The organism is Subtercola boreus, assembly GCF_003399625.1.
Lineage (GTDB): Bacteria > Actinomycetota > Actinomycetes > Actinomycetales > Microbacteriaceae > Subtercola > Subtercola boreus_C.
The window spans coordinates 115118-171570 of sequence record NZ_NBXA01000014.1 but is presented as its reverse complement, the minus strand read 5'-3'; the positions used below and the strand labels follow the sequence as shown (position 1 = coordinate 171570).

Sequence of the window (56453 nt, the reverse complement as noted above, 5' to 3'; positions counted from 1 at the left end):
TTCGTCGCGGTCGGGCGCGATCGAGGAGATGACCGGGATGCGGCCGGCAGCGAGCTGATCGAGCACCGTTTCAGGATTGACACCGACCACGTCGCCCACCAGCCCGAGGTCGACCTGCTCGCCATCGACCTCGATGGTGCGGCGTTGCCCCTCGAACAGCCCGGCGTCTTCACCCGACATGGCCGAGGCGAGCGGCCCGTGCTCATTGATGTGGCTCACGATGTCACGGCTGATCTGGCCGGTGAGCACCATGCGCACCACATCCATGGCCTCGGGACTGGTGACCCGGTAGCCGCCCCGGAACTCGCTCTCGATGCCGAGTCGGTCGAGCATCCGGGAGATCTGCGGCCCTCCACCGTGCACGACGACGGGGCGGATGCCGGCGAAGCGCAGATAGACGATGTCTTCGGCGAAGGTGCGCTGCAGCTCGGGATCGACCATGGCGTTGCCGCCGAACTTGATCACCATGATCTGGTCGCGGAACGACTTCAGCCACGGCAGGGATTCGATGAGGGTCGCAGCCTTCACGGCGGCGAGGTCGTGGTCTTCGGCCAGGGTCATGTCTGCCATCAGCTGGCGTACGCGCTGTTCTCGTGCACGTAGTCGTGGGTGAGGTCGTTGGTGAAGATCGATGCGGTCTGATCTCCCACGTGCAGATCGATCAGCACGCTGACGGCCCGCGGGGACAGGTCGATGAGGTCGCGATCCTCGAACGGCTCGCCCGCCCTGCAGATCTTGACGCCGTTGATGGTCACATCGATGTTGTACGGGTCGAACTCCGCGTCGGTCGTGCCGACGGCGGCGAGCACACGGCCCCAGTTCGGGTCGTTGCCGAAGATCGCCGCCTTGAAGAGGTTGCTTCGGGAGACGGCGCGCGACACCGTGACCGCCTCGTCTTCGGTGGCCGCGTTCGTGGTGGTGATCGTGATGTCGTGGCTCGCGCCCTCGGCGTCTCCCTGAAGCAGGAGGGCGAGGTCGTGGCAGACGGCGGTCAGACCCGCAGTGAAGGCGGCCAGGTCTGGCACGGTTCCGGATGCTCCACTCGCCAGCAGCGTCACGGTGTCGTTCGTCGACATGCAGCCGTCGGAGTCGACCCTGTCGAACGTCACCCGCGTGGCCGCACGGAGAGCGCTGTCGAGCGACCCGGCAGGCAGGTCGGCATCTGTGGTGATGACGACGAGCATGGTGGCAAGGCCCGGTGCGAGCATTCCCGCACCCTTCGCCATCGCTCCGATCGAGTAGCCGGGGCCGTTGAACACGGCCTCCTTCGACCGGGTGTCGGTGGTCATGATGGCGAGGGCCGCATCGGTTCCGCCCGTGGGCGAGAGCTCTCGGGTGACGACAGGCACTCCCCCGACCACACGGTCCCGGAAGACCTGGTCGCCGGTACCGATGAGCCCGGTCGAACACACGATGACGTCACCAGCAGACACGCCGAGCGACTCGGCGACAGCCTCGGCGGTGGCGTGCGTCGTCTGGAAGCCGAATGCGCCCGTGTAGCAGTTCGCCCCGCCGGAGTTCAGGATGACCGCAGCCACGCGCCCGTCTTCGATGACCTTCTCGCTCCAGAGCACCGGGTTCGCCTTGCAGCGGTTCGAGGTGAAGACGGCGGCGGCGGCAGTGCTCGGGCCCCGGTTCACCACCAGCGCGAGGTCGAGGCCCCCAGAGGACTTCAGGCCCCGGGCGATTCCGGCCGCCTCGAATCCGGCGGGTGCGGTGACGCTCACGGAGCGAGCCCGTCGATCGGCAGGCCGAGCGTCTCGGGCAGGCCGAGGGCGATGTTCGCGGACTGGATGGCGGCACCCGCCGTGCCTTTCACCAGGTTGTCGATCGCTGTGACGGTGACCACCCGGTCGGCTGCCTCGTCGACCGCCACCCCGATGAGGGCGGTGTTCGCCCCGACCACGTCGGAGAGGGAGGGGAACTGGCCCTCGGGCAGCACATGCACGAACGGCTCGTCGGCATACGCAGTGACCCAGGCCGACCGCACGTCGTGCGCGCTGATGCCCGCAGCGAGCCTCGCGGTCGACGTGGCGAGGATACCCCGCGCGCTCGGGATGAGCACGGGAGTGAACGACACACTCACCCGCGTTCCCGCGGAGAGACTGAGGTTCTGCACGATCTCCGGGTTGTGCCGGTGGGCTCCTGCGATGCCGTAGGCACTCGCTGATCCGAGCACCTCACTCGCCAGGAGGTTCGTGCGAAGACTCTTGCCGGCGCCCGAGGGGCCGACGGCCAGCACTGCGACGAGGTCGACGGGCTGGATGACTCCGGCGCGGAGGCCCGGCGCCAGAGCCAGGCTGATCGCGGTGACGTTGCAGCCGGGCACGGCAATGCGTGTCACGCCGGCCAGCTTGGATCGCTGCTGCTGGTGGTCGGCGATGAGGAGCTCGGGCAGGCCGTACGGCCAGGCACCGAAGAACTCGCCGCCGTAGAACTTCGCCCAGTCGGCCTCGTCGGTCAGCCGGTGGTCTGCGCCGCAGTCGACCACAAGGGTGTTCTCATCGAGCGTCTCGGTGAGGGCACCGGATTTGCCGTGCGGGAGGGCGAGGAACACGATGTCGTGCCCGGCCAGAGCCTCGGTGGTGGTGGGGCTGAGCACCAGGCCGGCGTAGGAACGCAGGTGCGGATGCACAGCGAGAAGCGGCTGACCGGCGTTGCTGTTGGCCGTAACCGTGCGCACCTCGAACTCCGGGTGACCCGCCAGCAGGCGCAACAATTCGCCACCTGCGTACCCGCTTGCTCCTGCTACCGCCACCGAAAAAGACATAGGTCAAATGTAGTCCTTGCTCAGAAGTCGCCCTGACGCCCGCGGCCCTTCTGTGGAGAAGCTACCGGATCCGCGCCCTGTGGAGAACAGGAAAGAAGGGCGCGGATCCGTCGATCACTCGCGGACGGTCGCCCCGAAACGCCGGGATGCCTCTGCAGCACCCGCGATCCGCGCCTCGCTCGCTTCGGCAGCGGTCAGTGTGCGGTCGTTCGCCCGGAAGCGCAGCGCAAAGGTGAGCGACTTCGAACCACCGTCGATCCCGCTGCCGCGGTAGTCGTCGACCAGGTGGATGCCCTCGAGCAGTTCCCCGGCCCCCGACACCACAGCGTCGAGAACGTCCCCCGCAGCCACGGACTCGGCGACGACCAGCGAAACGTCCTGCGTCGCGGCCGGGTAACCGGCGAGCGGAGACGCCTGAACGCTCCGCGCCGCGAGTTCCATCAGAGCCGACAGGTCGAGTTCCGCCACCCCGACCACTCGCGGCAGGTCGAGTTCGGCGGCGAGCGCGGGCAGCAGCTCACCGACGTACCCGACGCTCACCACATCGGCACCCGCGCCGACCGGAACCACGATCTCCGCGGTGCGCCCCGGGTGAAGCGCCGTGTGCGATCCCTGGCGAACAGTCACCGGCACATCGAGCGCCGACGCGAGCAGCTTCACTGTGTCGAGCACGTCGGCCACGCCGAACGGAACCGCAGGTTGCCCGGGCTGCTTCTCGACCGCATTGCCGAGAACGAGCAGCCCCACATGCCACGGCTGCGGCGGAATACTCGCGTTCAGGTCATCCAGAACCGGAGCAGCTGGCAGGGATGCACCCTGCGGCACCTCGACCACGCCGTATTCTGCACCCGCCACCGGCAGGAAGACGGCGCCGATCTCGTAGACCGAGAGGTCGGTGAGGCCGCGCGAGAGATTGCGCCGGGCGATGTCGATGAGCCCGGGCAGCAGTGTCGTGCGGAGCAGCGGCGCCTCTGCATCGAGCGGATTCGCGAGCTTCATCGCCGGTGCGACCGTGTCGTCAGCCGACCCGAACGTGCGGTTCGAGACCGACGAGATGAACGGGTATGCGAGCACCTCGGTCGATCCGCTGGCGGCGAGCGTCTCGGCCGCGAGCCGACGCAGCTGCTGCTCGCGGGTGAGCCCCCGGCCGGGTGGGGCTGTCGGGATCACGGACGGGATCCGCGAATACCCCACGATGCGCGCGACCTCTTCGGCCAGCGTCGACTTGTGGGTGAGGTCGGGGCGCCACGACGGCGGCGACACGAGCAGACCGTCGTGCGCGTATTCGAGAGTGGCACCGATCTCGATCAGCGACGAGGTGATCTCGTCATCGGTGTACTCCACTCCGACGAGACCCGAGATGTAGCGGTCGGGCAGGAAGATCGGTGCGAGCTGGTCGTGCGCGTGGTACCCGGATCCGGTGCCGTCCGCTCGCGCACCGCCGAGCTCCTCGAGCAGCTGCACGGCCCGCGTGGCCGCGGCGACGGCGACTTCGGGGTCGACGCCGCGCTCGAAACGCTTCGACGCCTCGCTCGGCAGTTTGTGACGCCGGGCCGTTCGCGCCACGGTCACCGGGTCGAAGTTCGCAGCCTCGATCAGCACGTCGGATGTCGCGTCGGAGATCTCGGTCGAGAAACCGCCCATCACGCCCGCGAGTCCGATCGCCCCGGTGTCGTCGGCGATCACCAGGTCTTCGGGGTCGAGCGTGCGCACCTGCCCGTCGAGGGTCTTGAGCGTCTCGCCGGGGGCGGCCCGGCGGACGACGATGCCGCCACGGACCAGATCGAGATCGTAACCGTGCAGAGGCTGGCCGAGCTCGAGCATCACATAGTTCGTGATGTCGACGACGAGGGAGATCGAGCGGATGCCCGCGAGCTTCAGTCGCGCGATCATCCACGCCGGGGTCGGAGCGGTCTGGTCGACGCCGCGAACCACCCGCGTCACGAACACCGTCGCGCCGACGCGGCCGCGGATCGGTGCGTCATCGGAAACGGTGACCGCGATACCCTCGGCCGGCTCGCCCGCGGGTCGCACCGAGGCCGGGTCACGGAACGTCGCGCCCGTGGCGTGGGCGTACTCCCGGGCGATACCGCGGATCGAAAAGGCGTAGCCGCGATCCGGAGTCACGTTCACCTCGACCGCCGCGTCGGTGAGACCGAGCAGTTCGAGCGCGTCGGTGCCGACCGCAGGGTCGAGGCCCAGGCTGCTGAGACGGAGGATACCGTCGTGCTCCTCGCCGAGCCCGAGCTCACGGGTCGACGCGATCATGCCGTCGGACACGTGACCATAGGTCTTGCGGGCGGCGATCGCGAAGTCGCCGGGCAGCACGGCGCCGGGCAGGGTGACGACGACCTTGTCGCCGGCGAAGAAGTTGCCGGCGCCGCAGACGATGCCCCGGACATCCGCTCCGCCATCGGCAGCGGCCTCGCCGGGCGCTGCGACGCGCACGGAGCACCAACGGATCGTCTTGCCGTTCGACTGGGGTTCCTCGGTGAAGTCGAGCACCTCACCGACGACCACAGGGCCATTGATGTCGAACTGGTGCGAGCCCTCCTCTTCGAGGCCGACGCTCACCAGGGCGGCGTGCACCTCCTCGATCGTGGTGCCCGCAGGCAGGTCGACGTACTCGGCAAGCCAACTCAGGGGAATACGCATGACTAGACCACCATTCCGAACTGTTGGCTGAAACGGACGTCGCCCTCGACCATGTCGCGCATGTCGTTGAGGTTGTTGCGGAACTGGAGGGTGCGCTCGATCCCGATTCCGAAGGCGAAGCCGGAATGGACGTCGGGGTCGATGCCGGCGGAGAGCAGCACGTTCGGGTTGACCATGCCGCAACCACCCCACTCCACCCAGCGCGCGCCGCCCTTGGCGTTCGGCTGCCAGACGTCCATCTCGGCGCTCGGCTCGGTGAACGGGAAGTAGTTGGGGCGCAGGCGGATCTTCGCATCGTCGCCGAACATCTTGCGCGCGAAGAACTCGAGCGTGCCGCGGAGGTGAGCCATGGTGAGACCCTTGTCGACGGCGATGCCCTCGACCTGGCTGAAGACGGGCGTGTGCGTCGCGTCGAGTTCGTCGGTGCGGTAGGTACGACCGGGCGCAATCACGTAGACGGGCAGCTCACGGCTCAGCAGCGAGCGGATCTGCACGGGCGACGTGTGCGTGCGAAGCAGCAGGTGCGAAGACACCGGGTCCACGAAGAACGTGTCCTGCATGGCGCGGGCCGGATGATCGGGGTCGAAGTTCAGCGCGTCGAAGTTGAACCACTCGTTCTCGAGTTCGGGGCCCTCTGCGATCTCCCAGCCCATTCCCACGAAGATGTCGCCGATCTTCTCCTGCAGGAGGGAGAGCGGATGGCGCGCACCGAGGCGCTTCTTCACGGGTAGAGCGGTGACGTCGAGCGCTTCGTCAGCGAGTTGCGCCGCATTCTCGAGCGCGACGACATCGGCCTCTTTCGCGGCCAGCGCCTGGTTGACCCGCGCGCGGGCCTGGCCGACGAGCTTGCCGGCGGACGCCTTCTGGTCGTTGGGCAGGCTGCGGAGCTGCCCATTCAGGCGTGCCAGCGGAGACGCCTCCCCCGCATGCGCGGAGCGCGCCGCCTTGAACGATGAGGTGTCGCTGACCGCCGCGACGGCTGCGAGCGCAGCCTCGACGGCCGCGGCCACGGACTCTTCGGAGAGGACAGGGATTTCGGGATCAGACACGGGACACAAGTTTAGCTAGGTCGCCGCACTCATCGATTCGTCGGCGACGACTTTGCTGACCGTGAATCCGCGCCGCTTCGCCAGCTGCCGCGCGATGGTCGAGATAGTGAGGTTGATCGCCAGGTACATGGCGAGCATGACCAGGAAGATCGAGAAGAAGTACTGCTGGCGCCCGACGAATTCGGCGAGCAGTTCTCCCTCACGGATGAGCGCCACCTGGCCGACGATGTACCCGAGGGCCGTGTCTTTCAGCAGAACCACGATCTGCGCCACGATGATCGGCAGCATGTTGCGGAAGGCCTGCGGGAACTCGATCTGCAGGCGGGCCTGCAACGGGCGGAGCCCGATGGCGAGCCCGGCCTCGCGCTGGCCCTTCGGCAGAGCGACCACGCCCGAACGCAGGGCCTCACCGATGATCGCGCCGTTGTAGACCGCGAGCGCACTGACCACAGCCCAGAACGCACTGACTCCCGGGAAGGCGAGCAGGATGAACAACATCATCAACAGCACGGGCATACCGCGGAAGAACTCGAGCCCGATCGTCGTCGGAATGCGGATGACGCGGTGCGACGACATCCGGAGCAGGGCGAAGACCATACCGAGCAGCAGGGCGAGTACGGTCGCGACGAGCGCCGACTGCAGCACGACGACCAGCCCGTGGAGCAGCACCGCCCAGACCAATGGGTCGTTGAAGATGTCCCAGCGGGTGGGATCCCACATGCCCTTCTGCCAGAGCGTCAGGCCGGTGTATGCCAGCAGCGCGAGCACGACGATTCCGGTGATCCACGAGATCACCCGTGCCCGCACCTTCGCCTTCGGGCCGGGCACGTCATACAGCACACTGGTCATCGCCTGATCACCACCCGTCGCTCGAGGAAGTCGGCCAGCTGGCCGAGGGGAATCGTGATGAGGAGGTAGAAGGCAGCGACGCCGACGAGCACCAGGATGACCTGGTCGCCGTTCTCGTTCACGAGCCTTCGGCCGGAGTTGAAGAGTTCGAAGATGAAGAAGCCGCCCGCGATCGAGGTGTTCTTCGTCAGCGCGATCATCACGTTGATGATCGGCGGAATGACGCTCCGGATGGCCTGCGGCAGCACCACGAGGGTGACCGTCTGGCCGAACGTCATACCGATGCTCCGGGCGGCCTCGGCCTGGCCGACCGGCACACCGTTGATGCCCGAGCGGATCGCCTCGGCGAAGAACGGAGCGGTGTAGAGGGTCAGGGCGAGCACGGCCGAGAACATGAACGGCAGGATGACACCGAGGATCGGCAGCACCACGAAGCAGAAGATGAAGACGAGAACCAGGGGCGTGTTGCGGAGGATCTCGGTGTAGACGGTTGCGGTGGCCCGGAGGCTCCCGATCGGCGAGATGCGCATGGCGGCGATCACGGCGCCGAGCGGCAACGCGAGGACTATCGTGAGCAGTAGCAGCGCGAGGGTCTGCAGGAAAGCCTCGAGGTACAGCGGCAGATTGTCGAAGATGACCACGGGGCCTCCCTTCAGGGTTCGCGGGGAGGAATCAGTACTGGTCGATAGTCGGCGGTGTCGGCACGGGGATCACGGTGCCGGCCGTCTGCTCGAAGAGTCGTGCCCAGGTGCCGTCGTCGTACGCGGCCTGCAGGGTCTCGTTCACGAAGGTGCGCATGGCGGTGTCGTCCTTGGTGAGGCCGATGCCGTAGGGCTCCTGGGTGAAGGTGTCACCGACCAACTTGAAGACGCCCGGGTTCTGGTCGACGAAGCCCGACAGGATGACGTTGTCGGTGGTCATCGCAACGACCTGACCGTTCTTCAGCGGGTCGAGGCACTTGCTGTAGACGTCGGTCGGCTGGAGCACCGCACCATACTTCTCGACGATGTTCGACGCCGGCGTCGAACCCTCGACCGAACAGACCGCCTTGCCGGCCAGGTCTTCGGGCTTGGTGATCTCGGTGTTGCCCTCCAGCACGAGGATGCTCTGGCCTGCCACGAAGTAGGGGCCCGCGAAGTCGACGACCTGCTTGCGCTTGTCGTTGATCGTGTAGGTGGCGATGACGGCGTCGACCTGGCCGCTCTGCAGGAAGGGCTCACGGTTCGCTGAGACCGTCTCTGTCCATTCGATCTTGTCGAACGGGATGCCGAGCTTCGAGGCGACCAGCGAGCCGATCGCGGCGTCGAAGCCGACCGGCTTGCCGTCGAGGCCGCGCAGGCCGAACAGTGGCTGGTCGAACTTCGTGCCGATCTTCATAGTGCCGGCCTCGGCCAGCTTCGCCATGGTCGTGCCCGCCTCGAAAGTCGGGCTCTCGGCGACTGCGAGGTCGTAGGGGCCTGCACCGGCGGCCGAGGTGGAGGTGCTGCCACCGCTGGTCGCGCTGCCGGGAGCGCCGCAGGCGGTCAGGGCGACGGCGACGGCGGCTGCGGCCGTACCGATCAGGATCTTTCGGAGCTTCATGTGTCTTCTTCCTCTAGGGGTGGTCAGTGGGTCAGGATCTTGGAGAGGAAATCTTTGGCACGTTCGCTCTTCGGGTGGTCGAAGAACTCGGCCGGCGTGGTGTCTTCGACGATGCGGCCGTCTGCCATGAAGACCACACGATCGGCGGCCCGGCGGGCGAAGCCCATCTCGTGCGTCACGACGATCATCGTCATGCCCTCTTTGGCGAGGCCGACCATCACGTCGAGCACCTCGTTGATCATCTCGGGGTCAAGCGCCGAGGTGGGCTCATCGAACAGCATGACGCTCGGCTGCATCGCGAGGGCGCGGGCGATGGCCACGCGCTGCTGCTGGCCGCCCGAGAGCTGGGCCGGCATCTTCTTCGCCTGGTTCGCGACGCCCACGCGTTCGAGCAGTTCCATGGCCCGGCCATCCGCCTCGGCCTTCGATTTCTTCGACACTGCGATGGGGCCGAGCGTCACGTTCTGCAGGATCGTCTTGTGGGCGAAGAGGTTGAAGGACTGGAAGACCATGCCGACATTCGCCCGCAGCTTCGCCAGGGCAGCGCCCTCGCTCGGCAGCGGCTGCCCGTCGATCGAGATGGTGCCGTCGTCGATCGTCTCGAGCCTGTTGATCGCGCGGCACAGTGTCGATTTACCCGATCCACTCGGCCCGATCACCACGACGACCTCGCCTTTGGCGATCGTCAGGTTGATGTCGTTCAGAACGTGCAGGTCGCCATAGTGCTTGTTGACGTGGTCGAGAACGACGAGGGGTGTTCCGGGTGCGTCCATGGCCCCCAGACAACCACACCCGTCCGGGGGGTCACGAATCGTGGGATCAAAAGTTACCCACCCGTAACATGGGAAACGGCTGAAGCAGAATACACATCTGCCTGAGAATTGACACAGACAACGGGCATCCGGAAGTCTTCAAGCCCTCTGACTGTCAACTGTGCTGGGCGAAGGCGCTCTCGTAGAGGCAGACGGATGCTGCGGTGGCGAGGTTCATCGACTCGGCCCGGCCATAGATCGGCACCGAGACGGCGCGATCCGCGAGCTTAAGGTCGTCATCCGTGAGTCCGCGCGCCTCGTTGCCGAACAGCCAGGCCGTCGGGGCTTTCAGCAGGCCGGAGGACCGCACCTCGAGCAGGTCGTCCCCCTTGATGTCTGCAGCGAGGATCTGAAGGCCCGCCTCGACAGCTCGCGCCTTCACGTCGGCGAGAGTCGCCTCGACCGCAACCGGGAGGTGGAAGAGGGATCCGGTCGTCGATCGGACGACCTTGGGGTTGTAGAGATCGACAGAGCGGCCGGTGAGGATCACGGCGTCGGCCCCTGCGGCGTCTGCGGCGCGGATGATCGTGCCGGCGTTGCCCGGGTCACGCACCTCTTCGAGGATGGCGATCAACCGGGGCCCGGCGGCGAAGATGTCCTTCACGGCCGTGGGGAACTGGTGACAGACCGCGATGAACCCCTGCGGTGTCACCGTGTCGCTCATGACTTCGAGCACCTGTTCGGAGACGAACTCGACGTCGACACCGGCATCGACAGCCGTCTGGGCGATGTCGGTGTACCGTTCGAGGGCCGTGGGGGTCGCGTAGAGCTCCACGACGAGTTGCGGGCTGAAGAGGAGCGCTTCGGAAACCGCCTGCGGCCCCTCCAAGAGGAAGAGCCCGGTCTCAGACCGGGCTCCCTTCTTGGCAAGTTTGGCGACGGCCCGAACACGCGGCGAACGCGGGTTATCAAGCATGTGCCAAGTCAAGCAGATTTATGCAGTTGTGCTACGCAGCGTCGACCTTCGGAGCAGACGTGTCGGCCGGCAGGGCCGCCTTCGCGCTCTCGACGAGGGCGGCGAACGTGGCCGGCTCGGTGACAGCGAGGTCGGCGAGGATACGACGGTCGACCTCGATACCGGCCAGGTTCAGACCCTGGATGAGGCGGTTGTAGGTGAGGCCGTTCAGGCGTGCAGCGGCGTTGATGCGCTGGATCCAGAGGCGACGGAAGTCACCCTTGCGGGCGCGGCGGTCGCGGTACGAGTAGACGAGGGAGTGGGTGACCTGCTCCTTGGCCTTGCGGTAGAGGCGCGACCGCTGGCCGCGGTAGCCCTCTGCGCGCTCCAGAATTACGCGACGCTTCTTGTGGGCGTTTACCGCCCTCTTTACTCTTGCCATCTTCTTCTAATCCTTTTTCGTCGTCGTGATTTAGAGGCCGAGGAGCTTCTTGATGACCTTGGCGTCCTGCGGGGCAAGAACCTGGTCGGTGTTCAGGCGGCGCTTGCGCTGGCCCGACTTCACTTCCAGGTTGTGGCGCATTCCGGCCTGCTGCTTCATGACCTTGCCGCTTCCGGTGATCTTGAAACGCTTCTTGGCCCCGGAATGGGTCTTCATCTTCGGCATGGTTGTCTCCTCGTGGGTTTTCGGTAGTTATTCGGCTGCGGCAGGCGTTGCTGCGGCGGGCGCAGCTTCGGCAGGTGCCTCGCGCGGCGGTTTTGCTGCAGCGCGTTGAGCGTTGGCCTCGGCTTTGGCCTCTGACTTGTTCTTCAGGGGACCGATCACCATGACCATGTTGCGACCGTCGATGGTCGGGCTCGATTCGACTGAACCGAACTCCGAGACATCTTCGGCAAATCTCTGGAGGAGCCGCACGCCCTGGTCGGGGCGGGACTGCTCACGGCCACGGAACAGGATCATCGCTTTCACCTTGTCACCGGCCTTGAGGAAGCCCTCTGCGCGCTTCCGCTTCGTCTCGTAGTCGTGCACATCGATCTTCAGACGGAAACGGACCTCTTTGAGGATCGTGTTCGCCTGGTTGCGCCGGGCCTCTTTCGCCTTCTGCGCAGCTTCGTACTTGAACTTCCCGTAGTCCATGATCTTGGCGACGGGTGGCTTGGAATTGGGGGCCACCTCGACCAGGTCAAGGTCTGCCTCTTGCGCGAGTCTGAGGGCCACGTCGATACTGACGACGCCAACCTGCTCACCGGCCGGACCCACGAGGCGAACCTCGGGTACTCGTATACGGTCGTTTGTACGGGGATCGCTGATGCGTTGCTCCTTCGATTCTGCGTGGGTGTCGACCGAGCCACCAGCATGAGCCGGGGGGCACGCGAAACTGGACTGCACCACGCAAAACAGGAAATATACCTGTCACAAACGCACCGCACCCTGTCTACCCGCATCGTTCTCACGACGCCGGCGGAGTGCAATCAACCCGATAACCTGTTAAGCGGTCATGCGGGTGGGAGATTCTCCACTTTCGATCTGCCACCTACTGGTGCCAGAGCCGCCCAGAAGTCTAGCAGAGACTCGGCCACAATCAAAGAACGGATACCCATGAGCGACGAAGCGCGCGACATCGCCGACGTACAGGCCGTGGAAGTCATCACGACCACCGCAGTGCACCTGATGAGTGCTGCGGCTGTGAAGGTCGGCCTCGCTGACGACCCCGACACCCAGCTCGACCTCGACGAGGCCCGCAAGCTGATCATCGCCCTCGCCGGGCTTGTCACGGCCGGCGCGCCGGAGATCGGCGACATGCACGCCCGTTCCCTGCGAGACGGTCTGCGCTCGCTGCAGCTGGCGTTCCGCGAGGCGTCGACGTTCCCCGACCCCATCGGTCAAGGCCCTGGCGAGAAGCTGACCGGGCCCGTTAACTAGGGAGCATGACCCCGGGCACCGACAGCACCACTGACCGCGTGCGCTGGATCTTCGCCGGCCAACTCGGCTCGCTCTTCGACGACGGCGGGCGGATGCTCCTCATCGAGGCACGCTCGGTCTTCGGGCGCCGCCCGATGCACAGGGCGAAGGCGCACCTCCTCCTCTCGGGCATCCGGCATCGTGCCGCGGAGCTCGGCGACCGTGTGGAGTTCCACCAGGTGGAGCACTACGGCGACGTGGTGAGCGGGCGCGACGACCTCGAGGTGATCGATCCGACATCGTACAGTGCGCGCCGGTACGTCAGACGGGTCGGTGCGCACATCCTGCCCAGCCGCGGATTCGTCACGAGCGAGACCGAATTCGCTCTGTGGGCTGGCAGCCGGGGCGGCAGACGACTGCTGCTCGAGGACTTCTACCGTTCGGTGCGGCAGCGCACGGGCATCCTGATGGAGGGCGAGACGCCCGCCGGCGGCCAGTGGAACTACGACGCCTCGAACCGGGAGCGGCCGCCCAAGGGTGCAGTGACGCTCGGTCTGCCCGATCCGTGGTGGCCGGAGGAGGACGAGATCGACGCGGGTGTGCGCGAAGACCTCGACCGGTGGCAGTCGGCCGGTCTGGTGCGTCTTGTCGGAATGGATGCTCCCCGGCGCTTCGCCGTGACCGAACGTGAGGCGAACCTCGCGCTCGACAGCTTCATCGAGACCCGCCTGAACGACTTCGGACCCTTCGAGGATGCCACCCTCACCGGCGACTGGACGATGGCGCACTCCCTGCTGAGCACGCCGCTCAACCTCGGGCTGCTCGATCCGCTCGCCGTCGTCACCCGGGTGGCCGCCGAATACCAGGAGGGTCGTGCACCCCTGGCCTCGGTCGAAGGATTCGTCCGGCAGGTGATGGGCTGGCGCGACTATGTGTGGCACCTCTACTGGCATCTCGGTGAGGACTACCGCACCTCCCACAACGCGCTCGCTGCCCACGAGCCGCTCCCCCGCGAGTTCACCGAGCTCGACGCCGATGCGATCACGGCGAACTGCCTGCACCACAGCATCGCCGGCGTGAAGCAGAACGGCTGGGCGCACCACATCCAGCGGCTGATGGTGATCGGCAACTGGGCGCTCCAGCGCGGCTACGACCCCGTCGCGCTCAACGACTGGTTCACGGACATGTTCGTCGACGGCACCCCCTGGGTGATGCCGGCCAATGTGATCGGCATGTCCCAGCACGCCGACGGGGGCATCGTCGCCACGAAGCCGTATTCGTCGGGCGGGGCCTACATCAACTCGATGACCGACTACTGCGGCGGTTGCCGGTACAACCCGCGGGTGCGGTTGGGTCCGGATGCGTGTCCGTTCACTGCCGGGTACTGGGCGTTCCTCGACCGCACCGAGCCGGTGCTGGCGCCGAACTTCCGCATGAAGCAGCCGCTCGCGCGGCTCCGGCGGCTGGCGGACCGCGCCGCGGTGGTTGCGCAGGAGCGGGAGCGCGAGGGGCTGTAGGGGGGCAGCGGTGCCTGCGCAGCCTCCGGCTCGGCTTGCAGCCTGCGGCTTGACTTGTGGCCTGCGGCTTGGCTTGCGGCCTGCGGCTCAGGAACCCTGTAGCAGCTTCAGCGACAGCGAATCGACCGCTTCTGCAATGACCTCGTTGTTCGTCCAGTTCTGCTGGAGGGCCGCGAGAAGCGCGGCGAGCCGGTCCCGGTCAAGGCCCGGCACGAGGGTGAGCTCGACGATCACCTCCGTGCCGACGAGCCGCGCCCCCGGGTCTCCCGCTGAGAGTCGGAGGCTCTGGATGTCGCGCTCCCCCTCCGCCGAGTGAGCGAACGCCTCGGCGACACGGGTGTCTCCGAGGGGAGAGACCCACGGTGTCGCCTGGGCGATCGCCCAGACAGCCGGGCGGCGGAGCACGAACTCGGTCGGCGAGGTCGGATCGAGGACGATCAGGTCGGTGCCCTCGCCCGCGGCGGCCAGGGCGACCCGGCGCGCGGCCGTCGGGATGGGGCGCGCCTTCGGATTCCAGCGGGCCATCGCCTCGGTCGAGGTGAAGGCGGGCTGCACGGTGCGACCGTCGGGTGCCTTCACCGTGACGATCGAGAGCTCCTGGGTCTTGTCGACGGTGCGTCCGTGCTCGTCGACGCCTGTTTCGCCTGCGTGCGCCAGGAGCGGAACGAGGAGCCGGGCATCCCGCACAGCCTCGACCACGGCGGCCTGGGCCGACAGGAGATCGGAGCCCGCCTCGGCGGTGGGGAGCGCCGCCAGAGCATGAAACCGGTTCACGGCTGCCACGAGGAGCTCCGGCGCGGCTCCGGCATCGCCGGCAAACGTGGTGGGATGCGAGGCGAAGGTTCGGCCGGCCCAGGGCTGTCCGGCCGAGTCGGCGGGGGTCAGGGCATCCGTCACTCCGAGGCGACCGCCAGCGCCTCGACCAGGGTGAAGGCGCCGGCGTAGAGTGCGCGCCCGACGATCGCACCTTCGAGGCCGCTGGGCACCAACGCGCGCAGTTCCCGTAGGTCGTCGAGGCTCGAGATGCCGCCCGAGGCCACGACCGGCTTGTCCGTGCGCTCCATCACCTGGCGGAGGAGCTCGACGTTCGGGCCCTTCAGGGTGCCGTCCTTCGTGACGTCGGTCACGACGTAACGTGCACAGCCCGCGTCTTCGAGCCGCGCCAGGACCTCCCAGAGGTCTCCGCCGTCTTCGGTCCAGCCGCGGGCCGCGAGCGTCGTGCCCCGAACATCCAGACCCACGGCGATCGCATCACCGTAGCGGGCGATGGCCTTCGCCGCCCAGTCGGGATTCTCGAGAGCGGCCGTGCCGAGGTTGATGCGCGTGGCACCGCTGGCGAGGGCGTTTTCGAGTGAGGCGTCGTCGCGGATGCCGCCAGAGAGCTCGATCTTGATGTTCTGGGCCTCGGCGATCACCCGTCGGATGACGTCGACGTTGCTGCCGCGCCCGAAAGCGGCATCGAGGTCGACGAGATGGATCCACTCGGCGCCCTGCGCCACCCAGTCCGCTGCAGCGTCGGCTGGGTCGCCGTGGTTCGTCTCTGTGCCGGCTTGCCCCTGGGTGAGGCGAACGGCCTGACCGTTGGAGATATCGACCGCGGGAAGCAGTTCGAGCGCGGGGGCAACGGTGTCGGTCATGGCTTTCCTTCGGTGCGGTGTGGATCGAGTCAGGAGTTTCAGTCGGATCGAGACCCGCTGAGCAACGGGAACTCCCGACTCGATCGGGCGAGTGGGAGGTGGGTCGGGGAGGGCGGGTGGGTCGGGGTGGCCGGGCGGGGAGGGCTAGAGGGTGGCCAGCCAGTTCTCGAGGAGGTGCATCCCCGCGTCCCCGGATTTCTCGGGGTGGAACTGGGTGGCGGAGAGCGGGCCGTTCTCGACGGCCGCGATGAACTCACCGCCGTGGTCGGCCCAGGTCACAGAGGCGGCGGGCAGGGGCGGTTGCACCTCGAGCTCCCACTGCTGGGCCGCATTGGAGTGCACGAAGTAGAAGCGCTCATCGGCGATGCCCGCGAAAAGGCGCGACGACTCCGGTGCACGAACGGTGTTCCAGCCCATGTGCGGCAGAACATCCGCCTTCAGTTCGGCAACCGTTCCGGGCCACTCGCCGAGGCCCTCCCTGTCGATGCCGCGCTCGATACCGCGGGCGAAGAGCACCTGCATGCCGACGCAGACACCCATCACCGGACGCCCCCCGGCAAGGCGCCTGTCGATGAGGTCGCCTCCCCGCACCGATTCCAGAGCCGCAATCACGGCACTGAACGCACCCACTCCGGGCACGAACAGCCCGTCGGCGTCGGCCGCGCGCCTGCGGTCACCCGTCAGCTCGACGGATGCCCCCACCTTCTCGAGCGCTTTGACGGCCGAGTGAACGTTGCCGCTGCCGTAGTCGAACACGACCACGCTCTTCTGTGTCACAGTGCGCCCTTGGTCGACGGGATGCCCGAGACCGACGGGTCGAGCTGCTTCGCGAAACGGAACGCCCGGGCGAACGCCTTGAATTCGGCCTCGGCGATGTGGTGGGGGTCGCGGCCCCCGAGCACAGTGATGTGCACGGTCAGGCCGGCGTGGAAGGTGATCGCCTCGAAGACGTGACGCACCATCGACCCCGTGAAGTGGCCGCCGATGAGGTGGAACTCGAAGCCCGCCGGCTCGCCCGAGTGCACGAGAAAGGGTCGGCCCGAGATGTCGACGACGGCCTGCACGAGGGCCTCGTCGAGCGGAACGAGGGCGTCGCCGAAACGCGAGATGCCACTCTTGTCGCCGAGGGCCTGGCGAATGGCCTGGCCGAGCACGATCCCGATGTCTTCGACGGTGTGGTGCACATCGATGTCGGTGTCGCCCGTCGCCTTGACGGTGAGATCGGTGAGCGAATGCTTGGCGAAGGCCGTCAGCATGTGGTTGTAGAACGGCACGCTGGTGTCGATGTTCGACACACCCGTTCCGTCGAGGTTCAGCGAGAGCTCGATGCTCGATTCGCTGGTCTCGCGGGTGAGGTGGGCGGTGCGCGGTTCGGTCGACATGGCAAAAAGTCTACCGGGGGGTGATCTCGTCCATCGCCTCGAGGAACGCGGTCGTCTCCGACTCTGTGCCGGCGCTCACGCGCAGGTGGTTCGGGAGCCCCAAGTCCCGGATGATGATCTCGCGCTCGAGGAGCTGCTCGAACATCCGGTGCGGGTCGGGAACTCCACCGAAGAGGATGAAGTTCGAGGTGCTCGCGGAGGGGCTGTAGCCGAGTTCGGCCAGGCGCCTGGCCATGCGATCACGCTGGGACTTGATGTCGTCGACCATCGCGAGCATCTGCGGCGCATGGGCCAGAGCCGCGGATGCAGCGGCCTGGGTGAGTGCGGAGAGGTGGTACGGCAGCCGAACCAGACGCAGTGCATCGCTGATGGCGGGATCTGCGGCGAGGTACCCGAGCCGCGCACCCGCGAAGGCGAAGGCCTTGCTCATGGTGCGGGAGACGATGAGGCGCGGTCGACCGTCGAGCAGCGAGAGGGCCGTGGGCTCGCCGGAGGGGCCGAACTCGGCGTAGGCCTCGTCGACGACGACGATCTTGTCGGTGGCGTCGTAGGCAGCGGCGATCGTCTCGAGGGAGAGAGGTGTGCCCGTGGGGTTGTTCGGCGCGCAGAAGAAGACCAGATCGGGATTGGTGCGCTCGACCCAGTCGACAGCGGTCTGCGGCGAGATCTCGAAGTTCTCGTCGCGGACGCCGGCGATCCACTCCGTGCCGGTGCCCGCCGCGATGATCGGGTGCATCGAATAGGTGGGCGGGAAGCCGAGAACGGAGCGCCCGGGACCGCCGAAGGCCTGCAGGATCTGCTGGAGGATCTCGTTCGAGCCGTTTGCGGCCCAGATGTTGTCGCGGGCGAGTTCGGCGAACGGCAAACCGGCCGTCGCCGACTCCTCGACAAGTGTGGCGTTCAGGTAGGCCGCCAGGCTGTCGCGGAGCTTCAGGAACTCACGGTCGGGGTACCGGTTGACCGTCCGCAGTTCGAGGGCGACTGCCTCGATGATGGAGCGAGCCACGTCTTCCGGGATGGGGTGCGTGTTCTCGTTGACGTTCAGGGCCACCCTGACCTTGAGCTCGGGTGCCCCGTAGGGCGTCAGCCCCCGGAGATCGTCACGGATGGGCAGATCGGCTAGAGAACTCACCCGGCCGAGTTTACCGGCAGCACGCTCGGCAGCGGGTCAGTGCGCATGAGGCGGGTCAGTGCGCATGAGGCGGGTCAGTGCTCGTACTTGAGGGGGACCGCCAGGCGCTGGCCCGGCTGGACCTCGGAGTTCGGGAGCTGGTTCAGGCTCACCAGATCGGCGATGACGTCGCGGGTGTCGGCCGACGAGTCGAGCTGGGACGCAACCGTCCAGAGGCTTTGGCCGGACTGCACGGTGACATAGCTGAACTCGACGGGTGCCTGCTGGGCCGTCGCGATGGCCGAACCCCCGCCGAGGACGGCGAAGGCAGCCAGAGCCGCGACGAGGGGTAGCGCAGCGACCGTCGACAGCACAATGCGCCCGCGCCGAGTGAGCCTGAGGCGCAGCCGGGGAGCGGGAGTGCTGTGCAGCTGTAGTGCAGTCATGATGATCTCCTGGATCTTCTGCCTGGGAAGGCATTCATACTGGTGCAGGATTCGTATGCGACACTCGGCCGGGAGTGCCGCATACGAAGCTGTGTTCCGAATATATCTTCGAACGTTCGAACAATCAAGCAATATCTGGTATCGAATACCGCGACACACTCGAACAGGTGTTTGGAATGCGGGCGGTGTTCGATACAGTTTCGATTGTCTGGTCGGTGCACGACCAGCACTGTGAACTCAACCACCACCCACTGACACTGGGTCTCCGACAGGAATGAGAACCCGATGGCGAGCGAACGCCTCCCCGCCGAACGCGGCGGTACCCGTCGGCGCAAGTCGCTGAGCGACAAGCAGCTGGCCATCCTCGAAGTGATCTCCGAAGCCGTCAGCACGCAGGGTTACCCGCCGAGCATGCGGGAGATCGGCGATGCCGTGGGTCTCGCCTCACTGTCGAGCGTCACCCACCAGCTGAACCAGCTCGAACTGAGCGGATACCTCCGCCGCGACCCGAACCGCCCCCGCGCCCTCGAGGTTCTGATCGACATCCCGAAGAGCGACAGCGTCAACTCGGACTCCCCGACACCACACGGCGACGTCGCCCTGGTGCCGCTCGTCGGCCGCATCGCCGCCGGCATCCCGATCACGGCTGAGCAGCAGGTGGAGGAGATCTTCCCCCTCCCTCGCCAGCTGGTCGGCAAGGGGGAGCTCTTCATGCTCAAGGTCGTCGGTGAGTCCATGATCGACGCCGCGATCTGCGACGGTGACTGGGTGGTCGTCAGAACGCAGGCCACCGCCGAGAACGGCGACATCGTCGCGGCGATGCTCGACGAGGAGGCCACAGTGAAGGTCTTCCGCCAGCGCGACGGCCACACGTGGCTGCTCCCCCGCAACACGAACTTCGAACCGATCCTCGGCGACTACGCCACCGTGCTCGGCAAGGTCGTGGCCGTTCTCCGCTCGGTGTGAGTGCAGGCAGGTGATCTGCCCGCCGTGCCGCACCCCGAGACCACAGGTGCGACCGCTCCAGCACCGATGAAAGGCGCCGACCCGAGAGGGTCCGGCGCCTTTCGTCTGCTCGGGGACGGGGTGGCCCCGGCTAGCGCGTGCTGTACTCCAGCAGCTGCGACTCGATCTCCGGGGTGACGAGTGCGCGCACGTGCGTTCCACCCTCTTCGTAGTCGGTGCTCAGAACCGTGCTGTGCTCGTGCAGCTGTGAGACGAGGTCGCCGCGGTCGTAGGGCACCAGAACGTCGACCTCGATAGTCGGTGTGGGGAGCATCCCGTCGAGCATCCGGAGCAGCTCGTCGATGCCCTCACCCGTGCGGGCCGAGACGAAGATCGAGTGCGGCTCGAGCCCGCGCAGCACTATGCGATCGCTCTCGGAGACCAGGTCGCTCTTGTTGAAGACCACCAGCTCCGGGATGTCGCGTGCTCCGGCCTCACCGATCACGTCGCGAACCGTGGCGAGCTGGCTCGCGGGGTCGGGGTGCGACCCGTCGACGACGTGCACGATGACATCCGCGTCGGCGACCTCCTCGAGGGTGGACCGGAACGCCTCCACGAGCTGGGTGGGCAGACTCCGCACGAAACCGACCGTGTCGACGAAGGTGAACTCACGGCCATCCGTCGTCTGCGTGCGACGCACCGTCGCATCGAGCGTTGCGAACAGCGCGTTCTCGACCAGCAGGCCCGCACCCGTGATGCGGTTGAGCAGCGAAGACTTGCCGGCGTTGGTGTAGCCCGCAATCGCAACAGACGGCACCGTGTTGCGCTTACGGTTGGCACGTTTTGCCTCGCGCGCGGGCTTCATCGCAGCGATCTGCTTGCGGAGCCGTGCCATGCGGGTATGGATGCGACGACGATCGAGCTCGATCTTCGTCTCACCGGGGCCGCGGGAGCCCATGCCTGCACCTGCACCACCGACCTGCCCACCGGCCTGGCGGGACATCGAGTCGCCCCAGCCGCGAAGCCGGGGCAGCAGGTACTCGAGCTGGGCGAGTTCGACCTGCGCCTTGCCCTCCCTGCTCTTGGCGTGCTGGCTGAAGATGTCGAGGATCACGGCGGTGCGGTCGATGACCTTCACCTTGACGATGTCTTCGAGCGCACGGCGCTGGCTGGGCGCGAGCTCACTGTCGGCGATCACCGTGTCGGCACCGAGCGCCTTCACCACGCCGGCGAGCTCTTCAGCCTTGCCCTTGCCGAAGTACGTGCTGGGATCGGGGTTCGGCCGTCGCTGCAGGAGCCCGTCGAGTACCGCGGCGCCCGCGGTCTCGGCGAGAGCGGCGAGTTCGTGCAGCGAGTTCTCCGCGTCGGTCAGAGTGCCCTGCGTGTAGACGCCGATGAGCACGACGTTCTCGAGCCGCAGCTGACGGTACTCGACCTCGGTGACGTCTTCGAGTTCGGTCGAGAGCCCGGCGACGCGGCGGAGCGCCTGACGGTCGGCGAGGTCGGCCTGGTCCCCGTCGTGGTTCTGGCCGGCCAGACGCTCCTGCGGGCGCTGAAGGGCCTGGGCGCTGCCGGGTGAGAACAGGGCGTACCCGGATGACCGGGCCTCCGCCCGCGCCAGAACGCGGCCCACGGCATCCTGCGCCTGGGTCGTGCCGGTCTCTGCGGTGCCGGTCGAATCGGCACCGATGCTGGCGTCGGTGCCGGCGCCTGTGCCGGCGTCTGTGCTGGCGTCTTCGGTGAAAGATGAATCGTGTTCAGTCATTGGCTTCAAGGATAGACCTCTCGTTTGCTACATTCCCTGTATGGCTATGGACAACGGGCACTACTTCTCTGCACGTCCATCCACGGAACTCCGATTGAAGGAGATTCCGGTGAGCCTGGCCGGCCATGACTTCGTCGCCACGACCGCTGGCGGTGTGTTCAGCCCCAACCAGGTGGATGCCGGAACGCAGGTTCTGCTGGCGAACACTCCGTCGCCACCTCCCGGCGGCCACCTTCTCGATGTCGGCTGCGGGTGGGGCCCGATCTCTCTGGCTCTCGCTTTGTTGTCACCCCACGCCACCGTGTGGGCTGTTGACGTCAACGAGCGAGCTCTCGATCTCGTGAGGGCCAACGCCGCCACGCTCGGCCTCACCAATGTCAACGCTGTACTGCCCGACGATGTTCCCGACGACATCCGGTTCATGACGATCTGGTCGAACCCGCCGATCCGGGTCGGCAAGGACGAACTGCACGCGCTGCTGCTCCGCTGGTTGCCGCGCCTGGATCCCGGATCGGACGCGTGGCTGGTCGTTCAGCGGAACCTCGGGTCGGACTCCCTGCACCGCTGGCTCGACGACACCCTCCCGTCGGCCTTCCAGGTGACCCGGGCCGCCACGAACAAGGGCTATCGGGTTCTTCGGGCGCGTCTGCACGAGTGATGCGGGTGCCGGCACACGCGCCGGCGCCTCAGTTCAGCGTGACGTCGCCCTCGTAGACCAGCTCGGCGGGGCCGGAGAGCGACACGTGTTCGCCGTCCTCGGTCGCGAACATGCGTACGCCGACCGCACCACCCGGAACCTCGACGCGCCACTGGTTCGGCGCGCCGGCACCGGCCCAGTGCCGGATCGCCAGCGCGGCCGCGACGGCCCCTGTTCCGCACGAGAGCGTCTCACCGCTGCCCCGCTCGTGCACGCGCATCCGGATGTGGCCCACACCGTTCCGCACGAGCGGCTCCAGCGGGATCACGAATTCGATGTTGGCACCATCGACCGGAGCGGGCTCGACGTGCGGGATGAAGCTGAGGTCGGCCGACTCGAGCTCCGCCTCGTCGGCGAGCGCGACGACGACATGCGGGTTGCCGACGTTGATGCGGAGCCCGGGGCGGGCGACCTGGAGGTTCTTCGCACGCACCAGCGGCTCACCGCCCTCGAGTCGCCACCGGCCGAGGTCTGCCTGGAAACCGGTGAGGTTCCGCTGCACATCGATCACCCCGGACCGCGTGCCGATGACCAGGGTGTCGCCCGGCTCGAGTGTCGCCAGAGAGTTGTCGAGCAGGAACTTCGAGAAGACGCGGATACCGTTGCCGCACATCTCCGCGACAGAACCGTCGGCATTGTGATAGTCCATGAACCACTCCGCACCGTCATCCAGCTCGAGCGAGCGTGCGCCGTCGGCGATTCTCGAGGAGCGGACGGCGCGGATCAGCCCGTCGGCACCGATCCCGAAGTGACGGTCGCAGAGCGTAGCGATCTGGGCAGGAGTGAGGTCGATCTCGCCCTCGGGGTCGGAGAAGAGCACGAAGTCGTTTCCGGTGCCCTGGCCTTTGGTGAAATGCAGATCAATGCCCATGGCACCAGCCTAGAGGCTCGCGCTGACGACCACCGTGAGCGCTAGGACGACGGCGTGTGGATGCTGGCCAGCACCCCGTCGACGAGCACCTCGTCGTCGGCCTCGAACCAGACGGCATCTCGGTAGCGCTTGAACCAGCTCACCTGCCGCCGCGCGTAGCGTCTGGTGAGCGCCTGCGCCTCAGCCACGGCATCGCCTTCCGACAGGATGCCCCGCAGCTCCGCCAGCGCCTGCGCATAGCCAATGGCGCGCTGCGCTGTTGTTCCCTGTTCGAGGCCGAGAGGCACCAGCGACTCGACTTCGGCGACAAGGCCGGCCCGCCACATCTCCTCGACGCGCCGTTCGAGTCGTTCCACGAGCAGTTCACGCGGATGCCGGAGCGCGATCACCGCAGTGTCACGCCACCAGACCGGCTCCTCGGGGAGCTGGCCGGTCACGGGCTTTCCGGTGAGCTCGATCACTTCGAGCGCACGGATGACCCGGCGCCCGTTGTGCTGGCCGATGGATGTCGCGGCCTCCGCATCGGCACTCTTCAGTCGCTGCCACAGCACACCGAGCCCGCGCTCCTCCAGCTCGGTCTCCAGCCGGGCCCGTACCGCTTCGTCGCGCACCGGGAAACGGAAGTCGTAGATCACCGAGGAGACGTAGAGTCCCGATCCACCGACGAGGATCGGCACGGCCCCGCGCGCGCGGATCTCGTCGATCGCGGCCCTCGCATCACGCTGATAGTCGGCAACGGAGCCGTCAGTCGACACGTCGAGGACATCCAGGAGGTGGTGCGGGATCCCCCGCCGCTGTTCGAGGGTGAGTTTGGCCGTTCCGATGTCCATCCCGCGATACAACTGCATTGCGTCGGCGTTGACGATCTCAGCGGGTCGGCCGCTCGCGATGAGTCGCTCGGCCAGGCCGAGCGACAGCTCGGATTTGCCGGTGCCCGTCGCACCGACAACCGCCACGAGTTGGGGCAGGTGCTCCACGCCGGGCTCAGCGGAGATCGTCGGCTAGATCGTAGATCGGGCTGGTCGCAACCCGGAGCGACGGAAGCCCGAGGGACACCCTCCCCGGGGCGGTGCTGCCGGTTGCGCCCTGCGCACCTCTCGCGGCGGCAGCTCCACCCGACACCGGGACCGCACACGAGTCGGACTGGTCGCGCTCCCAGGCATCGCCCGCACGCGTGCGGCGAACGTCGAGCGGGGCGCCGTCACGAGAGTCGGCGATCAGGTAGTACGGCTTCGCGCCCGTGATCTCAACGGTGACGACATCCCCGGGGCGCGGTACCGCCGACCCCTCCGGCACATCGAAATGCACCAGACGACTGTCTTCTGCGCGGCCGCTCAGGCGCTTCGTGTCGGAATCCTTGCGGCCCTCAGCTGCCACCAGAAGCGCCACCCGGCGACCGACGACCATCTGGTTCTCCTCCCAGGCGATCCTGTCCTGGAGGGCCGTCAGGCGCTCATACCGCTCCTGGACGATCTCCTTCGGAACCTGATCCGGCATCGTGGCCGCCGGGGTTCCGGCCCGGATGGAGTACTGGAAGGTGAAGGCCGTCGCAAAGCGCGCCTGCTCGACGACCCGCAGCGTCTCCTGGAAATCCTCCTCGGTCTCACCGGGGAAACCGACGATGATGTCCGTACTGATCGCGGCGTGCGGCATCCGTGCGCGCACCCGGTCGAGGATTCCGAGGAATTTCTCGGAGCGATAGGAACGCTTCATCGCCTTCAGGATGCGGTCGGATCCCGACTGCAGCGGCATGTGGAGCTGCGGCATCACCGCCAGCGTCTCGGCCATGGCGTCGATCACGTCGTCGGTGAACGCCGCCGGATGCGGACTCGTGAACCGGATCCGCTCGAGCCCGGGAATGGTGCCCGCCGCCCGCAGCAGCTTGCTGAACGCCTGGCGGTCCCCGAACTCGACACCGTAGGAGTTGACGTTCTGGCCGAGCAGTGTCACCTCGATGGCACCGTCGTCGACGAGCGACTGGATCTCGCGGAGCACCTCGCCCGGGCGGCGATCCTTCTCTTTGCCTCGAAGCGACGGCACGATGCAGAACGTGCAGGTGTTGTTGCATCCCACCGAGATGGAGACCCACCCGCTGTAGCTCGAATCGCGTTTGGTCGGCAGCGTGGACGGGAACGTCTCGAGCGAGTCGAGGATCTCGATCTGCGCCTCGTCGTTGTGCCGCGCTCGCTCCAACAGGCTGGGCAGTGCCCCCATGTTGTGGGTGCCGAAGACCACATCGACCCAGGGCGCCTTCGACAGGATGACCGACTTGTCCTTCTGCGCGAGGCAGCCGCCCACGGCGATCTGCATGCCTTCGTGGCGCTTCTTCACCGACGCCAGGAACCCGAGGTTGCCGTAGAGCTTGTTGTCGGCGTTCTCACGGACCGCACAGGTGTTGATCACCACGACGTCGGGCTCACCCGACTGGTCGCGTATGTACCCTGCCGCCTCGAGCGAACCGCTCAGTCGCTCGGAGTCGTGCACGTTCATCTGGCAGCCATAGGTGCGGACCTCGTAGGTGCGCGCCTGACCCGACTCCCCCGCCGCTGCAACGGAGGGGAGGATGATCGTCGGGGCTTCACTCACACTGCTCATAGTGTCCCCAGTCTACGTTCGAGCTGTCGCCTGCCGGACGATCAGCGGAACCGCACCCCGCGCGTCTGCGGGCTGAGCGCCGCGCTGACAGCGGTGCGGATGATCGCCGACGGGTACCCCTTCCGCATCAGGAACGACGTGAGGCGTCTCTCGGCCGTGGCGGCGTCGAGCCGGGCGAGGGACGGGGCACGCTTCTCCGCGAGCTCGGTCGCCCGCTTCAGCTCATCGTCGTCGTCGAGCGCATCGAGCGCGGCGGAGACGATCTCCTGTTGGATGTGTCTCGCCGACAGCTCCGCCTTGATCTGCGACCGACCGAAGCCCTTCCGCCTGTGGAGAGACTCCACCAGGTTCTCGGCGAGGTCGTAGTCGTCGATGTAGCGATTGCTGCGATACCGCTCCAGGAACACCTCGAGCTCGTGCTCCTCGACACCGTTGGTGCCGAGGAGCCGGCTCACCTCCCATTCGGAGAGACCCTTGCGGGCCAGGGCACGCACCACGATGTTCTCGAGGAAGGCGGCACGCTCGCCCTCGCCCATGGGTTCTTCGTCGTCTTCCGCCTCCTCGACGAACACAGGCGTACGGCCTGAACGACGACTTGCGGCCACCGCGGCCTCAGCGGGAGCCTCCACAGCCTCCTCTTTCGCCTCTTCTGTCCACCACACGGTCGGCAGTGCCTTCGGTACGACGGCTGATACAACAGGCGCATCCTCGAGTTCGGCTACTCCCGACGCTTCGGCGAACTCATCGACGGGTGGCGGTGCCGCCGCCTCAGCGGGCGGCACCACACCGGGAAGGTACGTGACCCTGGCGACCACGACTAGGCGCTCTTGCGCGCAGCAGTCGTCTTGACCGGCGCGGCCTCGACAGAGCCGGCACCTGCGCCCGCGGCACCCTTCGCGTCGGCGGCGGGAACGACCTTGGGTGCGTTGGGGTCGGCGAGCAGTCCGAGCTTGATCTTGATCTTGTTCTCGATCTCGAGCGCCACGTCGGGGTTCTCCTTGAGGAAACGGCGGGAGTTCTCCTTGCCCTGCCCGAGCTGGTCACCGTCGTAGGTGTACCAGGCACCGGACTTGCGCACGATCTCGTGCTCGACACCGAAGTCGATCAGGCTGCCTTCCCGCGAGATGCCGATGCCATAGATGATGTCGAATTCGGCCTGCTTGAAGGGCGGCGCCATCTTGTTCTTGACGACCTTCACCCGGGTGCGGTTACCGACGGCCTCGGTGCCCTCCTTCAGCGTCTCGATGCGCCGGATGTCGAGGCGGATCGAGGCATAGAACTTCAGCGCCTTGCCACCGGCCGTGGTCTCCGGGCTGCCGAAGAACACACCGATCTTCTCGCGCAGCTGGTTAATGAAGATCATGGTGGTGTTCGTCTGGTTCAGACCACCCGTCAGCTTGCGGAGAGCCTGCGACATGAGCCTGGCCTGGAGACCCACGTGGGAGTCGCCCATCTCACCCTCGATCTCCGCGCGGGGCACGAGTGCCGCCACGGAGTCGATGACGATCAGGTCGATCGAGCCGGAGCGAACCAGCATGTCGGCGATCTCGAGCGCCTGCTCCCCCGTGTCGGGCTGGGAGACGAGCAGCGCATCGATGTCGACACCGAGCTTCTTCGCGTATTCGGGGTCGAGTGCGTGCTCGGCGTCGATGAACGCTGCGATACCGCCATCACGCTGGGCATTGGCGATCGCGTGGAGGGTGAGCGTCGTCTTACCCGACGACTCGGGCCCGTAGATCTCCACGATGCGCCCGCGGGGCAGACCACCGATACCGAGCGCGACGTCGAGCGCGATGGAGCCGGTGGGGATCACCTCGACAGGGGCGCGGTCATCGCTGCCGAGGCGCATGACGGAGCCCTTGCCGAACTGGCGATCGATCTGGGCGAGGGCGGTTTCGAGAGCTTTCTCACGAGTTGCGTCTGAGGGCATGTGCTGTCTCCTTGAATCAGTGCTCGCCCGACCCGGAGCCTCTCGTGGATGAGATTCTCTCTTCGGATCTGCGCCGCGTTACGGTGCGCCTATAGGCTGTCGCGCCCGGCATCCGACGCCCCTCACGGGCGACTCACCGGGCTGACGACAAGGCATATTCGCGTCTGCTGCTTACCTCGACCACGTTACGGAGACCCACCGACACTGGCGGTGGCGAAGATCCGATCTGTGGACAAAGGCGAAGAAACGTCTGCTGTGAAGGAGACTATCCCTTTCGAACACATCTTCGAGAGATCAGAGCGGCGTGTTGCATCTTTCGAACACAGGTGCGCGACGTATCTCGTGCACGAAGGCGATTCCCCGTCAGGAACGAGGTTGCGGCAGACCCACGCCGTACCAGCGACTCTCGGGCACATCGGACGCACGGCACAGCGCCAGCCACACCTCACGGGCATCCTCACCCGCCTCGATGGACTGCTCTGCCGTGCGGCCGCCGAATTCGGACAACACGAGGTCACCGGTCACCACACGACCGTAGCCGGCTCCGAACTCATCGAGCACGGCCTGCCGGAATTCGCTGACGCGCACCGTTTAGCGGGCCGCCAGAGACGCATCGAACCCTGCGACGAACTCGTCGGGCACGGTGTCGGGGATGGTGTCGATCCCCTCGATGACGGCGAGACGGTCGCCGACCTCACGCATGATCACGGAGATGGGAGTGTCGAGGGCATCGGCCACCGACGCGAGGATCTCGCTCGATGCTTCCTTCTGGCCACGTTCGACCTCACTGAGATAACCGAGTGCGACGCTGGCCTTGCTTGCGACCTGGCGAAGGGTTCGACCCTTCTGAAGACGGAAGTCCCGCAGCACGTCGCCGATTTCTTGACGAACTAAAATCATCGGAGCCTCCTCAGCTTTGCTGTCCAGTCGATATCTCGTACGACAAACTCTAAACGACCCAGACTGGACTTTCGTCGTTAATGACAACAGGTGTAACGAGATCGAAACCTGAGTCATTCCCGCGCAAGTCGCTCAGAACTGGGCACTCAGGATTCGCACGGCCTCGCTGACCGCTGCGGTGCGCACCCGACCGCGGTCCCCGTGGAGTTGCAGCGCAAAGCTGCGGGTGCCCCCATCCAGCGAGATCCCTATGAACACGGTGCCTTCAGGATGGCCGTCCTGGGAACCCGGGCCGGCGACGCCTGTCGTGGAGATGCCGATCGAGGCCGGCGAACCGTCGACGGCCAGTGCGTGCCTCGCTCCCTCGGCCATCTGTTCGGCGACCTCCGGATGCACAGGTCCGTGTTTTCGGAGCAGCTCCGCATCGACCCCCAACAGTGAGGCCTTGACAGCGGTGTTGTAGGCGACTATCCCGCCATAGACGACGTTCGAGGCACCGGCGGGGCGGATGAATTCGGCGACGAGGAGGCCCCCGGTCAGAGATTCCGCCACTGCGAGCGTCTCTCCGCGCTGCTGCAGGTCGGCCAGCAACCGGGCGGTGAGGTCGTCGGTCACGCTGAAGCGTCTCCCGCCGTGGCGGCACGGTTCAGCTTGCGGTCTTGGTAGAGGTAGTCGAGCCCCGTGATGACGGTCAGCACGAAGGCGATCGACATGAAGATGGCGTTCACCCAGTACATCCAGTCACCGAGCGGGATCCAGAGCGGCAGGAGGGCAAGGGAGATTGCGATCGACTGCGCGAGTGTCTTCAGCTTCCCCCCGCGGGACGCAGGAATGACGCGGCGCTTGATGACGGCGAACCGGAACACCGTGATGCCGATTTCCCGGATCAGGATGATGATCGTGACCCACCACGGGAGCTCGGCGAGAATCGACAGACCGACGAGGGCCGCCCCGGTGAGCACCTTGTCGGCGATCGGGTCGAGGATCTTGCCGAGATCGGTTACCTGGTTGTTCTTTCGGGCGAGGTGCCCGTCGACGCCATCGGTCGCGATCGCGAGAATGAACAGGATCGCGGCGAGATACCGCACGACTCCGTCTGACCCATTGTCGGCCAGCAGCATGACGAAGAACACCGGAGCGAGCAGGATGCGCACCACCGTGATGGCGTTCGGCAGGTTCCAGTTGCTGGGTTTCTGCGCGGCTGCGGCCCGCGCTTCGGGCGAATCGGTCATGCTGCTACTCTCTGCCGGTGAGGCCCCACGCGTCTTCGTCCGTGTCGCCCTCCACCTCAGGATACCCGGGGCCGGGCTCCGCGAGGGGATCGCTGTAGTCCATCTGCTCCGGGCCGAAACGCTCGGCGAACGACCCTCCGGCGGCCGAAGCGCCCTGCTGCGGCTGGGATCCGGCGACCGACGGTGAGGGTGTCGCTGCGACATCCGAGCCCCGGAGCATCGCCAGAACCTCGGGAAGCTGCTCGGCGGTCACCAGCACATCGCGGGCCTTCGAGCCCTCTGACGGGCCGACGATCTCCCGCGACTCCAGCAGGTCCATCAGGCGGCCCGCCTTCGCGAACCCGACCTTGAGCTTTCGCTGCAGCATCGAGGTCGATCCGAACTGCGTGTTGACGATGAGTTCGGCTGCCTGCAGCAGCACTTCGAGGTCGTCTCCGATGTCGGCGTCGATCTGCTTCGAGGCCGCCGCGACGGTGACATCCGCCCGGTACTCCGGCCTCGCCTGGCGGGTGACGTGCTCGACGACCTTCGCGATCTCCGACTCACTGACCCACGCGCCCTGCACGCGGATCGACTTCGACGCCCCCATCGGGAGGAAGAGCGCGTCGCCCTGCCCGATGAGCTTGTCGGCACCGGGCTGGTCGAGGATGACCCGGGAGTCGGTGACGCTCGTGACGGCGAACGCCAGGCGCGACGGCACGTTCGCTTTGATGAGGCCGGTGACGACGTCGACGCTCGGGCGCTGGGTCGCGAGCACGAGGTGGATTCCGGAGGCCCGGGCCAGCTGCGTGATCCGCACGATCGAGTCTTCGACGTCGCGCGGAGCGACCATCATCAGGTCTGCGAGCTCGTCGACGACGATGAGCAGATAGGGGTATGGCTTCAGCACCCGGCTGCTGCCGACGGGCAGAACCAGCTCTTTGTTCACCACGGCGCGGTTGAAGTCGTCGATGTGACGGAACCCGAAGCTCTCGAGGTCGTCATAGCGCATGTCCATCTCCTTCACGACCCAGGCCAGTGCTTCCGCAGCCTTCTTCGGGTTCGTGATGATGGGCGTGATGAGGTGGGGCACACCCTGGTAGGCCGTGAGCTCGACGCGCTTCGGGTCGATGAGCACCATCCGCACCTCGGCTGGCGTGGCACGCATCAGGATGCTCGTCACCATGGAGTTCACGAAGCTCGACTTGCCCGAACCCGTGGAACCTGCGACCAGGAGGTGGGGCATCTTCGCGAGATTGGCGATGATGAACTTGCCTTCGACGTCTTTGCCGACGCCGATCGTCATCGGGTGGGTGTCGTTCGTCGCCTTGGCGGAACGGAGCACATCGCCGAGCACCACGATCTCGCGATCGGTGTTCGGGATCTCGATTCCGATCGCGCTCCGGCCCGGGATGGGCGACAGGATGCGCACCTCGTTGCTGGCGACCGCGTACGAGAGGTTCTTGCTGAGCGCCGTGACGCGCTCGACCTTCACGCCCGGGCCGAGCTCGATCTCGTAGCGGGTGACGGTCGGGCCACGCGAGAACCCGGTGACCTTCGCATCGACCTGGAACTGGGAGAGCACGTCGGTCAGGGCACGCACGATGTCGTCGTTGGCCTGGGAACGGGCCTTCGAGGGCTCGCCGAGCGCGAGGCTCCCGACGGGCGGGAGCGAGTAGTTGAGCGCCTCGAGCTCCTTCACCTCGGCCAGGGGGATGAACGTGTCGTCGGGCTTCATGCCGGGCAGCGCATCCTGCACCGTCGCCCCGACGGGAGAGGGCACGGCCGCCGGAGCGCCCCGAGCCGGACCCGTGGCCGTCTCCCCGAGGAGCACACCCGTGAACGAGGCATCCATCGCGGCATCGTCGCGGATGCCGGTGGTCGACTTCGAGCCGGGCAGGATCTCACCCGTGAATCGCTTCACGGCCTGTTCGGCGGCCTCCATGTCACCGAGCAGGGCGGCGTCGAAGCCGATGGTCTCGTTCACTGTGCGGTCGATGACCTCGGGCGGCGGAGTGCGGTCGACGACGTGCAGGGGGGTCGTTCGGGCCGCGGTGGGCGAGACGGCGTCGGTGGGGATGATCGGTGAGTCGAACGCGGGATCTTCCTCGCGGCCGCTCTTGTTGCGTCGCCACCACGGGAGCGACTCATCGTCGACGTGGTCGAAGTCGAGCTCCAGGTCACCGGTCTGCGCGTTCCTGCCGCGGGCGGGCTTGTCCGCCTTGGGTTCGCGCGCCTCAGGGGCCTCGCCGAACGCCGCTCCGAACAGGTAGGCGTAGAGCTCGCGCGAGCGGGCCGCCACCCTGTTCGGTGGAGTCTTCGTGATGATGAAGAGCGAGAGCAGCAGCAGGGCGCAGACGACGATGGTGGCGCCGACGGGCGTGATCACGAGAATGAGCGGGGCCGCGATGACCCAGCCGAGCACGCCGCCCGCTGTGGCGAGGGACTCCATACCCTCGGCAGGCGAGGGCTGGGCGCTGAAGATGTGGCAGAGACCAGAGACGGTGAGGAGGAGGATTCCCAGCCCGATGCCGATGCGTCCGTTGTCGTCGACGCTGTTCGGATGCCGGAACAGCCAGATCGCGAGCAACAGCATCACCACGGGCAGCGCGTAGGCCACGCGGCCGAACAACCCGCCGAAGGTGTAGGCGTCGAGGAGGTTGGCAACGGGACTCGCCACGAGGAACCACTCGATGACAGCGCCGGCCACGGCAAGGAGGAACAGCAGGAACGGGAACCCGTCACGGCGCTCCTCCTTCGCGAGCTTCTCGTGCCCGAAGGCGCGGGCCGCGCCGCCCACCAGGTGGGCCACGCCGAGCCACATCACGGTGAAGATGCCGGGGCCCTCGTTCTGCTCGGGGAACTTCACCGTCTTCTGTGTGGCAGTGGCCTGCTGCCTCGCCGGAGCCTTCGCGGGCGTGCCGCGACCTGCGGATGCGCCCTTCGCCCCGGCAGCCCCTGTCGTTCCGGCGGCAGCGCCCTTTGCGCCACCGCGCCCGCCTGCTGCGCCGCGCGCGCGGGAGTTCGCCCTGGTACTCGTAGCCATGCGCCTACGCTACTGCCGAACCCCCCGCCAACCCTGCTGGTCGGCGGGGGTGTCACGGCAGAGCCGCGTCAGCTGTGCTCACAGCCCGCCGGTGCGGCTGTTCACGATGACGTCACCGTAAGAATAGACAGCGAGAGGTACATCGGAATCGGGGCTACCGATCCATGGCGTCCCAAGGATCATCTTTCGCCCAGAGGGCGCAGTCGTCGAGATGGTGCAGGTGTGCCCACGCTCGCTGGCGGGGAGCGCCATGCCTGCGTGCAGGTCCCACTGGACGACCGGCCCGTAGTGCAGGAAATTGCCCGTCATCTGTGCTTTCATGCTGAAACCGTCATCGCAGCCAACCGTCACCGAGAAGAGGTTGGGATCGATGTAACCGAGGGGGTTCGAAAACCCTGCGCTGACACCTACCGGTTCGGTCGAGTGAGCAGCATCCAGAGGCACCGAAAATGACACAGAACTATTTTTGATCGCCGGGGGTGCCGTAGGCGTGGCATTGGCAGCGCCAGCCGACGCGAAAGACAGGGCAACAATGGCCGTGGCACACGCCATCGCGGCGACCGAACGACGGGAAAAGACGGAAGACATTGGATTCTCTCTCTGTAAGTGGGGATTGTTCCCAACAGAGAGATGCCAGAACTGCCAAACGATTACGCGACTTTCCCCAATGTGCACGAAACCTGAGAGAAAGCCGCGCAGACGGGCAGGCGACTCGGCGCCTACAGCCCGCCGGTCGCGGAACGGGTGACGATACGGCCGAGGATGTCGACGCGGGCCGTCGGCAGGAATTCGCTCGCCACCCACGTCTGGCTCGGCTCGAACGCGACCTGCTGCCACGGGATCGCCGACGTGGCCGCGACAACGCACGTGTTCCCGGTCTCGCTGATCGGCACGAGCGCCGAGAACGTGATCGTTCCCGTACCGAACGTGGTCAGCCCCGGCGGGTAGAGGTTCGTGCCGCCGCACACGATGCTGACAACGTAGTCGGGCAGTCGGTAGCTGCTGCCCGCACCCTCGATCACGCCCTGCACGGGCACGTACGCGGCCCCGCCGTTCTGCGCGGCCGTGGGCACCACGAACGTCGCGACCGCAGCCCCGGTCACCGAAGGTGCGGGCGGCCCCGCCTGCGCGGCTCCGCCCCCACCCCCCAACATGATCACCACGACGGCCAGCGCTACCGAGGTCGAGACAAGCAGCCTCACAGCCCGCCCGTGCGGCTTCGTGTGACCAGCACACCCGTGACATTTACCCCGCCCGGATAGATCGTCGGGCCGGCATCGGGGAAGGAGACCGTCTGGCTCGGGTTGTCGCTGGTGATCGTCAAGATGCAGGTCTTCCCGGAATCAGAAGCCGGCAGTTCCGTGACGAGTGTTGCGTGATTCGGATACATTCCGATATCGGGTGTGAGCCTGGCCCAGCTCCCGCCGTCGCAGCTGACTCGGGCGAAGAGCGGGGTGCGGTCGGTATGCACCTGCTCGATCGCAGCGTGGACACGGATATTGCCCCCGGTCGGGCGCACGGCGGGCGCCGTGAACGCGAAACTCGTGACGGTGCTGCTCGCCTGGGGCACGGGATCAGCTGAGGCCGTTGCCGCACCGCTGAACAGCAGCCCGGCGGCCACGACGAAGGTTGCCCCGGCGATTGCCCGCGTTTTCTTGGTGTTTGTGGTGAACATGAATGATCCTCCTGGTAGTTGCTCACACTGAGAGACACAACCAGGCAACATTCATTACGCGACTTCTGCGTATCTTTCGGAAATCCACGCCGCGCGCTCGCCCCCAGCCCGACCGGAGCGATTTTCCCATTCGAGCATGAGGGCCTCGGAAACACCGCACGAACGGGAAAGTCGAGGGCGTCCAGACGGGGACGGAGATAGGCGCGGGCGGGGGCGCGGCGGTAGGAACCGGCGGGCCGACCCGCCCGAGTGACGGGGCGGGTCAGGCCTCGATGACCACCGGCACGATCATCGGGCGGCGACGGTAGGCCGTGTTGACCCAGCGACCGGCGGTGCGACGAACGACCTGCTGCAGGGCGTGCGTGTCGCGGGTTCCGTTGCCGACAGCCTCGGCGAGGGCCGCCGCGATCTTCGGCTTGACCTTGTCGAAGACCGAGTCGTCTTCGGCGAAACCCTTGGCGTGGATCTCAGGACCGACCACGATGCGACCGGTGCCGGCCTCGATCACGACGATGACCGAGATGAAGCCCTCCTCGCTGAGCACGAGGCGGTCCTTCAGGTCGTCGTCGGTGACCTCGCCGACGGTCTGGCCGTCGACGTAGACGAAACCGAGGTCGTACTGGCCCACGACCGTCGCGACACCGTCACGCAGGTCGACGACGGTTCCGTCGTCGGCGAGGATCGTGTTGCGCGCCGGCACACCGGTTTCGATGGCCAGCTGCGCGTTCGCCACGAGGTGACGGTACTCGCCGTGCACCGGCATGACGTTCTTGGGCTTCAGGATGTTGTAGCAGTACAGCAGTTCGCCCGCCGAGGCGTGGCCGGAGACGTGCACCTTGGCGTTGCCCTTGTGGACGACCGTCGCGCCGAGCTTCGTCAGCCCGTTGATCACGCGGTAGACAGCGTTCTCGTTGCCGGGGATGAGCGAGGAGGCGAGGATGACCGTGTCGCCCGGCCCGACCTCGATCTGGTGCTCGAGGTTGGCCATCCGCGACAGCACGGCCATCGGCTCGCCCTGCGAACCGGTCGACATGTAGACGATCTTGTCGTCGGGGATGTCGCCGGCCTTCTTGAAGTCGATGAGCACGCCTTCGGGCACCTTGAGGTAGCCGAGCTCTTCGGCGATACCCATATTGCGCACCATGGAACGGCCGAGCAACGCCACGCGGCGCCCGTTGGCGTGTGCGGCATCCAGAACCTGCTGCACACGGTGCACATGCGACGAGAAGCTCGCGACGATGACACGGCGCGGGGCCTTGGCGATGACGCTCTCGAGCACGGGGCCGATGGTGCGTTCGGAGGGCGTGAAGCCGGGAACGTCAGCGTTGGTCGAGTCGGAGAGGAACAGGTCGACGCCGGCTTCTCCGAGCCGCGCAAAGGCACGGAGGTCGGTGATGCGGTTGTCGAGCGGGAGCTGGTCCATCTTGAAGTCGCCGGTGTGGAGCACGACACCGGCCACCGTCTTGATGGCGACAGCGAGGGCATCCGGAATCGAGTGGTTCACGGCCACGAACTCGAGTTCGAACGGCCCCATCTTCTCGATCTGGCCCTCTTCGACCTGGAAGGTGTAGGGCTTGATGCGGTGCTCTTTGAGCTTCGCCTCGACGAGGGCGAGCGTGAGGCCCGATCCGATCAGCGGGATGTCGTTCTTCAGGCGGAGCAGATAGGGAACCGCGCCGATGTGGTCTTCGTGGCCGTGGGTGAGCACGATGCCCACGACGTCGTGCAGGCGATTCTTGACGAGCGAGAAGTCGGGCAGAATCAGGTCGACGCCGGGCTGGGTCTCTTCGGGGAAGAGCACGCCGCAGTCGACGATCAGCAGCTTGCCGTTGATCTCGAAGACGGTCATGTTGCGACCGATCTCGCCGAGACCGCCGATCGGGATGACCCGCAGGGTGTCTTTTTCGAGGGGACGGGGTTCGTATGAAGTATTGGGCATATGCCCTCCTTGAGTGTGTTGAGTTGTGAGAAGTGCCGCGTTCTAGCGGGTCGTACCAGGAATCTTGGGCAGCGCGCCACCGGCGGCTGCATTTCGGTCGGGTCGGAAGTTGGTGAAGCTGACCCCGGGGATGCTCCGCACCAGATCGATCTCGTCTTCGATCTTCGCAGCCTCCCATTCTTCGGGGCCAACAAGGGGAAGCCGCACACGAGGGCTCGCGATGCGGCCGAGGCCATGCAGGATGTACTTTGTCGCGACGGTGCCGGGCACGTGCGTCATGGTCGCCCGCACGAGCGGTTCGAGCGCCTGGTGCATCGCCGTCGCCGTGGCCAGGTCGCCCGCGTTCACGGCGTCGATCATGATGCGGTAGGGCCTCGCCGCGATGTTGTTGGTCACGCCGATGAGCCCCGTTGCCCCGATCGACAGCGCCGGGAGCACGTTCGAATCGTCGCCCGAGAAGTACATCAGATCGGTCTGGTTCAGCACCCGGCTGACCTCGCTGAAGTCGCCCTTGGCGTCTTTGATCGCGAGGATGTTCGGGTGCTTCGCCGCGCGCAGGATCGTGTCGTACGTGATGGGGATGCCCGTGCGACCGGGAATGTCGTACAGGATGACCGGCAGATCGGTCGCGTCGGCGATCATCCGGAAGTGCGTCAGCACTCCCGCAGGTGTCGGCTTGTTGTAGTACGGCGTGACGACGAGGTTGCCGTCAGCACCGGCCTTCTCGCTCTGCTTGGCGAGCTGCATGGCGTGGGCGGTCTCGTTCGATCCGCCGCCCGTGATGATCTTGGCACGGCCGTCGGACACCGACTTGCCCACTTCGACGAGCCTGACCTTCTCGGCGTCGGTCAGGGTGGATGTCTCCCCCGTCGTTCCCGACACCACGATGCCGTCGGCACCGTCGTTGATGACCGTGTCGATGTGCTTCTCGACGCTGGCCCAATCGACTTCGCCGTCGGCGGTGAAGGGGGTGACCAGGGCGACGAGCACCTGGCCGAACGGGTTCTGGGGGTTCACTGCAGCCACGATTACAGGTTAGCGGTCAATGGTCGCGTGCCGCGCCGGGAGCCCACCACGTCAGAATCCGAGCCTGCCCAGCTGCTTGGCGTCCCGTTGCCACTCCTTGGCCACCTTGACGCGGATGCTCAGGAAGACCTGCTTGCCGACCAGCGGTTCGATGGATGCCCGGGCGCGGGCCCCGACCTCTCCGAGCCGCGAACCCGACTTGCCGATGATGATGCCCTTCTGGCTGTCGCGCTCGACGAAGAGGTTTGCGTAGATCTCGATGAGTTCGCGGTCGTCACGCTCGATCATGTCGTCGATCGTGACGGCGATCGAGTGCGGGAGTTCATCCTGAACTCCTTCGAGCGCCGCCTCGCGGATCAGCTCGGAGACGCGCGCCTCGAGACCCTCGTCGCTGGTCTGGTCGTCGGGGTACAGCTTGGCTGAGCGCGGCAGCAGCTTGATCAGTTCGGCGGTGAGGATGTCGAGCTGCAGATTGCTGGTCGAGGAGATGGGGATGATCGCCTCCCACGGGCGGAGCTCTGAGATGGCCAGCAGCTGCTCGGCGACGGCCGGGCGGGATGCTGCATCGATCTTGGTGACGATCGCCACCTTCTTCGCCTTCGGGAAGGCATCGAGCTGCTCGTTGATGAACCGGTCGCCCGGACCCAGCTTCTCGTCGGCGGGGACGCAGAAGCCGATCACATCCACGTCTCCGAGAGTCGACTGCACGACGGCGTTCAGCCGCTCACCGAGAAGCGTTCGCGGACGGTGCATGCCGGGGGTGTCGACCAGGATCAGCTGGCCGTCGGGCCGGTGCACGACGCCCCGGATGGCGCGGCGGGTCGTCTGCGGCTTCGACGAGGTGATGGCGATCTTCTCACCCACGAGCGCGTTGGTGAGGGTCGACTTGCCGACGTTCGGCCTCCCGACGAAGGAGACGAACCCTGCGCGGAAGTCGGGGTCTGTGACGATGTCGGAGCCGATCATCGGGGGTCCTTTTCGGTGGTGAGGGGCGAGAGCGGAAGGGGGGTGGCGGCCGGGGAGTCGGCGTCGCGGGTGACGAGCACAGTGCTGATGCGCCGACGGCGATCGGTGCGTTCTGCGGTGAGGGTGAGCCCGGCGACGTGTGCGACGGACCCGGGTACGGGCAGCCGCCCGAGGGCCTTGCCGAGGAGGCCGCCGACGGAGTCCACGTCGTCGTCGTCGAGTTCGAGGCCGAAGAGTTCGCCGAGTTCGTCGACGGCGAGCCTCGCACTGACACGGTACTCGCCGAAGGCGAGCTCCTCGACCTCGACGTTCTCGCGGTCGTACTCGTCGGAGATGTCACCGACGAGCTCTTCGATGAGATCCTCCATGGTGACGAGACCGGCGATTCCGCCGTACTCGTCGACGACCATGGCGAGGTGGTTCGACTCGAGCTGCATCTGCCTGAGCGTGTCATCGACCTTCTTCGACTCCGGGATGAAGAGAGCGGGCCTCGCCAGGCTGTCGGCGGTGACGACGTCGACCTGCTTCGGCTTCTCGTAGGTCAGTCGCGCGGCGTCGCGGAGGTACAGCACGCCGATGATCTCGTCGACGCTGCCCTGCACCACGGGCATCCGGCTCACCCCGCGGCTGAGGAAGAGGCCCATGCTCTGCCCGACGGAGGCATCGTGCTCGACCGTCACCATGTCGGTGCGGGGAAGCATCACCTCGCGAACGACCGTGTCATTGAATTCGATGATCGAGTGGATGAGCTCGCGATCGTCTTCTTCGAGCACATCGAGCTCGGTGGCCTCGTCGACCATGCTGAGCAGCTGCTCCTCCGACGAGAACGACGCGGAGCGCACGCGACCCGGCGTGACGCGGTTGCCGATCAGCACCAGCGCGTTCGCGACCGGCCCGAGCAGCACCCGCAGGAGGTGGACGGGCAGGGCGCTCACGATCAGCACTCCCCGGGCGTGCACCCGGCCGACGCTCCGCGGACTCGATCCGACCAGCACGAACGACACCCCGGTCATGATCAGGATGGCGAGAAGCAGCACGACCCAGATCTGTTCGAAGGTCGCCGAGAGGGCGATGGTGACGAGCACGGCTGCCGAGGTCTCGGCCACCACCCGTACGAAGTTGACGACGTTGATGTGCGCGCCGGTGTCTTCGGCGATCGCCCGGATCGACCGTTTGGCGCGCGCCTTCTCGGCGAGGTCGAGGATGTCGGCCCGTGAGAGCGACGCCATCGCCGCGTCGGCCGAGGCGAAGAAGCCGCCGAGAGCCACCAGCGCCAGGGCGATGGCGATGAACGGTCCGACGGAGGGAAGAGTGGTCATGCGCGGCGGCGGCGCTCCTTCAGAGCGAATCCGACGAGGATGTCGCCCTGGATTCCGAACATCTCCTTCTCTTCGTCGGGTTCTGCGTGGTCGAAGCCGAGCAGATGCAGGATGCCGTGGGTCGTCAGCAGCAGCAGTTCCTCGAGGGTCGAATGCCCGGCGGTCTGGGCCTGGCCCTCCGCGACCTGCGGGCAGAGCACGACGTCGCCGAGGAGCCCGGCGGGGGTGGGCGCGTCTTCGGTGCCGGGCCGCAGTTCGTCCATCGGGAAGCTCAGCACGTCGGTGGGGCCGGGTTCGTCCATCCACTGCACGTGCAGCTGTTCCATCGCGGCCTCGTCGACCAGGACGATCGCCAGTTCCGCATCGGGATGCACGTGCATCTGCTCGAGCGCATACGTCGACAACCGCAACAACGCGTTCTCGTCGACCGGGATCGACGACTCGTTGTTCACTTCGATGCTCATGCGCGTTCTCCTCGCCGGGCTGCGGCGCTGTCTCGTTTGGCCAACTGGATCTGGTCGTACTTCGTGTAGGCGTCGACGATCTGGCCCACCAGCGTGTGCCGCACGACGTCTTCACTCGTCAGCGTAGCGAAGTGGATGTCCTCGATCCCGTCGAGCACGCCGCGGACGACCTGCAGCCCACTCGTTCCGAGCGGCAGGTCGATCTGCGTGATGTCGCCGGTGACGACCATCCGGGAGCCGAAGCCGAGGCGGGTGAGGAACATCTTCATCTGCTCGGGCGTCGTGTTCTGCGCTTCGTCGAGCACGATGAACGAGTCGTTGAGGGTGCGCCCGCGCATGTAGGCCAGCGGCGCAACCTCGATCGTGCCCGTCGCAAGCAGCTTCGGCACGATCTCGGGATCCAGCATCTCGTTCAGCGCATCGAAGAGTGGCCGGAGGTAGGGATCGATCTTGTCGGTCAGGGAACCGGGCAGGTAGCCGAGCCGTTCGCCGGCCTCGACCGCCGGACGGGTCAGGATGATGCGGTTGACCTCCTTGCGCTGCAGGGCCTGCACCGCCTTGGCCATCGCCAGGTAGGTCTTGCCGGTTCCCGCCGGACCGATGCCGAAGACGATGGTGTTCTCATCGATCGCATCGACATACTTCTTCTGGCCGAGCGTCTTCGCACGCACGGTCTTGCCGCGGCTCGAGACGATCGGCTCGCCGAGCGCAGCCGACGGCGACACCGAACTGCCCGTGTCGAGCATGCGCGCCGAAGCGGTCACCTCGATCTCGGTCAGTTCTTCGTTGCCGTTCCGCACCATCTCGACCAACTCATCGACCAGCCGGCGCGCGGCCTCGACGTCGCCGTTCGGCCCCTGCAGGGTGATCTGGTTGCCCCGCACGTGGATGCTCACCGACGGGTACTGCTTCTCGACCAGCGTGACCAGCCTGTCCTGGGGGCCGAGCAGGCGCACCATGGCGAGCCCGTCGACCTGGATGACGGCGTCGGACGTCGTGGTGCTGTTCTCAGAACGAGGCAAGTGAACCTTCCTGGAGGTTGCCCGACAGAACGTGGGCGTGTACGTGGAAAACGGTCTGGCCCGCGCCGGCACCGGTGTTGAAGACGAGCCGGAAGTCGCCGTCGGAGTGCTCGGCGGCCAGCTGGTTCGCCAGCTCGACGACCTCGGCGAGGAGCCCCGGGTCGCCCGCAGCGAGCTCGACGACGTTCGCGTACTGCTCGGTCTTCGGCACGACGAGGATGTGCACGGGGGCCTTCGGTGCGACATCGACGAAGGCGATCACCCGCTCGGTCTCGGCGAGGATGGTCGCCGGGATCTCCCTCCGCACGATGCGGGTGAAGATCGACGGTTCTACGAGATCTGGCATGCCCTCATCTTAAGCGGAGCCCCTGACAGCGGGCCGGGCCTTCTGCTGTGGGCGTAGCGCGATCCCGCAGGAGCAGGCCGTCAGCTCCAGGTACCGAACCGCACGTTCAGCACGGCAATCGCCACGGGACCTGCAGTGGAGGTGCGGAGGATGCCCGTTCCGAGCTTCACACGGGTCGCACCGGCCGCCTGAAGCGCTTCGAGTTCGCCGGGCGAGATCCCGCCCTCCGGTCCGACGACGAGAACGAGGTCGGCGCCTGCACCACCCGGCTCGCCTCCGTCTCCGAGGTCGACCGCGGTCAGGGAGAGCTCCGCGGTCGGGTCGAGCACGAGCATCCGTGAGCCTCGCGCCAGCGCCACCAGGTCTTTCGTCGACGTCAGCTCACCGACCTCCGGCACCCAGGCCTGGATCGACTGCTTCGTGGCCTCCCGCACAATGGTGCGCCAGCGATCCAGTCCCTTGGCGATCTTCGGCCCCACCCACCGCGACACCGAGCGCTCCGCCGCCCACGGCGAGACCCGCGCGACACCGAGCTCGGTCGCCGCCTGCACGGCCAGCTCGTCCCTGTCGCCCTTTGCAAGCGCCTGCACGAGATGGATGCGATGCGGCGCCTTCTCGACCTGCCCGACATCGGTGACGGCGATGCTCAGCACAGAACCCGACACGGCGATGACCGGCCCGCTCACGACGAGGCCCCGGCCGTCGCCGATCGACGTGGCCTCGCCGACCCGGATGCGGTTCACCGTGACGGCGTGCTTCTGCTCCTCGCCGTGCAACGAGACGACGTCGCGCACCTCGTGCGGGATCGACGCGAGGTCTTCGCGGATGAAGAGCGAACTCATGCTCGCGCGCTCCCGTGTTGTGCCGTCATCCGCGCGCTCAGGCGTTCATGAAACGGTCGCGGAGCTTCGAGAACAGGCCCTGCTGGAACTGCCCGAGCGACGGCGCCGGGTACTTGTGCGCCGAGGCGAGCTGCTTCATCAGCTCCTTCTGCTTGTGGTCGAGCTTGGTCGGTGTGACGACCTGGATGCCGATCTTGAGATCCCCTCGACCGCCGCCCCGGAGCTTCGTCACGCCGCGCGACTTGATCGTCAGCACCTCTGAGCTCTGGATGCCCGGCTTCACCTCGACCTCGACGTCGCCGTCGAGCGCCTTCAGGGTGGTCATCGTGCCGAGAACGGCATCCCACATCTGCACCTCGAGGGTGCAGAGCAGGTCGTCGCCGTTCCGGCTGAAGATGTCGTGGTGGCGCACCTTCACCTCGAGGTAGAGGTCGCCCTGCGGCCCGCCGGCCGGGCCCACCTCGCCCTGGGCGGGCATCTGCAGGCGAAGACCGGTGTCGACGCCGGCGGGGATGTCGACCGGGATGGTGCGACGGGCGCGGATCCGGCCCTGACCCTGGCAGGTGACGCAGGGGGCGGGGATGATCGTGCCGTAGCCGCGGCAGGTGCCGCAGGGCGAACTCGTCATGACATTGCCGAGGAGCGAACGCACCGTGCGGGAGATCTGGCCCGTGCCGTGGCAGATGTCGCAGGTCACCTCGTGGGTGCCCGGCTGGGCACAGGATCCCCCACACGTCTCGCAGAGGATCGCGGTGTCGACCTCGAGGTCGCGGTGCGTGCCGAAGATGACCTCGCTGAGGTCGACCTCCACGCGCAGCAGCGCGTCCTGTCCGCGTTCGGCGCGCGAGCGGGGGCCGCGCTGTCCACCCTGCTGTCCGCCGAAGAATGTCTCGAAGATGTCACCGAAGCCGCCGAATCCCTGGGCTCCGCCGCCACCTCCCCCGAAGCCGGCCTGCGGCCCGCGATCGTAGCTCTGGCGCTGCCCGGGATCGCTCAGCACGTCATAGGCGTGGGTCACCGCCTTGAAGCGCTCCTCGGCATCCGGAGCCGAGTTCACGTCGGGGTGCAGCTCGCGCGCGAGCCTGCGGTAGGCCTTCTTGATCTCATCGGGGGTAGCGGTGCGTTCGACACCGAGAACGTCGTAGTGGTCAGCCACGAAGGGCTTCTCCTTTGTTTGGTGAGTGGAGGTGAAGAGTCGGGAGGGGCGCGGGCGCTAGTTCTCGCCCAGGCTCTTCGAGAGGTACCGGGCGACTGCCCGCACGGCCTGGATGTTCGTGGAGTAGTCCATGCGGGTCGGGCCGAGCACGCCCAGCCGGGCAACCGCCGAACCGGCGCCGCTGTAGCCGCTCGCGAGCACCGAGGTCTCGGCCAGGCCGAACGACGCGTTCTCGCGGCCGATCCGCACGGACATGCCGTGCTGGTCGGCCTGCATCTCACTGAACAGGCGGAGGAGCACCACCTGCTCCTCGACCGCCTCGAGCACGGGGAGGATGCTGCCGGCGAAGTCGCCCTCCGTGCGCACGAGGTTCGCGGCCCCGGCGATGATGAGCTTCTCCTGCCGGTTCGCGGTGACCTGCTCGATCAGCGCCCGGCTGACGGCGGCAACGGCGGCCTGTCGCGCGGGCACGAACTGGTCGCTGAACTCGGCGAGCCGCGCCGCGGCGGCGTCGAGACCCAGGCCGGACGCCGAGGCGTTGGCTCTCGTTCGGAGTTCGGCCAGGAAGTCGTCGTCGACCTCCGTCGACACCTCGACGATGCGCTGTTCGACGTGCCCGCTGTCGGTGATGACCACCGTCAGGAGACGGAACGGGGTGAGGGCGACCACCTCGATGTGCCGCACCTTCGCGGTCGACAGCGACGGGTACTGCACCATCGCGACCTGCTGGGTGAGCTGCGAGAGCAGACGCACGGTGCGGGCGAGCACATCGTCGAGGTCGACGGATGATCCGAGGAACGTCTCGATCGCCTGGCGCTGGGCGGCGGTCAGGGGCTTCAGATCCGACAGGTGGTCGACGAAGAGCCGGTAACCCTTGTCGGTCGGGATGCGCCCCGAGGAGGTGTGGGGAGCGGTGATCAGCTCCTCCTCCTCGAGGAGGGCCATGTCGTTGCGGATGGTCGCTGCAGAGACTCCGAACGAGTGGCGGTCGACGATCGACTTCGATCCGACCGGTTCGCGCGACTCGACGTAGTCGTGCACGATGACGCGCAGAACTTCGAGGCTGCGTTCGGAGACCATGACGCCCACCTTCCTCGACCGGCTTAGCACTCCCGTGATCAGAGTGCCAATTATATAACGCTGGGATGGGCGAGGCATCCCTGACCGCGACACGCTGAGCAAAAATCATTGCCCCGTGTGGCGGCTGCCGCTATCTTGTGGGTATCCGTGTCCAGTTAGGAGATCCCGGTGTCCGATCCGACTGCATCCCCGCCTGCCCCGCAGCCCGCAGCCCCGCTGTCTGCTGAAGACGACAAGCTCTGGGCGAGTCTCTCCCATTTCGGCAACATCATCCCGCTCGTGCCCGCACTGGTCATCCATCTCGTCTTCAAGGACCGGGGACGCCAGGTTCGGCAGGAGAGCACGGAAGCGCTCAACTGGACGATCAATGTCACGGCAGCGATCATCGTGCTGAACGTGCTGGCGACCATCCTCGGCTTCATCCCGTTCGTGGGCGGGATCCTCGGCCTCCTCATCGGCCTCGTCACCTGGGCCGTCGTCATCGTCAACCTGGTCTTCGCCATCATCGGCGGGATGCGGGTGAACGGCGGCGGCAGCTACCGCTACCCCATCAACTACCGCTGGATCAGATAACACCCCTCCCCTGACCGGACGTTCCCGAATGTCCGCCAACGAAAGGCATCACCCATGTCGAACGACTTCCCTCCCGCCGGCCCGCCCACTCCCCCGCCCGCGTCTCCCGGCTACCCGGCTGTGGCGCCGATGCGTCCGGAGGACCAGCGCCTCTGGTCGACACTCATCCACGTCGGCGGCATCATCTTCGGGTTCCTCCCGGCGCTGATCGGCTACCTGGTGCTGAAGGATCGCGGCGAGTTCATCCGCGAGCACACCAAGACGGCCCTGAACTTCCAGCTGACCATCCTGATCGGCTACATCGTGGGTTACATCCTGACGATCGTGCTGATCGGCGCCGTCATCGTGATCGCGGTCTGGATCATCAGCATCGTGTTCGCGATCATCGCCGCGATCGCCGCCAACAAGGGTGAGGGCTACACCTACCCGAAGTGGTGCGCGATCCAGTTCATCAAGTAGCCGCAGCAGCTGGCAGCCACAGCAGCTGCTAGCCACAGCAGCTAGGTGAGCCGGCGCACCACAGCGTCGGCCAGGAGCCGCCCCCGCAGCGTCAGTTCGACTGAGCCGCGGAGGGCGGCTCTTCCGTCGATGAGGCCGTCGCCGATGAGGCTCGCGATCTGCTGGCGGGCATCCGGAGCGAGGCTCGCGATAGGCAGGCCGGACCGGATGCGCGCCAGAAGCAGCACGCGCTCGATCTCCCGCGACCGGGCGTCGGGCGTCTCCCGCCCCGCGGCCGGAGAGTGCCCGGCGAGGATGCGTTCGGCGTAGGCGGCGGGGTGCTTCACATTCCACCAGCGGGTTCCGCCGATGTGGCTGTGCGCGCCGGGGCCGATTCCCCACCAGTCGTGGCCCTGCCAGTAGGCGAGGTTGTGGCGGGAACGGAACTCGCTCGCGGGAGTGTCGGGGCCGGAGCGCGCCCAGTTGCTCACCTCGTACCAGTCGTAGCCGGCCGAGGCGAGCCGGGCATCCGCCAGCTCGTACATGTTGGCCTCGAGGTCGTCGTCGGGCACAGGATAGACGCCCGACTTGATCTGGCGGGCGAGCTTCGTGCCCTGTTCGACGATCAGGGCATAGGCGGAGAGATGGTCGGGCTCCATCGCCAGCGCCGAGTCGAGCGAGCGTTCCCAGTCGCCGAGCGACTCGCCGGGCGTGCCGTAGATGAGGTCGACGCTCACCTGCAGCCCCGCGTCACGCGCCCACCGCACCACTTCGGGCACCCGCTCGGGGTCGTGGGTGCGGTCGAGGGTCTTGAGTACGTGCGGCACGGCGGACTGCATGCCGAAGCTCACGCGCGTGAACCCGGCTTCGGCGAGCTCGGTGAGGTACCGGGCATCCACCGAGTCGGGGTTCGCCTCTGTCGTGACCTCGGCACCCGGCGCCAGGCCCCAGGCGTCGTCGACAGAACGCAGCATCTGGATGAGCTGGGCACTCGGCAGGAGGGTCGGCGTTCCGCCCCCGAAGAAGACGGTCGAGACGGGGCGATCCCTCACACCCGAGTTCTTCAGCACCGTCGCGGCGAGACCGACCTCGAGAACGGCCTGGCCGGCGTAGTCGACCTGCTTCACCCCGCGCAGCTCACTCGAGGTGTAGGTGTTGAAGTCGCAGTACCCGCATCGCACTCGGCAGAACGGTACGTGCAGGTACACCCCGAACGGATGGTCGTGGCTGAGCTCGACGACCGACGGTGGCAGCAGCCCGTCGAGCGGCGCGGGATCGCCGAGCGGAAGCGCGCTACCCACGGGCGCCGACCGTCATGCCGTGCGGGCCGGGAGCAGGGCGCGGAGGTACTGCCGGGTGGCCTTTCGCTGCTGCCAACGCAGGAACGGGGTGCCCAGCCGGTAGTACCACGTGCTGGGGCGCGAGAAGCTGCGGATGACCAGCCAGACCGCGCCGTCGTCGTGCTGCTCCACCATGAAGCTCTCCTCGCCGATCTCCGGATGCCCGGGAAGGGTACCGTAGGCGAAACCCACACGGTGGGCATCCGTCGTCACCGACACCACCCGCACCGGCGCGGTGAACTTCACCCCGAACACCTGCACGACGAGTTCGGCTGTGACGCCCGGCGACACGTGCGGCGTACCGTCTTCGGTGTAGACGAAACCCTCATCGGGCTGGCGGGGGGAGATCGGCTGGCCGCTCGCGTCGTAGACGAGCCCGATATAGTCGGTGTCGCTCGAGACCGGCAGTTCGATGTTCTGCACTGTCATGCCGCTGCCGCGCTGGATGCCCCATGTGAGGATCGCCTCGGCCGCCGACTGGAACCGTTCGTCTCCCGAGCCGAGCCGCGCCCGTGCCTGGAAGGGCTTGAACCCCTTCGGCGGGTAGTACATCAGATCGTCTGCCTGGCTCGCCCCGATGGCAGCATAGGTGAGCGCCTGCCCGCTGTGGGTGGCCCGGGTACGGCGTTCCTCTGTCGGCATGGCCGGCTCTACTTCTTGTCTTTCGTCTCGGTGTCGCCGCTGAGGGCAGCGATGAACGCCTCCTGCGGAACCTCCACGCGGCCCACCATCTTCATGCGCTTCTTGCCCTCCTTCTGCTTCTCCAGCAGTTTGCGCTTCCGGGTGATGTCACCGCCGTAACACTTGGCGAGAACGTCTTTGCGGATCGCACTGATCGACTCGCGAGCGATGATGCGGGCGCCGATGGCTGCCTGGATGGGCACGTCGAACTGCTGGCGCGGAATCAGCTTCTTCAGCCGCTCCGTCATCAGCACGCCGTACGCGTACGCCTTGTCCCGGTGCACGATGGCGCTGAAGGCGTCGACCGCCTCGCCCTGCAGCAGGATGTCGACCTTAACCAGGTCGGCCTCCTGCTCGCCGATGGGCTCGTAGTCGAGGCTCGCGTAGCCCTGCGTGCGGCTCTTGAGGTGGTCGAAGAAGTCGAACACGATCTCGCCGAGGGGCATGTGGTAGTGCAACTCGACCCGGTCGGTACCGACATACTCCATGCCGTCGAGGCTGCCGCGGCGGCCCTGGCAGAGCTCCATGATCGTACCGACGTAGTCCTTCGGCGCCAGGATCGACGCCTTCACCATGGGCTCGCTGACACTCTTGATCTTGCCGCCGGGGAACTCGCTCGGGTTGGTGACGGTCACCGTCTTCCTGTCATCGGTGGTCACCTCGTAGATCACGCTCGGGGCAGTGGCGATGAGGTCGAGGTTGAACTCGCGTTCGAGGCGTTCGGTGATGATCTCGAGGTGCAGCAGCCCGAGGAATCCGCAGCGGAAGCCGAAACCGAGCGCCACAGAGGTCTCCGGTTCGTACACGAGGGCAGCATCGCTGAGCTTCAGCTTGTCGAGCGCTTCGCGGAGGATCGGGTAGTCGGAGCCGTCGATCGGGTAGAGCCCGGAGAACACCATCGGCTTCGGCTCGGAGTACCCCTTCAGCGCGACCGTCGCCGGGCGGAGGTGCGTGGTGACCGTGTCGCCCACCTTCGACAGCCGCACATCCTTCACGCCGGTGATCAGGTAACCGACCTCGCCGACGGCCAGGCCCTTGCTGGGGGTGGGCTCGGGAGAACTCACGCCGATCTCCAGCACCTCGTGGGTGGACTTGGTGCTCATCATCATGATCTTCTCGCGAGGCGTGAGCTTGCCGTCGATCATGCGCACGTACGTGATCACGCCGCGGTAGGCGTCGTAGACCGAGTCGAAGATCATCGCGCGGGGCGGGGCATCGATGTCGCCCACGGGTGCCGGAATGCTCTCGACGACGAGGTCGAGCAGCTCCTCGACGCCCATTCCGGTCTTGCCGCTGACCCGCAGCACGTCTTCAGCTTTGCCACCGATGAGGCCGGCGAGTTCTTCAGCGTACTTGTCGGGGTCGGCGGCCGGGAGGTCGATCTTGTTGAGCACCGGGATGATCTTCAGGTCGTTGTCGAGCGCGAGGTAGAGGTTGGCGAGGGTCTGCGCCTCGATGCCCTGTGCGGCATCCACCAGCAGGATCGCGCCCTCGCAGGCCGCCAGTGACCGGCTGACCTCGTAGGTGAAGTCGACGTGGCCGGGGGTGTCGATCATGTTGAGCGCGTAGGTCTGGCCGTTCTGGGCCCAGGGCATGCGCACGGCCTGGCTCTTGATCGTGATGCCGCGCTCGCGCTCGATGTCCATGCGGTCGAGGTACTGGGCGCGCATGTCGCGATCGCTGACCACACCGGTGATCTGCAGCATGCGGTCGGCCAGGGTCGACTTGCCGTGGTCGATGTGCGCGATGATGCAGAAGTTGCGGATGAACGCGGGGTCGGTCGACGCCGGCTGGAGTTCCTGTACTGCTCTGGGGCTCACGCGTTCCTCATGGTTGTGACGGTTCTGCTTCGGGTGATGCTGGAGAAGTGCTCACAGAAGTTTACGAGACAGATGCGCCCGGCGGCTCCCGGCCTCCGATCCTGTGCAGAGCAAGCGGGAATCTTTGGCCTGTGGACGAGTTGAATGACGGCATGACTATCTTTCTGACCGGCGCGACCGGCTTCATAGGTTCAGCAATCCTCCGCCAGCTCCTGGCCGACGGGCGAGAGGTGACAGCGCTCGTCCGCTCGGGCGAGAAAGCGGCCACCGTGAGCGAGCTCGGAGCGCACGCCGTGGTCGGCGACATCACCGACACACGGCTGCTCGAAGAGCAGGCACGCCAGAGTGACGGAGTGATTCATGTCGCCTCCCCCGGCGACGAGACCAGCGCCGCCATCGACGACGCCCTTGTCACCGCCGTGCTCGCGGGTCTCGAGGGAAGCGACAAGCCGTACGTGCACACCGGCGGCATCTGGGTTCTCGGCAACGGTGCCGAGCTGACCGAGTCCTCGCCCCAGGACCCGCCGGCGATCACTGCCTGGCGCGGAGGCGTCGAACAGCGGGTGCTCGACGCCGAAGGGGTGAGGACGACCCTGATCATGCCCGGAATCGTCTACGGCTACGGCCAGGGCATCCCGAACATGCTCGTTCAGGCGCCGCGCACGACGGTCGTCTCCGGGGAGACCGGTGCCTCGGGTGAATCGTCACTCAAGCTGATCGGCAGCGGGGATCAGCACTGGAGCACGGTGTTCGTAGACGACCTCGCCGCGCTCTACATCCTCGCGTTCGATCGCGCGGCGGCCGGGAGCGTCTACCTCGGTGCAGGCGGGGAGAACCCCACCGTGCGCCAGCTCGGCGAGGCGGCCGCGACCGCTGCCGGGCTCGAGGGCCGCGTCTCGCCGTCGACGGATGAGGAGATGTACGGGATGCTCGGAAAGCCCTTCGCCGAGGCGCTGCTGCTCGACCAGCAGGCCACCGGATCGGCCGCACGCCGCGACCTGGGCTGGGAACCGAAGGGCCCCTCCCTCCTCGACGAACTGCGCACCGGATCCTACGCGGCCTGATCCGGCCTCGCCCGACCGGATCGACTCACCGAAAACTGTCGGTAAGAAGCTGCGATAGCGACAGTTTTCGGTGAGTCGATGTGGCTGCGAGGCCGGCGGGGGGCGGCGGCAGTGGGCGGCAGGTCAGGCGCGGGGCGGGTGCGGCAGGCGACGGATGCCCGTCTCGATGTCGTGCGGGGAGGCGGCCACGCACAGGCGGATCCAGCCCTCGCCATGACGGCCGAACGCGCTGCCGGGGGCGACGGCGACGCGCTGCTCGAGCAGGAACCGTTCCGCCCACTCGGCGACGTCGCCATTCGTCGCGTACGAGACATCCACCCACAGATAGAAGGCACCGGACGGCTCGAGATACCCGATCCCGAGTTCGTCGAGCAGGCGCGTCGCCACCCCGAGATTCTCGCGGTAGTGGGCAGCTGCGGCGACGACGTGCTCCTGCGGTCCGGTGATGGCTGCAACGGCCGCACGCTGGGTGGGGGTGTTGATGCAACTGATCATGGCCTCCTGCGCCGATCGCATCAGGGCTGCCATGCCGGGCGGGGTCACGAGGTACCCGATCCGTGCTCCGGTGAGGGCATAGGTCTTCGAGAGCGAGAAGACGGAGAAGACCCGGTCATCGGTGTCGAGCGAGGCGACGCTCGTGTGCAGTGCGCCGTAGGTGAAGCACTCGTAGACCTCGTCGCTGAGGATCCAGAGGTCGTGCTTCTTCGCAAATGCCAGCAGGCTCTGGATGACCGGCTTCGGAAAGATCGCCCCGAGAGGGTTCGACGGTGAGTTGATGATGATCATCCGCGTGCGGTCGGTGACGAGGCGTTCGAGTTCGTCGAGGTCGGGGAGGAAATCGTTGGAACGCTTCAGGGTGTACGGCACCGGCACGGCGGAGATCATCCGGGCGTTCATGGCGAACGTCGAGTAGCCGGGATCGGGGATGAGTACCTCCTCGCCCGGACCGAGCGCCAGCGTCATGGCGAGATAGAGGGCGTGCATGCCGCCGTTCGTCACCCAGACCTGCTCGGTGTCGACGCGGATGCCGTTCTGGGCGCCGAGTTTGGCGACGATGGCCTCGCGGAGCTCGGGGATACCGCCGTTCGGGGTGTAGTCGGTGTCGTCGGCCTGCCAGGCGCGCTCTGCCGCTTCGAGGATGTGCGGCGCGACCGCCACATCCGGTTCGCCGACCGCCAGGAACACGACATCGTCGAGCGACTGCGCAAGCTCGAAGATGCGCCGGATGCCGGAAGGCGGAACGGAGTCCATATGGGCAGCAAGACTGGGCATGCCCACAACGCTAGTATGTTTGTCGTTCACGCTGGCTACTGGTAATGTTGACCCTTGGCTTCCGTAGCCGCGCCCGAGACGCTCCATTTCATCGCCGTTCCCACGTCGTGATCCGGTCATTCGTCTGCGCGGGCTGCGATTCATCACGTCGAACATTTACAGACCAACAGATACAGAGGGTAGTTCAGTGGCAAACATCAAGTCCCAGATCAAGCGCATCGGCACCAACGCGAAGGCCCACGAGCGCAACAAGGCCGTCAAGAGCGAGCTGAAGACGGCCATCCGCGCCGTCAAGTCGAGCGTTGCCGCCGGCGACCGGGAGAAGGCCGCTGCCGCGCTGACCCTGGCGAGCAAGAAGCTCGACAAGGCGGCCAGCAAGGGCGTCATCCACAAGAACCAGGCTGCCAACCGCAAGTCGTCGATCAGCAAGTCGGTCGCTGCGCTGAGCTAGTCTCGCTCCGCGCGCGCTTCTCGCGCTCCGCTGTACCAGCTTCGAAAGGCCCCGCTCCGGCGGGGCCTTTCTGCGCTTCGCGCCTGTGGGTGGGCGGGGGTCAGTGGGTGGGCGGGGGGCAGTGGGTGGTCGGGGGTCAGTGCTCGCCGCGAGAGGCGATGGTGGCGATCATCCGCTCGAGGGAGTAGACCGGGTCGCGGCTGCCGCCCTTGATGTTCTCGTCGGTCTCGGCCAGGATCTGGATGCTGCGGCCGAGGCCCTCCCCCGTCCAGCCCTGAAGGTCGCGCCGTGCCCGGTCGATCTGCCACGGGGCGAGGCCGAGCTGGCCCGCGAGCTGCCCGCCGCCGCCCCGGGAGCCGAGCACCTTGGCCATCGTGCGGAGCTTCATTGCGAAGGCGGCCACCATGGGCACTGGGTCGGCACCCGTGGCGAGGGCGTGCCTCAGGAGCGTCAACGCCTCGCCGTAGTGACCGGCGATGGCGCTGTCGGCCACCGCGAAGGCGTTCGTCTCCACCCGCCCCGAGTAGTACTTCTCGACGGTGACCTCGGTAATCTCGTCGCTGGTGTCGGCGATGAGCTGGCCGCAGGCGCTCGACAGTTCGGCCAGGTCGTCGGTGAAGGCGGAGACCAGAGCACGCACGGCACTCGGCGTCACCCGTCGGCCGGCCGCCCTGAACTCGGCCACCGCGAAGTCGTAACGCTCCGAGTCCTTCTTGAGTTCTGCGCAGACCACCTCGACGACGTCGCCCGTGCTCGCTCGCACAGCGTCGAGCAGTCGTTTGCCCCGCACTCCCCCACCGTGCCGCAGCACGACGGTGGTGTCGTCGGCCGGATACCCCAGGTACTCGACCGTCTCCGCGATGAACGCGTCGGTGCACTTCTCGACGGAGGACACCCTGATCATCCGGGGTTCCCCGAACAGCGACGGGCTCGCCATGGTGAGGAGTTCGCCGGGCGCATAACCGGAGGCGTCGATGTCGACGATCTCGAGGCTCGGGTCTTCGGCCTTCAGAAGGTCGCGCAGCTGCCGGATCGCGCGCTCCGCAAGGAATGTCTCCGTACCCGAGACGAGCACGACCGAGGCCGGACGGATCTGCTCCCAGGAGAGTTGCGGGATGACGGGGGCGGGTGCCTTCGACGACCCCTTGGCGGCCCCTCCGCCACCCGAACCGCCACGAGCCGAACCCGACCGTGACCCTCTCACAGCAGCCACAACACCCTCACTTCTTTCTGGCTTCAACCCTAGCCTGACCCTCCGACCACACGATGATCCCCTCCGGGCACGGCGCCAGCACGATCATCCCCAGGAGGTCGGTTCGGTATGCCGCCGTGCCTGCGCGGGTGAGGATTCCGAGCAGGCGGTCGGTCGGATGCCCGTATCTGTTGCCTGCTCCGACAGACACCAGGCCGACCTCCGCCCGAAGCGCCTGATAGAGCGACTCGCTCTGGTCGGCGCTGCCGTGATGGGCGACCTTGACGACGTCTTCATCGGGAAGCGCATCGCCCGGCAGCCCGGTGAGGGCACTGGTGTGCGCGAGCAGCCGCTGCGAATCCTCCCCGAGATCGCCGAGGAAGATCGAGTCGATCTGCCCGGAGAACTGCACGGTGACGCTCGCGTCGTTGCCACGGAGGAGCGTGTCCACCTGCGGCCACAACACCTTCCAGCCGATGTCGCCGAGCATCCCGGAGTCACCGCGACGCGCTTGGCGCACATCGGCTCCGGCCGCCGTGAGGGTGGCTGCCATCCTTTCGTCGCCGGCATCTGCGGCGGGCCCCATCAGCACCGTGGAGACCCGCCCGACCACCGCGCTGAGCCCGCCGACATGGTCGAGGTCGTAGTGGGTCAGAACGAGCAGATCCAGTTCGGTGATGTCGAGTTCGTCGAGACACACGGTGAGGAGTGCCGGGTCGGGCCCGACATCCACCAGGGCGAACCGGTCGGGCTGCCCCGGCTGCGCGCTCCGGATGACCACTGCGTCACCCTGCCCGATGTCGCAGGCGGCGATCTGCCAGTCCGGAGGCCAGCTCTGTGCCGGGAGAAGGGTGCTGGAGAGCGTCGAGCCGAGGTAGCCGGCCACGGTGAGAAGGAGGACAGCGCCCGCCGAGAATCGCACGGCGCGGCGCGGGTGACGGATCGCGTATCGGCGGAGCCCTCCATGCGGAGCACGCTGACCGCGCGGACTACATCGACGACGTCGGTCACGACGACCACGCTGACCACGCTGACCACGCTGACCACGACTGTCACGACAATCGGGGTCAGTGTCGAGGTCGCCTGACTTTCCGGGCGCGGAGCGCTCGCTCCCCGGCGGAACCAGAAGCAGGATGAGGGCAGCGGCACTCGCCACCAGCACGAGCAGAATCCCGGCGGAGCCCGGCGGCCAGGGCAGGCTGCTGCCGGGTGCCGTGGCGAAGAACCGTGCGACGCCCGCGATCCACGACGCCGGAACCCACGTGAGCCAGGCGCCGACCGGGGCGAGGGGCGGGATCACCGCGGCCACGATGCACGAGATCAACCCGAGAACCGTCGCGACCGGTGCGGCGGGTTCTGCGAGCAGGTTGGCGGCGACGCTGTAGGTGGAGATCGTCGGCGTGAGCAGGAGGAGTACGGGCTGGCAGGCCAGCTGCGCCGCCAGGGGGACGGCAATGATGAGCGACACAGTGGCGGGCATCCACTTCGACAGCCGAGCGCTGAGCGGCCTTGCCAGGACGAGCAGACCAGCGGTGGCGAGCACGGACAGCGCGAGGCCATAGTTGCGAGCGAGCCAGGGGTCACAGGCGAGCAGGATGATCGTTGCCAGCCCAAGCGCCGGCAGGCCTTTCGGAGGCCGGCCCGATGCAAGCGTGATGAGCACGATGGTCGCCATCACTGCGGCACGGAGCACACTCGACGACGGCGTGACGAGCACGACGAAGGCCGTCATGACAGCGAGCGAGAACACGATCCTGCCGCGCCTGGACAACCCCAGCAGCCCGCCGAGGAGCATGATGGCCGCGACGACGATGGCACAGTTCGCTCCCGAGACTGCGGTGAGGTGGCTGAGACCGCTGGCTGTCATCTGGGAGTCGAGATCATCGCTGACGAGGCTGACGTCGCCGATGGCGAGCCCCGGAACGAGTTCGCCGCCGTCGCCGGGCAGGCCGGCGGCACTCTGACGGAACGAGGCACGGAGACCGTTCGCCCAGCCGAGATACCACGGCGCCGGTTCGGCGAACAGGGGCGCTCTGTCTGTGTAGAGCAGCGCGACGACGCTCTCGCCGGCGTCCGTCGGCTTCAGGGTTCCCGACGTCTCGAGTTGCTCCCCGATCTCGGGTGCGGGTGCACCTGGCGCAGCCTGCACGAAGACCAGAACGGGCATCTGCGTCTGGAGGACGGTGCTTCCGGAGCGGACGGATGAGGCGGTGGCGGTGAACCGGAATGGGGAGCGCGTCTCGGGGTCTCGGCCAGCGCTCGATGCAGAGGCCGGGCCGAACGGTGATGGAGCGGCCGTGGTGACGACCGGCGCCGAGGTGACGGTCAACCGCATGCGGACGGTGTGCGCGAACAGCGGTGCGACGGAGACGGGTTGCCGAGCCGGGAGCTGTGCGGCGATGCAGGCCGCGACGAGCCCGCCAGCCGCGCAGCAGAGGGCGATCAGCGTGAGGGCTCCCGCCGCCCGCCGCAGCGCACTGTGGAGTGCCAGCCCGGCGCTCAGCGGGCGGGCGGCGCGAAGCCGTCGGGCGGCGTACCGTCGGCGACGCGGTTCGCGCGAGAGCAGCAGCACCAGGACGACGAGCAGGACCGCCACCCCGAAGAGCCCGGCTGCGCACCACCCGGCGAGATCGGGAAGCAGAAGCCGCGGCACCCCGACGAGCAGGCCCGCCACCAGCCAGCAGAAGACCGCAGGAAGGACGAGGCGGAGGTCGGCGCCACCCTGCACGGGCCGCGTCATATCGTCACCAGGGGCGCCAGGACCTCGAACGTCCTGTCACCGATGCCCGACACGTTCTTCAGGTCGTCGACCTGGGTGAACCGCCCGTTCTCGGTTCGCCAGGCGATGATGCGCTGGGCCATGGCCGGCCCGACGTGCGGAAGGGTCTCGAGCGTGGTCTGGTCGGCGGTGTTCACGTTGACGAGGGCAACGGGAGCACCCCCTGCACCGGCGGCCGACCCTGTTCCCGGGCCGGTTGCCGCCCCACCGGCGCCGGCCGGGCGTGGCTGTGGAGAAGCCCCCTGCTCGGGCACCACCAGCTGCTCCCCGTCGGCCACGACACGGGCGAGGTTCTGCTGGCCCTGGTCGGCTGTCGCCGTGAACCCGCCGGCGGCGGAGATAGCGTCGATCACCCGGTCGCCGGGGTGGAGTTCGAAGAGCCCCGGATGCGCAACGGCACCGAGCACGTGCACGAGGATCGGTGCGGCCGCGCGGCCCGCT

58 protein-coding genes (2 of these 58 running past the window's edge) are annotated in these 56453 nt (G+C 66.9%); 8 read left to right on the top strand and 50 right to left on the bottom strand.

Going from position 1 to position 56453, the window contains the following annotated elements; translation table 11 throughout:
- From argB to infC, 13 genes are all read right to left on the bottom strand, one after another.
- On the bottom strand, nt 1-570 hold the 5' portion of the coding sequence (gene argB, locus B7R21_RS07230; protein WP_116282559.1) for an acetylglutamate kinase. Its footprint begins 441 nt before the window's first position; the window shows 570 of its 1011 coding nt (coding positions 1-570); the start codon lies at nt 568-570; its stop codon lies off the left edge, out of view.
- Nucleotides 570-1727, bottom strand: a complete 1158-nt coding sequence (gene argJ, locus B7R21_RS07225) for a bifunctional glutamate N-acetyltransferase/amino-acid acetyltransferase ArgJ (protein WP_116282558.1) — start codon at nt 1725-1727, stop codon at nt 570-572. Before argJ ends, argB begins: the two co-directional genes overlap by 1 nt.
- Nucleotides 1724-2770, bottom strand: coding sequence for an N-acetyl-gamma-glutamyl-phosphate reductase (gene argC, locus B7R21_RS07220; protein WP_116282557.1), 1047 nt, complete (start codon nt 2768-2770; stop codon nt 1724-1726). The genes argJ and argC overlap by 4 nt, the downstream gene beginning before the upstream one ends.
- 114 nt (nt 2771-2884) lie before the next feature.
- Nucleotides 2885-5425 carry a phenylalanine--tRNA ligase subunit beta gene (pheT, locus tag B7R21_RS07215; protein ID WP_116282556.1) on the bottom strand — a complete coding sequence of 847 codons (2541 nt, stop codon included), beginning with the start codon at nt 5423-5425 and terminating at the stop codon, nt 2885-2887.
- Nucleotides 5426-5427: 2 nt separating this feature from the next.
- The gene (gene pheS / locus B7R21_RS07210) at nt 5428-6474 is read right to left on the bottom strand and encodes a phenylalanine--tRNA ligase subunit alpha (RefSeq protein ID WP_116282555.1); all 1047 of its coding nucleotides are present in this window, start codon (nt 6472-6474) and stop codon (nt 5428-5430) included.
- 15 nt (nt 6475-6489) lie between these two features.
- Complete coding sequence (locus B7R21_RS07205; RefSeq protein WP_116282554.1) at nt 6490-7323, bottom strand: amino acid ABC transporter permease; 834 nt, start codon at nt 7321-7323, stop codon at nt 6490-6492.
- Nucleotides 7320-7964: an amino acid ABC transporter permease gene (locus B7R21_RS07200; protein ID WP_116282553.1), complete on the bottom strand. Its 645-nt coding sequence runs from the start codon at nt 7962-7964 to the stop codon at nt 7320-7322. The genes B7R21_RS07205 and B7R21_RS07200 overlap by 4 nt, the downstream gene beginning before the upstream one ends.
- A 31-nt stretch (nt 7965-7995) precedes the next feature.
- Nucleotides 7996-8904 carry a glutamate ABC transporter substrate-binding protein gene (locus B7R21_RS07195; RefSeq protein WP_116282552.1) on the bottom strand — a complete coding sequence of 303 codons (909 nt, stop codon included), beginning with the start codon at nt 8902-8904 and terminating at the stop codon, nt 7996-7998.
- A 23-nt stretch (nt 8905-8927) separates the two neighbouring features.
- Nucleotides 8928-9677, bottom strand: coding sequence for an amino acid ABC transporter ATP-binding protein (locus tag B7R21_RS07190; RefSeq protein ID WP_116282551.1), 750 nt, complete (start codon nt 9675-9677; stop codon nt 8928-8930).
- A gap of 154 nt (nt 9678-9831) precedes the next feature.
- Nucleotides 9832-10632, bottom strand: coding sequence for a TrmH family RNA methyltransferase (locus B7R21_RS07185; RefSeq protein WP_116282550.1), 801 nt, complete (start codon nt 10630-10632; stop codon nt 9832-9834).
- A gap of 31 nt (nt 10633-10663) precedes the next feature.
- Nucleotides 10664-11053, bottom strand: a complete 390-nt coding sequence (gene rplT, locus B7R21_RS07180; protein WP_116282549.1) for a 50S ribosomal protein L20 — start codon at nt 11051-11053, stop codon at nt 10664-10666.
- A gap of 30 nt (nt 11054-11083) precedes the next feature.
- Complete coding sequence (gene rpmI / locus B7R21_RS07175) at nt 11084-11278, bottom strand: 50S ribosomal protein L35 (RefSeq protein ID WP_104243253.1); 195 nt, start codon at nt 11276-11278, stop codon at nt 11084-11086.
- A 27-nt stretch (nt 11279-11305) separates the two neighbouring features.
- Complete coding sequence (infC, locus tag B7R21_RS07170) at nt 11306-11923, bottom strand: translation initiation factor IF-3 (RefSeq protein ID WP_116282587.1); 618 nt, start codon at nt 11921-11923, stop codon at nt 11306-11308.
- Between the two features lie 288 nt (nt 11924-12211).
- On the opposite strand from infC, the gene B7R21_RS07165 reads away from it, so the two are divergent.
- Complete coding sequence (locus B7R21_RS07165) at nt 12212-12535, top strand: DUF1844 domain-containing protein (RefSeq protein ID WP_116282548.1); 324 nt, start codon at nt 12212-12214, stop codon at nt 12533-12535.
- Between the two features lie 5 nt (nt 12536-12540).
- A complete protein-coding gene (locus B7R21_RS07160; RefSeq protein ID WP_116282547.1) occupies nt 12541-14031 on the top strand; it encodes a cryptochrome/photolyase family protein in 1491 nt (496 codons plus the stop codon).
- An 87-nt stretch (nt 14032-14118) separates the two neighbouring features.
- Here the strand turns inward: B7R21_RS07160 and B7R21_RS07155 are convergent, their stop codons facing one another.
- The 6 genes from B7R21_RS07155 to B7R21_RS07130 all read right to left on the bottom strand — a co-directional run bounded on the left by B7R21_RS07155 (nt 14119) and on the right by B7R21_RS07130 (nt 18607).
- Nucleotides 14119-14928 (bottom strand): SseB family protein, encoded by an 810-nt coding sequence (locus B7R21_RS07155; protein WP_253259680.1) that lies wholly within the window; start codon nt 14926-14928, stop codon nt 14119-14121.
- Complete coding sequence (gene priA, locus B7R21_RS07150) at nt 14925-15668, bottom strand: bifunctional 1-(5-phosphoribosyl)-5-((5-phosphoribosylamino)methylideneamino)imidazole-4-carboxamide isomerase/phosphoribosylanthranilate isomerase PriA (RefSeq protein WP_116282546.1); 744 nt, start codon at nt 15666-15668, stop codon at nt 14925-14927. Before priA ends, B7R21_RS07155 begins: the two co-directional genes overlap by 4 nt.
- A 144-nt stretch (nt 15669-15812) precedes the next feature.
- A complete protein-coding gene (gene hisH, locus B7R21_RS07145; RefSeq protein WP_116282545.1) occupies nt 15813-16445 on the bottom strand; it encodes an imidazole glycerol phosphate synthase subunit HisH in 633 nt (210 codons plus the stop codon).
- On the bottom strand, nt 16442-17050 hold the full coding sequence (gene hisB, locus B7R21_RS07140) for an imidazoleglycerol-phosphate dehydratase HisB (RefSeq protein ID WP_116282544.1): 609 nt from the start codon (nt 17048-17050) through the stop codon (nt 16442-16444). Before hisB ends, hisH begins: the two co-directional genes overlap by 4 nt.
- Nucleotides 17051-17060: 10 nt before the next feature.
- Entirely contained in the window at nt 17061-18182 is a 1122-nt protein-coding gene (locus B7R21_RS07135) for a histidinol-phosphate transaminase (RefSeq protein ID WP_116282543.1), read from the bottom strand.
- 74 nt (nt 18183-18256) lie between these two features.
- Nucleotides 18257-18607, bottom strand: coding sequence for a LysM peptidoglycan-binding domain-containing protein (locus B7R21_RS07130; protein WP_116282542.1), 351 nt, complete (start codon nt 18605-18607; stop codon nt 18257-18259).
- A gap of 285 nt (nt 18608-18892) precedes the next feature.
- Between B7R21_RS07130 and lexA the strand changes: the two genes are divergently transcribed.
- Nucleotides 18893-19573, top strand: coding sequence for a transcriptional repressor LexA (gene lexA / locus B7R21_RS07125; protein WP_116282541.1), 681 nt, complete (start codon nt 18893-18895; stop codon nt 19571-19573).
- 130 nt (nt 19574-19703) lie between these two features.
- Here the strand turns inward: lexA and hflX are convergent, their stop codons facing one another.
- Nucleotides 19704-21317 (bottom strand): GTPase HflX, encoded by a 1614-nt coding sequence (gene hflX / locus B7R21_RS07120; protein ID WP_116282540.1) that lies wholly within the window; start codon nt 21315-21317, stop codon nt 19704-19706.
- 46 nt (nt 21318-21363) lie between these two features.
- On the opposite strand from hflX, the gene B7R21_RS07115 reads away from it, so the two are divergent.
- Nucleotides 21364-21975, top strand: a complete 612-nt coding sequence (locus B7R21_RS07115) for a class I SAM-dependent methyltransferase (protein ID WP_116282539.1) — start codon at nt 21364-21366, stop codon at nt 21973-21975.
- Nucleotides 21976-22003: 28 nt separating this feature from the next.
- Here the strand turns inward: B7R21_RS07115 and dapF are convergent, their stop codons facing one another.
- The 23 genes from dapF to hrcA all read right to left on the bottom strand — a co-directional run bounded on the left by dapF (nt 22004) and on the right by hrcA (nt 44402).
- Nucleotides 22004-22885, bottom strand: coding sequence for a diaminopimelate epimerase (gene dapF, locus B7R21_RS07110; protein WP_116282538.1), 882 nt, complete (start codon nt 22883-22885; stop codon nt 22004-22006).
- 41 nt (nt 22886-22926) lie between these two features.
- Nucleotides 22927-23853: a tRNA (adenosine(37)-N6)-dimethylallyltransferase MiaA gene (miaA, locus tag B7R21_RS07105; RefSeq protein WP_116282585.1), complete on the bottom strand. Its 927-nt coding sequence runs from the start codon at nt 23851-23853 to the stop codon at nt 22927-22929.
- Nucleotides 23854-23869: 16 nt separating this feature from the next.
- Nucleotides 23870-25480, bottom strand: a complete 1611-nt coding sequence (miaB, locus tag B7R21_RS07100) for a tRNA (N6-isopentenyl adenosine(37)-C2)-methylthiotransferase MiaB (protein WP_116282537.1) — start codon at nt 25478-25480, stop codon at nt 23870-23872.
- 41 nt (nt 25481-25521) lie between these two features.
- The gene (locus B7R21_RS07095; protein WP_116282536.1) at nt 25522-26295 is read right to left on the bottom strand and encodes a regulatory protein RecX; all 774 of its coding nucleotides are present in this window, start codon (nt 26293-26295) and stop codon (nt 25522-25524) included.
- Between the two features lie 2 nt (nt 26296-26297).
- Nucleotides 26298-27410 (bottom strand): recombinase RecA, encoded by a 1113-nt coding sequence (gene recA / locus B7R21_RS07090; protein WP_116282535.1) that lies wholly within the window; start codon nt 27408-27410, stop codon nt 26298-26300.
- A gap of 363 nt (nt 27411-27773) precedes the next feature.
- Nucleotides 27774-27998 (bottom strand): DUF3046 domain-containing protein, encoded by a 225-nt coding sequence (locus B7R21_RS07085; RefSeq protein ID WP_116282534.1) that lies wholly within the window; start codon nt 27996-27998, stop codon nt 27774-27776.
- A 3-nt stretch (nt 27999-28001) separates the two neighbouring features.
- Complete coding sequence (locus tag B7R21_RS07080; RefSeq protein ID WP_116282533.1) at nt 28002-28310, bottom strand: helix-turn-helix domain-containing protein; 309 nt, start codon at nt 28308-28310, stop codon at nt 28002-28004.
- Between the two features lie 132 nt (nt 28311-28442).
- Entirely contained in the window at nt 28443-28925 is a 483-nt protein-coding gene (locus tag B7R21_RS07075) for a CinA family protein (protein WP_253259679.1), read from the bottom strand.
- Entirely contained in the window at nt 28922-29542 is a 621-nt protein-coding gene (pgsA, locus tag B7R21_RS07070) for a CDP-diacylglycerol--glycerol-3-phosphate 3-phosphatidyltransferase (RefSeq protein WP_116282532.1), read from the bottom strand. Before pgsA ends, B7R21_RS07075 begins: the two co-directional genes overlap by 4 nt.
- A gap of 4 nt (nt 29543-29546) precedes the next feature.
- Nucleotides 29547-32567 (bottom strand): FtsK/SpoIIIE family DNA translocase, encoded by a 3021-nt coding sequence (locus B7R21_RS07065; protein ID WP_116282531.1) that lies wholly within the window; start codon nt 32565-32567, stop codon nt 29547-29549.
- 78 nt (nt 32568-32645) lie between these two features.
- Complete coding sequence (locus tag B7R21_RS19695) at nt 32646-33155, bottom strand: hypothetical protein (RefSeq protein ID WP_147305839.1); 510 nt, start codon at nt 33153-33155, stop codon at nt 32646-32648.
- Nucleotides 33156-33286: 131 nt separating this feature from the next.
- Complete coding sequence (locus tag B7R21_RS07055; RefSeq protein WP_116282529.1) at nt 33287-33769, bottom strand: hypothetical protein; 483 nt, start codon at nt 33767-33769, stop codon at nt 33287-33289.
- Nucleotides 33766-34242: a hypothetical protein gene (locus tag B7R21_RS07050; protein WP_116282528.1), complete on the bottom strand. Its 477-nt coding sequence runs from the start codon at nt 34240-34242 to the stop codon at nt 33766-33768. Before B7R21_RS07050 ends, B7R21_RS07055 begins: the two co-directional genes overlap by 4 nt.
- 262 nt (nt 34243-34504) lie before the next feature.
- Nucleotides 34505-36181, bottom strand: a complete 1677-nt coding sequence (locus tag B7R21_RS07045) for a ribonuclease J (protein WP_116282527.1) — start codon at nt 36179-36181, stop codon at nt 34505-34507.
- A gap of 42 nt (nt 36182-36223) precedes the next feature.
- Nucleotides 36224-37198: a 4-hydroxy-tetrahydrodipicolinate synthase gene (dapA, locus tag B7R21_RS07040; protein ID WP_116282526.1), complete on the bottom strand. Its 975-nt coding sequence runs from the start codon at nt 37196-37198 to the stop codon at nt 36224-36226.
- Between the two features lie 60 nt (nt 37199-37258).
- Nucleotides 37259-38173, bottom strand: coding sequence for a GTPase Era (era, locus tag B7R21_RS07035; RefSeq protein WP_116282525.1), 915 nt, complete (start codon nt 38171-38173; stop codon nt 37259-37261).
- The gene (locus tag B7R21_RS07030; RefSeq protein ID WP_116282524.1) at nt 38170-39492 is read right to left on the bottom strand and encodes a hemolysin family protein; all 1323 of its coding nucleotides are present in this window, start codon (nt 39490-39492) and stop codon (nt 38170-38172) included. Before B7R21_RS07030 ends, era begins: the two co-directional genes overlap by 4 nt.
- Nucleotides 39489-39956: an rRNA maturation RNase YbeY gene (gene ybeY, locus B7R21_RS07025; RefSeq protein WP_116282523.1), complete on the bottom strand. Its 468-nt coding sequence runs from the start codon at nt 39954-39956 to the stop codon at nt 39489-39491. Before ybeY ends, B7R21_RS07030 begins: the two co-directional genes overlap by 4 nt.
- Nucleotides 39953-40915 (bottom strand): PhoH family protein, encoded by a 963-nt coding sequence (locus tag B7R21_RS07020; protein WP_116282583.1) that lies wholly within the window; start codon nt 40913-40915, stop codon nt 39953-39955. Before B7R21_RS07020 ends, ybeY begins: the two co-directional genes overlap by 4 nt.
- A gap of 49 nt (nt 40916-40964) precedes the next feature.
- Nucleotides 40965-41324: an HIT domain-containing protein gene (locus tag B7R21_RS07015; RefSeq protein ID WP_116282522.1), complete on the bottom strand. Its 360-nt coding sequence runs from the start codon at nt 41322-41324 to the stop codon at nt 40965-40967.
- Nucleotides 41325-41404: 80 nt separating this feature from the next.
- On the bottom strand, nt 41405-42166 hold the full coding sequence (locus tag B7R21_RS07010; RefSeq protein WP_116282521.1) for a 16S rRNA (uracil(1498)-N(3))-methyltransferase: 762 nt from the start codon (nt 42164-42166) through the stop codon (nt 41405-41407).
- A 37-nt stretch (nt 42167-42203) separates the two neighbouring features.
- Nucleotides 42204-43322, bottom strand: a complete 1119-nt coding sequence (dnaJ, locus tag B7R21_RS07005; RefSeq protein ID WP_116282520.1) for a molecular chaperone DnaJ — start codon at nt 43320-43322, stop codon at nt 42204-42206.
- 57 nt (nt 43323-43379) lie between these two features.
- Nucleotides 43380-44402 carry a heat-inducible transcriptional repressor HrcA gene (hrcA, locus tag B7R21_RS07000; RefSeq protein ID WP_116282519.1) on the bottom strand — a complete coding sequence of 341 codons (1023 nt, stop codon included), beginning with the start codon at nt 44400-44402 and terminating at the stop codon, nt 43380-43382.
- Between the two features lie 168 nt (nt 44403-44570).
- Here hrcA and B7R21_RS06995 point away from each other — a divergent pair, with 168 nt between their 5' ends.
- The gene (locus tag B7R21_RS06995) at nt 44571-44975 is read left to right on the top strand and encodes a DUF4870 domain-containing protein (RefSeq protein ID WP_116282518.1); all 405 of its coding nucleotides are present in this window, start codon (nt 44571-44573) and stop codon (nt 44973-44975) included.
- Nucleotides 44976-45029: 54 nt separating this feature from the next.
- Nucleotides 45030-45434: a DUF4870 domain-containing protein gene (locus B7R21_RS06990; RefSeq protein ID WP_367379390.1), complete on the top strand. Its 405-nt coding sequence runs from the start codon at nt 45030-45032 to the stop codon at nt 45432-45434.
- A gap of 41 nt (nt 45435-45475) precedes the next feature.
- Here B7R21_RS06990 and hemW read toward each other — a convergent pair whose 3' ends face one another.
- From hemW to lepA, 3 genes are read right to left on the bottom strand one after another with little or no spacing between them, the layout of a single operon-like run.
- Complete coding sequence (gene hemW / locus B7R21_RS06985) at nt 45476-46714, bottom strand: radical SAM family heme chaperone HemW (RefSeq protein ID WP_116282517.1); 1239 nt, start codon at nt 46712-46714, stop codon at nt 45476-45478.
- A 12-nt stretch (nt 46715-46726) separates the two neighbouring features.
- Nucleotides 46727-47395 carry a DUF1990 family protein gene (locus tag B7R21_RS06980; RefSeq protein WP_116282516.1) on the bottom strand — a complete coding sequence of 223 codons (669 nt, stop codon included), beginning with the start codon at nt 47393-47395 and terminating at the stop codon, nt 46727-46729.
- Between the two features lie 8 nt (nt 47396-47403).
- The gene (gene lepA, locus B7R21_RS06975; RefSeq protein ID WP_116282515.1) at nt 47404-49254 is read right to left on the bottom strand and encodes a translation elongation factor 4; all 1851 of its coding nucleotides are present in this window, start codon (nt 49252-49254) and stop codon (nt 47404-47406) included.
- 152 nt (nt 49255-49406) lie between these two features.
- Here lepA and B7R21_RS06970 point away from each other — a divergent pair, with 152 nt between their 5' ends.
- Nucleotides 49407-50318, top strand: coding sequence for an NAD-dependent epimerase/dehydratase family protein (locus tag B7R21_RS06970; protein WP_116282514.1), 912 nt, complete (start codon nt 49407-49409; stop codon nt 50316-50318).
- A 123-nt stretch (nt 50319-50441) separates the two neighbouring features.
- Here the strand turns inward: B7R21_RS06970 and B7R21_RS06965 are convergent, their stop codons facing one another.
- The gene (locus B7R21_RS06965; RefSeq protein WP_116282513.1) at nt 50442-51590 is read right to left on the bottom strand and encodes a pyridoxal phosphate-dependent aminotransferase; all 1149 of its coding nucleotides are present in this window, start codon (nt 51588-51590) and stop codon (nt 50442-50444) included.
- A 187-nt stretch (nt 51591-51777) separates the two neighbouring features.
- On the opposite strand from B7R21_RS06965, the gene rpsT reads away from it, so the two are divergent.
- Nucleotides 51778-52041 carry a 30S ribosomal protein S20 gene (gene rpsT, locus B7R21_RS06960; protein WP_116282512.1) on the top strand — a complete coding sequence of 88 codons (264 nt, stop codon included), beginning with the start codon at nt 51778-51780 and terminating at the stop codon, nt 52039-52041.
- A gap of 136 nt (nt 52042-52177) precedes the next feature.
- Here rpsT and holA read toward each other — a convergent pair whose 3' ends face one another.
- The 3 genes from holA to B7R21_RS06945 form a co-directional block, all read right to left on the bottom strand.
- Nucleotides 52178-53158, bottom strand: a complete 981-nt coding sequence (holA, locus tag B7R21_RS06955) for a DNA polymerase III subunit delta (protein ID WP_253259684.1) — start codon at nt 53156-53158, stop codon at nt 52178-52180.
- A 103-nt stretch (nt 53159-53261) separates the two neighbouring features.
- The gene (locus tag B7R21_RS06950; protein ID WP_116282511.1) at nt 53262-55973 is read right to left on the bottom strand and encodes a ComEC/Rec2 family competence protein; all 2712 of its coding nucleotides are present in this window, start codon (nt 55971-55973) and stop codon (nt 53262-53264) included.
- On the bottom strand, nt 55970-56453 hold the 3' portion of the coding sequence (locus B7R21_RS06945) for a helix-hairpin-helix domain-containing protein (RefSeq protein WP_253259678.1). It continues 386 nt past the right edge of the window; only the last 484 of its 870 coding nucleotides appear in the window; its start codon lies beyond the right edge, outside the window — the gene reads right to left on this strand; its stop codon occupies nt 55970-55972. Before B7R21_RS06945 ends, B7R21_RS06950 begins: the two co-directional genes overlap by 4 nt.

What these genes read in the sequence shown, in the direction of transcription:
- pgsA (WP_116282532.1), bottom strand. Translation starts at nt 29,542, where the DNA reads ATGACCGATTCGCCCGAAGCGCGGGCCGCAGCCGCGCAGAAACCCAGC.
- dapF (WP_116282538.1), bottom strand. Translation starts at nt 22,885, where the DNA reads ATGGGCATTGATCTGCATTTCACCAAAGGCCAGGGCACCGGAAACGAC.
- B7R21_RS06980 (WP_116282516.1), bottom strand. Translation starts at nt 47,395, where the DNA reads ATGCCGACAGAGGAACGCCGTACCCGGGCCACCCACAGCGGGCAGGCG.
- hisB (WP_116282544.1), bottom strand. Translation starts at nt 17,050, where the DNA reads ATGTCGACCGAACCGCGCACCGCCCACCTCACCCGCGAGACCAGCGAA.
- era (WP_116282525.1), bottom strand. Translation starts at nt 38,173, where the DNA reads ATGATCGGCTCCGACATCGTCACAGACCCCGACTTCCGCGCAGGGTTC.
- B7R21_RS07190 (WP_116282551.1), bottom strand. Translation starts at nt 9,677, where the DNA reads ATGGACGCACCCGGAACACCCCTCGTCGTTCTCGACCACGTCAACAAG.
- B7R21_RS07050 (WP_116282528.1), bottom strand. Translation starts at nt 34,242, where the DNA reads ATGTTCACCACAAACACCAAGAAAACGCGGGCAATCGCCGGGGCAACC.
- pheT (WP_116282556.1), bottom strand. Translation starts at nt 5,425, where the DNA reads ATGCGTATTCCCCTGAGTTGGCTTGCCGAGTACGTCGACCTGCCTGCG.
- B7R21_RS07115 (WP_116282539.1), top strand. Translation starts at nt 21,364, where the DNA reads ATGGACAACGGGCACTACTTCTCTGCACGTCCATCCACGGAACTCCGA.
- B7R21_RS07185 (WP_116282550.1), bottom strand. Translation starts at nt 10,632, where the DNA reads ATGCTTGATAACCCGCGTTCGCCGCGTGTTCGGGCCGTCGCCAAACTT.
- argC (WP_116282557.1), bottom strand. Translation starts at nt 2,770, where the DNA reads ATGTCTTTTTCGGTGGCGGTAGCAGGAGCAAGCGGGTACGCAGGTGGC.
- lexA (WP_116282541.1), top strand. Translation starts at nt 18,893, where the DNA reads ATGGCGAGCGAACGCCTCCCCGCCGAACGCGGCGGTACCCGTCGGCGC.
- recA (WP_116282535.1), bottom strand. Translation starts at nt 27,410, where the DNA reads ATGCCCTCAGACGCAACTCGTGAGAAAGCTCTCGAAACCGCCCTCGCC.
- B7R21_RS07030 (WP_116282524.1), bottom strand. Translation starts at nt 39,492, where the DNA reads ATGACCACTCTTCCCTCCGTCGGACCGTTCATCGCCATCGCCCTGGCG.
- B7R21_RS06970 (WP_116282514.1), top strand. Translation starts at nt 49,407, where the DNA reads ATGACTATCTTTCTGACCGGCGCGACCGGCTTCATAGGTTCAGCAATC.
- hflX (WP_116282540.1), bottom strand. Translation starts at nt 21,317, where the DNA reads ATGACTGAACACGATTCATCTTTCACCGAAGACGCCAGCACAGACGCC.
- B7R21_RS07195 (WP_116282552.1), bottom strand. Translation starts at nt 8,904, where the DNA reads ATGAAGCTCCGAAAGATCCTGATCGGTACGGCCGCAGCCGCCGTCGCC.
- priA (WP_116282546.1), bottom strand. Translation starts at nt 15,668, where the DNA reads ATGACCGACACCGTTGCCCCCGCGCTCGAACTGCTTCCCGCGGTCGAT.
- B7R21_RS06950 (WP_116282511.1), bottom strand. Translation starts at nt 55,973, where the DNA reads ATGACGCGGCCCGTGCAGGGTGGCGCCGACCTCCGCCTCGTCCTTCCT.
- hrcA (WP_116282519.1), bottom strand. Translation starts at nt 44,402, where the DNA reads ATGGTCTCCGAACGCAGCCTCGAAGTTCTGCGCGTCATCGTGCACGAC.
- B7R21_RS07130 (WP_116282542.1), bottom strand. Translation starts at nt 18,607, where the DNA reads ATGACTGCACTACAGCTGCACAGCACTCCCGCTCCCCGGCTGCGCCTC.
- B7R21_RS07015 (WP_116282522.1), bottom strand. Translation starts at nt 41,324, where the DNA reads ATGCCAGATCTCGTAGAACCGTCGATCTTCACCCGCATCGTGCGGAGG.
- B7R21_RS06965 (WP_116282513.1), bottom strand. Translation starts at nt 51,590, where the DNA reads ATGCCCAGTCTTGCTGCCCATATGGACTCCGTTCCGCCTTCCGGCATC.
- B7R21_RS07160 (WP_116282547.1), top strand. Translation starts at nt 12,541, where the DNA reads ATGACCCCGGGCACCGACAGCACCACTGACCGCGTGCGCTGGATCTTC.
- B7R21_RS07020 (WP_116282583.1), bottom strand. Translation starts at nt 40,915, where the DNA reads ATGGTGCGCCTGCTCGGCCCCCAGGACAGGCTGGTCACGCTGGTCGAG.
- B7R21_RS07065 (WP_116282531.1), bottom strand. Translation starts at nt 32,567, where the DNA reads ATGGCTACGAGTACCAGGGCGAACTCCCGCGCGCGCGGCGCAGCAGGC.
- B7R21_RS06990 (WP_367379390.1), top strand. Translation starts at nt 45,030, where the DNA reads ATGTCGAACGACTTCCCTCCCGCCGGCCCGCCCACTCCCCCGCCCGCG.
- miaB (WP_116282537.1), bottom strand. Translation starts at nt 25,480, where the DNA reads ATGAGCAGTGTGAGTGAAGCCCCGACGATCATCCTCCCCTCCGTTGCA.
- ybeY (WP_116282523.1), bottom strand. Translation starts at nt 39,956, where the DNA reads ATGAGCATCGAAGTGAACAACGAGTCGTCGATCCCGGTCGACGAGAAC.
- rpmI (WP_104243253.1), bottom strand. Translation starts at nt 11,278, where the DNA reads ATGCCGAAGATGAAGACCCATTCCGGGGCCAAGAAGCGTTTCAAGATC.
- B7R21_RS19695 (WP_147305839.1), bottom strand. Translation starts at nt 33,155, where the DNA reads ATGTCTTCCGTCTTTTCCCGTCGTTCGGTCGCCGCGATGGCGTGTGCC.
- B7R21_RS07205 (WP_116282554.1), bottom strand. Translation starts at nt 7,323, where the DNA reads ATGACCAGTGTGCTGTATGACGTGCCCGGCCCGAAGGCGAAGGTGCGG.
- B7R21_RS07165 (WP_116282548.1), top strand. Translation starts at nt 12,212, where the DNA reads ATGAGCGACGAAGCGCGCGACATCGCCGACGTACAGGCCGTGGAAGTC.
- B7R21_RS07045 (WP_116282527.1), bottom strand. Translation starts at nt 36,181, where the DNA reads ATGCCCAATACTTCATACGAACCCCGTCCCCTCGAAAAAGACACCCTG.
- rplT (WP_116282549.1), bottom strand. Translation starts at nt 11,053, where the DNA reads ATGGCAAGAGTAAAGAGGGCGGTAAACGCCCACAAGAAGCGTCGCGTA.
- B7R21_RS07080 (WP_116282533.1), bottom strand. Translation starts at nt 28,310, where the DNA reads ATGATTTTAGTTCGTCAAGAAATCGGCGACGTGCTGCGGGACTTCCGT.
- B7R21_RS07010 (WP_116282521.1), bottom strand. Translation starts at nt 42,166, where the DNA reads ATGAGTTCGCTCTTCATCCGCGAAGACCTCGCGTCGATCCCGCACGAG.